The following is a 55,122-nucleotide window of genomic DNA, read 5'->3' on the forward strand; positions in this document are numbered from 1 at the left end:
GAGCGCGTGTTAGCGCCTGGGGCTCGGCGTTGTCCGTTACGCCGCACGTTCCGCCTGGCCGGTCTTGGCGCCGGTGATGTTGGAGACGATATCGTTGCCGTCGGTGTCCTGCTTGCGCAAATTGGCGACGATGCGGCCGCGCCGGAAAACGACGATGCGGTCGACCAGGTCGAACACCTGGCGCATGTTGTGAGAGATCAGGATCAGCGGTTCGCCATTCTCCTTCAGCGTGCGGATGATGTTTTCGACCTGCATCGTCTCCTGCACGCCGAGTGCCGCCGTCGGCTCATCCATGATGATGAGCTTGGAAGCAAAGGTCGCGGTTCTGGCAATTGCTACGCACTGGCGCTGGCCGCCCGACATATGACGGATGGTGTTGGAAAGATTGGGGATCTTGACCGCTGTCCGGACCAAGGCTGCCTCGGTCGCCTTGCGCATGAACTTGCGATCGAGGATCGAGAAGGGCCCGAGATTGAAAAGCACCCGCTCGCGGCCGAGGAACAGGTTCGACGGCACGTCGAGGTCGTCGGCGAGCGCCAGGTTCTGGAACACCGTCTCGATGCCCGCCTCGCGGGCTTCGATGGGGCCGGCAAAATTCACTTCCTTGCCGTCGAACCACATCCTGCCGCTGGTGCGCTGCTCGACGCCGGTGATCTGGCGTACGAAGGTCGATTTGCCGGCGCCATTGTCGCCCATGATGGCGACATGCTCGCCCTTGCGCAGCTCGAAGTCGGCACCCTCCAGCGCATGGACGCCGCCATAATACTTGGTCAGGTTTTCGGTTTTCAGGACGATGTCCGACATGATCAAGCCCTCATTGCCCGCAGGCGTTGGCGCCACTGGTCGAGAACGACTGCGCCGACGATGATCACGCCTTTGACCATCTCCTGATAATAGGCGTCGAGGCGCAGAAAGGTGAAGCCGGAGATGATGACGCCGAAGATCAGCGAGCCGATCACTGTCCCGATAATCGAACCGCGGCCGCCCGACAGCGAGACGCCGCCGATAACCGCCATGGCGATCGCGTCGAGCTCGTACATTACACCCATGCCGGCCTGGGCGGTGAGATTCTTGGAGCTCAGCACCACGGCGGCGAGCGCGGCGAGGACGCCGGCAATGACGTAGACGAGGATCTTGTGGTTGGCGATGTTGATGCCGGACATGCGCGCGGCGTCCTCATTGGAGCCGATTGCATAGCAGTGCTTGCCATATTTGGTGTAACTCAGGATCAGCTGGAACAGCACTGCGAGCGATATGAAAATGATGACCGGCATCAGCCCCTTGCCGATGGCGGCGAAACTCTCGGTCGGAAACGAGATCGGCTGCCCCTTTGACCACCATTTGGCGATGCCGCGCGCGGTGACCATCATGCCGAGCGTGGCGATGAACGGCGGGATGCGCGTGTAGGCGATCAAAGCGCCGTTGACCAGGCCGGCAAGCAGGCCGCAGCCGATCGCGACCAGCACGGGCACGATCACCGGCAGGTCGGTCCAGCCCTGGGCGATGAACATCGCCTTCGGGTTCGGGTTGCCATTGACGGTCGCCACCTGGGCGAAGCTCATGGCTATCATCGCCGTGGCGCCGACGATCGAACCTGAGGACAGGTCGATGCCGCCGGTAATGATCACCTGCGTCACGCCGATGGCAATGATGCCGACTATCGACACCTGCAGGATGATGATCTGCAGGCGCGCTTCGTTGAAGATCGCATCGATATTGTCGCGGGTGTTGAACAGGAAGCTGTCGCCCAGGAAAACCCGGCCGATCAGCTCGAAAGCGCCGACCAGGATGACGAGCGCCAGGAAGACGTTGAATTCGGCCGGCCATGCGCGCCGTTTCGCATCATAGCTGAGCCCGCCGACGCCGTGAGATGTCTGTGCCAATCGTGCTTCCTCCGTCAGCCACGGTCTCCACTCGGCGCTGTTCAGGCCGAGAGGGAAAAAAGCGGAGCGGCGCTGTCTTACTTTGGCGCGCCGCTCCGTATCGGACAGGTCCGCCTCAGTTCTTCTTCAGGAACTTGTCGATATTTGCCGGCGTGACCAGCTGGAACGGGATGTAGACCTTGTGCTCGACCTTCTCGCCCTTCGCCAGCTTGAGCGCTGCGTCAAGCGCGCCGGCACCCTGGCCGGCCGCGTCCTGGAACACCGTCGCATCGAGGTCGCCCGCCTGCATCGCGGCAAGCGCATCCTGGGTAGCGTCGACCCCGCCGACGACAACCGACTTCATGTCGATGTTGGCGGCCTTCATCGCCTGGATGGCGCCGATGGCGCTTTCGTCATTATTGGCGATGACGCCGTCGAACGGCTTGCCGGTCGACAGCCAGTTGGTCATCAGGTTCTGCGCTTCTTCGCGCTTCCAGTTCGACGTCTGCTTGTCGATGATCTTGATGAAGCTGCACTCCGGCGTGGCGATCACGTCGTCAATGTCCTTGGTGCGCTGCACCGCTGCCTGATTCGACAGCTCGCCCATGATCACATAGACGTTGGCTTCAGTCTTGCCGGCCTCCTTGAACAGGCGGCAGACCTCCTTGGTCTCGAGCGTGCCGGAATCGGCTTCGTTCGAGGCGACGAAGGCCTGGTTTTCGGGCAGCGTGTCGACGTTGACCGGCTCGCGATTGACATAGACCAGTGGAATCTTGGCAGCGGCGGCTGCGTCCGACATCGCCTGAGTCGCCGAGGTGTCGACCGGGTTGACGATGATGGCGTCGACGCCTGAGGCGGCGAAGTTCTTGATCTGGTCGAGTTGCTTGGCGACGTCGTTCTGCGCATCCTCCACCTGCAGCTCGACGCCGTCCATGCCCTTGGCCTGTTCAATCATGCCGTTGCGCAGCACGGTGAGAAAATTGTCGTCGAACAACGCCATCGACACGCCGATCTTGGCAGCAAAGGCGGACGAACTCATCAGCGCCGCGAACGCGACGCCCAAAAGCAGTTTTTTCATTTTATTTCTCCTCCACATTGGTGTCCGGCTGCACCGATCTACCCGGAATCCCCGATCTCGCAGGGAATTCTCTCCCGATTGCCATTTTTAGTTCCGGAGGCATTTGCCTGAAACAGATCTTCCGGAACGAAAGAACCAAAATTCTCAGTTGGTGAAATATTTATTCCATTTCGCTTGGGCGTCAAGCGAGATTTCGCCATGAGGAATGGATTTTCGGCATTTCGAGCGCTTTTAGACGGACGCTAACGCAAGCCAGGCCTGAAAGCGTTCTGATAGATTACATCATGTCTGCCGCCGATGACCGCGACGTCAGATGTTTTCCGGCAGATAAATGTCGAAGGGCAGAAAGGTCTGGCCCGGCGCATTCGCAGCGCCGGTCTCGATGGCATGCGCCATCAGCCCGACAAGCTCGCGGCAAAGCGCCGCCAGTGGCGTCGAGATCACCATGGTCAGGAAATTATCTGCCAGCGCCGCGCGGGAGTCGGGCGTGATCTCGTTGCAGACGACCGCCGGCATCTCAGCCGGCTTTGCCTCCCTCAGCGCCGAGATCGCGCCTTCCATGCCGCCACCGGCGACATAGCAACCGGCGAGATCAGGGTGGCGGGCCAGAAGCTCGATCATTGCATCATGCGTGATCTGGTTCGCTTCCAGATTGACCAACGTCTCGAGGAGAGTGAATTCCGGCGCCTGCTCGCGAAAGAAGGAGCGAAAACCGATCTCGCGAAGCTCATGGCCATGGAAGCGATGGCTGCCGACGAAGAGGGCAACCTTGCCAGGTCTCTTCGCGGCCTTCGAGATCATCCAGGCAGCGGTGCGGCCGACCTTGCGATTGTCCAGGCCAACATAGCCCTCGCGAATACCGGACGCAAAGTCGGAAAGCAGGGAGAACACCGGTACGCCATTGGCTTTGAGAGCCTCGACGGCGACCGTCAGCGTCGGGTGATCAGGCCCGACCAGGGCGACGGCCCTGGATTTGGCGGCCAGCTTGCGCATCCGCTCGACGATCTCGTCCGGCGCCAGCGAAGCGGCGAAGTCGATGGTGGCCACGCCGCGAAAGCGCGGCGACTGCGATACCGCCAGTTCAAGCTCGCGGGCAAATTCACTGTAGAAGACGTCCTCCCGTCTCAACAGCAGGAACCCGAGCCGGTATTCGGGCAATTCATGGCGCATCCGCTGCTTGATCAATCCGGCTGCGTGATAGCCGATGCTGGTCGCGGCCTCATAGACGCGGCGCGCGGTTTCTTCGCGCACCGGCAAGCGGTTGTTCAGCACCCGGTCGACGGTGGCAACGCTGACCCCCGAAATGCGCGCCAGGTCGGTGATCGTCGGCCGTTTCGCCATCGCTGCCTCATTCCACTGTTTGGCCCTTTTACACCATTCTGATGGAAAATGATAGAAACTATCTTTGTGATATTGAGCCTATCAGGGCTCGGCGTTATTTTGAACGCTGACCGAATATGATCGAGGCCTCCGCCATGGTGGATATTGGACTCCGAACCGGGAATACGAGCTCCGCAGCGGCGTCCCGACGCGACTACAGCCTGATCGGCCGCGACGCGAAGCTTGCCGTCGAGAGCGGGCTGGCGGCGGCCGAGTGGTATCACACCGACGTGCCGCGCAAGGAGATGAAGGAGCTGATGCAGCGCTCCGACGGCCCGGCGATCCGCGATACCATCATCTGGCTCGGCACCATGATCCTCAGCGGCGCCGGCGCCGCCTGGTTCTGGGGCAGCTGGTGGTGCGTGCCGTTCTTCTTCGTCTATGGCGTCCTCTACGGTTCCTCCACCGATTCACGCTGGCACGAATGCGGCCACGGCACCGCCTTCAGGACGCAGTGGATGAACGATGTGGTCTATCAGATCGCCTGCTTCATGATCATGCGCAATCCCGTGACCTGGCGCTGGAGCCATACGCGCCACCATACCGATACCATCATGGTCGGCCGCGATCCGGAGATATCGGTGATGCGTCCGCCCGATCTGCTGCGCGTGGTGCTCAACTTCGTCGGCATTCTCGACGCCTGGCACGCGATGAGCGACATGCTGCGCAATGCAGCCGGTATCGTCAGTCCGGCCGAAAGAACCTTCATTCCCGACCAGGAGCAGCCGAAGGCAATTCGCATTGCCCGCATCTGGACGACAATCTATGCCGCGACCATTGCGCTGGCGCTCTATACCGGCTCGTTCCTGCCGCTGATGCTTGTCGGGCTGCCCAGGCTTTACGGCGCGTGGCACCATGTCATGGTCGGCCTGCTGCAGCATGGCGGCCTGGCTGAAAACGTCACCGATCACCGGCTCAACAGCCGCACCGTTTACATGAACCCGATAAGCCGCTTCATCTACTGGAACATGAACTACCATGTCGAGCATCACATGTTTCCCATGGTGCCCTATCACGCGCTGCCCAGGCTGCACGAACTGATCAAGCACGATCTGCCGGCGCCGACATCGTCCATCCTGGCGGGCTACCGCGAGATGATACCGGCTTTCCTGCGCCAGCTGCGCAATGAGGATTATTTCATCAAGCGCGAACTGCCGCCGACGGCGAGGCCCTATCGCGAGGACTTCCACAACGACAACGCTACCGCTGCGGTGGCTGCCGAATGACAAGCCCATGCCGAGGGTGCCAAGTATTGGGGGAGCCGTAGATGAGCGACTGGGTCGAGGCCTGTGACGCCGAGGACATCGACGAAGAGGACGTGATGCGCTTCGACCATGGCGGCCGCACCTTTGCCATCTATCGCAGCCCCGACGACGAGTATTTCGCCACCGACGGGCTTTGCACGCATGAGAAGGTGCATCTGGCCGACGGGCTGGTCATGGACGACATCATCGAGTGCCCGAAGCACAATGGCCGCTTCAACTACAAGACAGGGGCTGCCAGGGGCGCGCCGGTCTGCGTCGATCTAAGAACTTATCCGGTCAAAGTCGACGCCGGCAAAGTCCTTGTCCGGATTGGTTGATGATGACGAAGGGAATGGTCATCATTGGCGCCGGCGAATGCGGCGGGCGCGCCGCCCTTGCGCTGCGCGAGCTCGGCTATGATGGCCCGGTGACGCTGGTCGGCGACGAGCCGCATCTTCCCTATGAGCGGCCGCCGCTGTCGAAAGACGCGATGGTCGCCGACGCGCCCCTGCTCAAGGCGATCGCCAGTGAGGCGGTCCTGGCCGAAAGATCGATCAGGCATATCCATTCGGTCCAGGCGGTGGCGATCGTCCGAGAGGCGCATGTCGTGCGCCTCTCGGACGGTTCCGTCCTGGCCTACGACAAGCTCCTGCTGGCGACCGGTTCGGTGCCGCGCAAGCTGCCGATGCCGGGCCTTGGCGGGCGCTGCGTCTACCTCCGGACCTTCAACGACGCGCTGGCCATTCGCGCCCATCTCAGCGCCGGAAATCGCATCGCCATCATTGGCGGCGGCTTCATCGGGCTTGAGCTTGCCGCGGCGGCACGCAGACTGGGTGCGGCGGTCACAGTTATCGAGGCGCAGCCGCGCATCTTGATGCGCGGCGTGCCGGCCGAGATCGCTGAGGTCATCCATCAGGCGCATGAAGCCGAAGGCGTGAAAATCCTGTGCGGCGAGGGCATCGCCGCCATTGCCGATGATGGCGCCGAAGTGCGCATCGCGCTCGCCGGTGGACACGACATTGTCGCCGATCTTGCCGTGATCGGCATCGGCGCCGTGCCGGTGACCGGACTTGCCGCGGAGGCGGGGCTGACCGTCGACAATGGTATCGCCGTCGACGCCGAGCTTCGCACCAGCGACCGGGATATCTTTGCCGCCGGCGATTGCTGTTCGTTTCCGCTCGCCGTCTATGGCGGCCGGCGCGTGCGGCTGGAAGCCTGGCGCAATGCACAGGAGCAGGGCGCGCTTGCCGCCAGGAATATGCTTGGCGCCGGCGAGTCCCATGCGGCGGTGCCGTGGTTCTGGTCGGATCAGTACGGCCTGACCTTGCAGATCGCCGGCCTGTCGGACGAAGGCCGCAGCATCGTGCGCCGCGACCTCGGCGACGGCGCCTTCATCCTGTTCCACCTCGCCGAGGACGGCAGGCTGGTTGCGGCAAGCGGCATCGGCCCCGGCAACGCGGTCGCCCGCGACATAAGGCTGGCCGAGATGCTGATTGCGAAGCAGGCAAGGCCGGCGCCGGAAGCGCTAGGCTCGCAGACCATCAAGTTAAAGTCGCTGCTGGCGGCTTGATCCGCCGCGTGGATAATTGGCCGAGCGCGTTCGGCTAGAACAGCGCCTTCAGCTCCGGCAGCTTGTCGTTGACCAGCCAGCCATAGTAATTTTCCTCGGGCAGTTTTTCCGGCTCGCCCGCAGCGCGGCGCTTGTCGTTCTCGGCCTTCAGCGCATAGGCGCGCTGTTCGGGGTTGCCGACATTGTAGAGCGTCGACGTGATGCCGGGATTGCCTGAGATGTCGAAGCCGGCAATGCTTCTATAGGCGTCGATCGATTTCCGGATTGTTGCTGCGACATAAGGCAGTGTCAGGTCAGGATCCATGATGGTCTTGTAGACCGCGTTGGGATCGCCGACGTCGAGTTCCGGCAGGCCGGAAACCTTGTGCACGAGGTCGCTCATTTGCAGCGCCGTCAGCGGATTGAGCTGGCCAAGGCCAAAAGTCTGGCCGGCATAATAAGGCTGGAAGAAAGTGGCGCCTAAGCGGTCGTTGGGAAAGCTCTCGCCGTCGACGGTCTTGCCGCGGAACGACCGGTTCCACACCTGTTCGCGGCACTCCCACAGATCGTAGCTGTCGGACTTCCCTGCGCATTTCGCAAATTGCGGCCGCTGCACGAAATCGGAGATGTCCTCGCCATCATAGGCAAAGGAGAGCTTGCTCGACAGATACGAAATCGCCTTGACGTAGTAGGTCTGCAGCCGGTCGTAGGCATCGACATTGTAGGTGTGCTCGCCGACGATGGCGCCGACGATATGCATTGGGTCGATGCCATAGGCCGCGGCTGCCTGCTTGATCTTGCCGCGCAGCTCGGCATCATTCTGGAGCAGCGCAAAGACTTTGCGGTATTTCGCCTGGAAGGTGGTGTTGGTCGCCTGGGTGCGCCGGCTCGAAGCGCCCGGTATGTCGGGCTGCTCGGTGTTGCGGTTGCCCGGCGGCACCATCGTTGCCGCTTGCGCGGCGAACATGGCTGCCGCCAGCGTCAGCCCCAAAATGACGAGGATCAGTTTTTTCATGCGCCGCCGCCCAAATAGTCGCCGGCAAACTAGGTAATGCTCCACCGGGAGTCGAGAGACGCCTGCACCCGACGGGACGAAAGCTTGCCGGATGCTTCCATTTGGCCACACATCGGGAATGCTGGGCCAAATTGGGGAGGCCGGGAGCAATTCCCCGACCCTCTTCGAGAATGAAGCGTCTCCTACAGGATGAAACGCGACAAGTCCGTGTTTCTGGAGAGGTCGCCGACATGCTTCTCGACATAGGCGGCATCGATGGTCACCGAGGTGCCGTTGCGGTCCGGCGCGTCATAGGAGATATCGTCCAGCACCCGTTCCATCACCGTCTGCAGCCGCCTGGCGCCAATATTCTCGACGCTGGCGTTGAGGTCCACGGCGATGCCGGCCAACGAATCGATGGCGTCGTCGGTGAAGACCAGATCGACGCCTTCGGTCTTCATCAGCGCGATATACTGCTTGATCAGGCTGGCTTCCGTCTCGGTGAGGATGCGGACGAAATCGCCCTTCTCCAGCGCCCGCAGCTCGACGCGGATCGGCAGGCGGCCCTGCAATTCCGGCAGCAGATCGGAGGGCTTAGCGACGTGGAACGCACCCGAGGCGATGAACAGGATGTGGTCGGTCTTCACCGGTCCGTATTTGGTCGCAACCGTGGTGCCTTCGACCAGCGGCAGCAGGTCGCGCTGCACACCTTCACGCGAAACACCGGCACCGATGCCGCCTTCGCGCGAGGCGATCTTGTCGATCTCGTCAAGGAAGACAATGCCGTCATTCTCGGTCGATTCGAGTGCCCTGCGCACCACTTCGTCCTGATCGAGCAGCTTGTCGGACTCGTCGCTGATCAACAGCCCGTAGGACTCCTTGACGGTCGTCTTGCGCAACTTGGTCTTCTTGCCGCCCATCGCCTTCGACAGCATGTCATTGATGTTGAGCACGCCGATATTGGCGCCCGGCATACCGGGGATCTCGAAACCGGGCATGCCGCCATTGCCGGTATCGGCCACTTCGATCTCGATCTCCTTGTCGTCGAGCTCGCCGTCGCGCAGCTTCTTGCGGAAACTGTCGCGGGTGGCCGGGCTCGCCGTCTTGCCGACGAGCGCTTCGAGCACGCGTTCCTCGGCGTTGATGTGGGCACGTGCCTTGACGTCCTCGCGCATCTTCTCGCGCACCAGCCCGATGGCGATCTCGACCAGGTCGCGGATGATCTGCTCGACATCGCGGCCGACATAACCGACCTCGGTGAACTTGGTGGCTTCGACCTTGACGAAAGGCGCACCGGCAAGGCGTGCCAGGCGGCGCGAAATCTCGGTCTTGCCGACGCCGGTCGGGCCGATCATCAGGATATTCTTCGGCATCACCTCTTCGCGCATCTGGCCCTCGAGCTGCTGGCGGCGCCAGCGGTTGCGCAAGGCAATCGCCACGGCACGCTTGGCGTCTTTCTGGCCGATGATGAAGCGGTCGAGTTCCGAAACGATTTCGCGAGGAGAGAAGGTGCTCATGTCACTAAATTCCACTTTGCCACTGCCGAATGGACTCGAACGGATGCAGCAGCATGATCACGTTGAGTGTCAGATTGTCCCGGATGAGATAGCCGACACCGAATTCGAAGATGAGGGCGAGGGTTACGACCACCCATATAGGAAGCCTTCGCGCCATGACAAACCCCAGCACCATGGCCAGCGTGTCCGACACCGAATTGATGATGCTGTCGCCATAATAGTCGAGCGAGATCGTGCCGGCGCGATAGCGATCGATGATGAAAGGGCTGTTCTCGAGGAGCTCCCAGCCACCCTCTACGACCACCGCAAAGGCCAGCCTGAGCCCGATCGGCGAGCGCGGGAAAAGGAACCACGCCAGCGCATAGAACAGGAAACCGTGAATGATGTGCGAGAAGCTGTACCAGTCGGAAATATGCTGGGAATTCTCCGAGCTTTGCACGATGCCGTGCCACAGCTTGACATAGCCGCAGGTACAGATCGGCGTCCGCCCCATGCCGTAAAGGACCCCGGCCTGGAAGATGACCAGGCCGAGAACCAGCAGAAGCCCCATTCGCCAACTGTCGTAGTAGGCCGAGACGGTTTTGTCGCTGGATACGCTCATGCTGCTATTGCCCCTCTTCTGCGTCACCCTGTCCGGCATCACCCTCTGGGGCATCAATCGCCATCAGCACGGCATCGCCATATTCCGACTTCCTGCGATCGATAGCCGTGAAACCGGCCTTTTCATAGGCACGGATAGCCCGTGCATTGGCGGGGTCCGGGTCGATGATGACGCGCGGCGTACCTTCCTCGAAAAGCTGCTCGACGAACTGCCGGACGATCGCCGAGCCGTGGCCGACCCCGACAAGCTCCGGCACGCCGATCGACAGATCGATGCCGAGCGTGCCGAACGGCTGGTCGCTATAGGGATGGCCGTCCTCCAGATGCGGATCGTAGCTCTGCAAATAGCCGATGGGCTTTCCGTCGAGCTCGATAATCAGCGGCTCGACCGAAATGCTGTCGATATGCTCGCGGATCTCCGCAATCTCGGTCTCTGGGTCGTTCCACCATTCGGCGACATGCGGCTCGGCAAGCCAGCCGGCGATCATCGGCAGGTCCCTCTCGGTCACCGGCCGAAAACCATAGCGGAGGCTCCGCTCAGGCGGCATCGAGGGTTTCGACGACGAAGTTGTTGTTGGTGTAGACGCAAATGTCTGACGCGATCTGCATCGCCTTGCGGGCGATCTCCTCTGCGCCCTTGTCGCTGTCCACCAGCGCGCGTGCCGCTGCCAGCGCGTAATTGCCGCCCGAGCCGATGGCCATGACGCCAAATTCGGGCTCCAGCACGTCGCCGGTGCCGGTCAGCGCCAGCGACACCGACTTGTCGGCCACCAGCATCATCGCTTCCAGCCGCCGCAAATAGCGGTCGGTCCGCCAGTCCTTGGCAAGCTCGACGCAGGCGCGTGTCAGCTGGTCGGGATATTGTTCGAGCTTGGCTTCAAGCCGCTCGAGCAGAGTGAAGGCATCGGCGGTGGCGCCGGCGAAACCGGCGATGACGTTGCCGCCCTTGCCGATGCGGCGCACCTTCTTGGCGTTGCCTTTCATGATCGTCTGGCCGAGGCTGACCTGGCCGTCGCCGGCGATCACCACCTTGCCGCCCTTGCGCACGGTCAGGATGGTCGTGGCATGCATGGTCAGTTCATTCGACATTTTCTGCTCCGATAAGCACCGATCCCATCGAGGCGATCGGCGCGTTACGAGTGACTTGATCGGCCATATGTATGTATAGGCCGGATGATTGCAAACCGGCCATCCACCGGGTCGGATCGGGCTCCGCAGCGGTAACTGGCAATCGCCGGATCATGCTGCTAGAAGGCTTTCGTTTTCAGGCATGTGAACGCCTGAATCGTGCAAAATCTGAGACAAGGATGAGGTCATGGCGCCCCGTTCCGCCGAGATAAGCCGCAAGACCAGGGAAACCGACATCGCCGTATCGGTTCAGGTCGACGGCTCGGGCAAATCCGACATTTCGACCGGCGTCGGCTTCTTCGACCATATGCTGGACCAGTTGTCGCGCCATTCGCTGATCGACATGACCGTGAAGGCCAAGGGCGACCTGCACATAGACGACCACCACACGGTCGAGGATACGGGCATTGCGCTCGGCCAGGCGCTGGCCAAGGCATTGGGCGAGCGGCGCGGCATCATGCGCTACGCCTCGATCGATCTCGCCATGGACGAGACACTGACGCGGGCGGCAATCGATGTCTCCGGGCGGCCTTTTCTGGTCTGGAATGTTTCATTCTCGTCGCCGAAGATCGGTACGTTCGACACCGAGCTGGTGCGCGAATTCTTCCACGCGCTGGCGCAGAATGCCGGCATCACGCTGCATGTCACCAATCATTACGGCGCCAACAACCACCACGTCGCCGAGACCTGCTTCAAGGCCGTGGCGCGTGCGCTGCGTTCGGCGCTTGAGCGCGACCCGCGCCAGCCGGACGCGGTTCCCTCCACCAAGGGATCCCTGAAAGGATAGCGTCATGGCCATCTATGTCGTGATGGAGCCGCCAGGCCGCAGCGAAAGCGTGGACACTACCTTTATCCGTGACGGCTTTGCCTGGCTCGGCTTCTTGGTGCCGCCGCTGTGGCTGGCCTGGCACCGGCTGTGGGTCGAGGCGGCATTGGCGTTTGTCGCCATGGGCCTGCTCTCGATGCTGGGCGAAAGGCTGGACCTGGAAACAGCCGGCTCGCTTTTATCCCTGCTTGTCATGCTCTTTGTCGGACTGGAAGGGCAGGGCTTGCGGATCGCAGGCCTGCGCCGTCGCGGCTGGCATGAATGGGGCGTGGTCGAGGCCGACAGGCTCGACGACGCAGACGTCCGCTATGCATTGGAAGCCGATGCTCAGTCGGATGAACAACCGACGGTGCAACGCATCGTCCCAGACGCAGCACATGCCCGGTCGGCGCAGATGGGCCTGGCGCTGGGGCTGAACCATATTCCGGGAAAGCCCTGAGATGAGGGTGGCGATCATCGATTATGGGTCGGGCAATCTGCGCTCGGCCACCAAGGCCTTCGAGCGTGCCGCGCATGAAGCCGGCATTGCCGCCGCGATCGAACTCACCGCCGATGCCGAGCGGGTCAGGACCGCCGACCGCATCGTCCTGCCCGGCGTCGGTGCCTATGCCGATTGCGCCGCTGGACTGCGTGCGGTCGCCGGCATGTGGGAAGCGGTCGAGGAGGTGGCGATCGCCAAGGCTCGGCCGTTCCTCGGCATCTGCGTCGGCATGCAGCTGATGTCGGAGCGAGGCCTGGAAAAGATCGTCACAAAGGGCTTTGGCTGGGTCGCCGGCGACGTCAAGGAGATCACGCCGGCCGATCCGACACTGAAGATCCCGCAGATCGGCTGGAACACGATTGATCTGAAGCGCAAGCATCCGCTGTTTTCCGGCATTGCGACGGGTGGCAAGGGACTGCACGCCTATTTCGTCCACTCCTACCATCTCGATGCACGGAAGGAGGATGAGGTGCTGGCGGTTGCCGACTATGGCGGCCCGGTAACGGCCGCTGTCGCCCGCGACAACCTAGCCGGAACGCAATTCCACCCCGAGAAGAGCCAGGCGCTGGGCCTGGCGCTGATCACCAATTTCCTAGGCTGGAGGCCCTGAACCATGAGCAAGAAGGGCTATTGGATGGCAATGGTCGATGTCCACGATCCCGAGATCTACAAGCAGTACATCGAGGCCAATGCCGCGGCTTTCGCGAAATACGGCGCGAAGTTCCCGGTGCGCGCCGGGCGGTACACCAGCCCGGAAGGACCGGCAGGCAATCGCCACGTGCTGGTGGAATTCGAATCCTATGAAAAGGCGCTGGAATGCTACGGCTCGCCTGAATACCAGGAGGCCTTGAAGTACAGGCTCGCCGGCTCGACCGGCCACTTTGTCATCGTCGAAGGCGCCTGAAGGTGTTTCTGTTTCCGGCGATAGACCTCAAGGACGGCAAATGCGTGCGCCTCAGGCATGGCGACATGGCGACCGCCACCATCTACAATGACGATCCCGCCGCTCAGGCGCGCGCCTTCGAAGAGCAGGGCTTCGAATGGTTGCACGTCGTCGACCTCAACGGCGCCTTCAAGGGCCAGAGCGTCAACAGCGCCGCGGTCGGCGCCATCCTGAAGGCGACGAGCAATCCGGTGCAGCTCGGCGGCGGCATCCGCACCCTGGCGCAGATCGAGGACTGGCTCGACCGTGGGCTGGCCCGCGTCATTCTTGGCACCGTGGCGGTGCGCGATCCGGATCTGGTCAGGCAGGCCTGCAAGGCATTCCCGGGCAAGATCGCCGTCGGCATCGACGCCAAGGGCGGCAAGGTCGCGGTCGAAGGCTGGGCTGAAGCCTCGAGCCTCGGCGTCATTGAACTGGCGAGGAAATTCGAGGGTGCCGGCGTCGCCGCCATCATCTACACCGATATCGACCGCGACGGTGTGCTGACCGGCATCAACTGGGACGCCACCATCGATCTCGCCGACGCGGTGTCGATCCCGGTTATCGCCTCGGGCGGGCTCGCCTCGATCGCCGACATCGTGCGCATGACCATGCCCGATGCCCGCAAGCTCGAAGGCGCGATCTCCGGACGCGCCCTCTACGACGGCCGCATCGACCCGGCCGAGGCATTGGCGATCCTGCGTGGCAAACCGATGGCAGGGGTGTGAAACGTGAAGGTCTCGATTATCGTTGCTCCCTACGACAGCGGGCACTATCACGAAGGGTGCGGCCAGGGGCCGGACGCCTTCATCGGCGGTGGGCTGGTCGAAGCCCTGACCGTGGCTGGCCATGACGTCGCCGTCGAAGATATCGGCAAGGTCGGAGACGAGCAGGGGCGCGAAATTGCAACCGGCTTCGCCGTCTGCAACGCCGTCGCGACCAAGGTTAACCTCGCCCGCGATGGAGGACGCTTCCCCATTATCCTTGCTGGAAATTGCCTGACCGCCGCCGGTGCGGTCGCCGGTGAAGTTGCGGATTCGATCATCTGGATCGACCAGCATGGCGATCTCAACACGCCGGAGACGTCCTCCTACGGCTTTCTCGACGGCATGGCGCTGGCGGCGACGCTCGGGCTCTGCTGGCATCCGATGGCGGCAGCAATTCCGGGGTTCCGGCCGATAGACCCTGCGCGCTGCATGCTGGTCGATGCCCGCGACCTCGATCCCGACGAAAAGCGACTGCTGGAAACTTTGCCGATCGTGCGCACCGAATGTGCCGGTGCACTCGATATGATCGGAAAGCTCACGGCGACAGGGACTGTGCGGGCGCATCTGCATCTCGACCTGGATGTCCTCGATCCGGATGTGTTGCAGGTGAACCGCTACGCGCACCCGGGCGGCCCGAGTCCGGAACAGCTACGGCAGCTTGCCTGCGGACTGGCCAGGTCAATCCCAATCGTCGGCGTGACGCTCTCGGCCTACGACCCGGCCTTTGATTCCCAGTCCGAAGTTCCGCCCGTCGTCGGCCAGCTGCTTGTCGACTTTCTTGCGGCGATCGAGAGGATCTGATGCTGAAAGCCCGCGTCATCCCCTGTCTCGACGTCAAGAACGGCCGTGTCGTCAAGGGCGTCAATTTCGTCGACCTGGTCGATGCCGGCGATCCCGTCGAAGCGGCAAAAGCCTATGACGCGGCCGGCGCCGACGAGCTCTGCTTTCTCGACATCACCGCCTCGTCGGAAAACCGCGAGACCATTTTCGATGTCATCGCCCGCACCGCCGAACAATGTTTCATGCCGCTGACCGTTGGCGGTGGCGTCCGTCAGGTCGCCGACATCAGGAAGCTGCTACTGGCCGGCGCCGACAAGGTGTCGATCAACACGGCGGCGGTGAAGACCCCAAATTTTGTCGCCGAGGCTGCCGACAAATTCGGCAACCAGTGCATCGTCGTCGCCATCGATGCCAAGAAAGTGTCCGCTGCGAGCGAGGCTGATCGCTGGGAGATATTCACCCATGGCGGCCGCGAGAAGACCGGCATCGACGCCGTCGAGTTCGCTCGGCGAGTGGTCGATCTCGGCGCCGGCGAGATCCTGCTAACATCGATGGACCGCGACGGCACCAAGGCCGGCTACGACATAGCCCTTACCCGCGCGGTCGCCGATGCCGTACGCGTGCCGGTCATCGCTTCCGGTGGCGTCGGCACGCTCGACCACCTTGTCGAAGGCATTCGCGACGGCCATGCCGGCGCGGTGCTGGCGGCGTCGATCTTCCATTTCGGCACCTACAGCATCGCCGAAGCCAAGCTGCACATGGCTCAGGCCGGACTGCCGATGCGGCTGGACTCGCCGGGTAATCGGTCCTAGAGCCTTTCCGGCTAAGAAGAGGCTGTAAACGCCGTCATGACCGAGTTCTCGCTCTCCGATCTGGAGAAGATTATTGGCGAACGCGCACGTTCCGGCGATCCGGATTCGTGGACGGCCAAGCTCTTTCAGCGTGGCATGAGCAAGGCAGCGCAGAAACTCGGCGAAGAGGCAGTCGAAACGGTGATCGCAGCCGTCAGCGCCGATAGGGCCGCGCTTGTTTCGGAAAGCGCCGATCTCATTTATCATTGGCTTGTCGTTCTCGGCATAGCGGACATTCCGCTGAGCGATGTGCTCAACGAGCTTGAACGCCGCACCGGTCGTTCGGGCATCGCCGAAAAGGCGTCTCGGCTGGACCGGGGCTGATCGCTGCGGAGGAACTCGATGGACCAGCTCGCTCCTACCGAGAAGTATTCACCCTATCGTTTCTTCTCGGCCGAGCAATGGTCGCGGTTCCGCGCCGATACGCCGATGACGCTCACCGAGGACGAGGTCCGTCGTCTGCGGTCGCTGAACGATCCGGTCGATCTCCACGAGGTCGAGCGCATCTATCTTTCGATGTCACGGCTGTTGTCGGCTCATGTCGAAGCCAGTCAACTCCTGTTCAGGCAACGCCAGGCCTTCTTCAACGCGCTGGACGCGGCCAAGACACCGTTCATCATCGGCATTGCAGGTTCCGTGGCGGTCGGCAAATCGACCACGGCGCGCGTGCTAAAGGAGCTGCTGGCGCGCTGGCCGTCGAGTCCCAAGGTCGACCTGGTCACCACCGACGGTTTCCTGCTGCCGAACGAAATCCTGCGCCGCAACAATTTGATGGAGCGCAAGGGCTTTCCGGACAGCTACGACGTCGGCGCGCTGCTGCGCTTCCTGTCTGGCATCAAATCGGCGCAGCGCAACGTCCGCGCGCCGGTCTATTCGCACCTGACCTATGACGTCATTCCGGGCGAGTTCCAGACCATCGACCGGCCCGACATCCTGATCTTCGAAGGCATTAATGTCCTGCAGCCGGGCAAGCTGCCCAAGGACGGCAAGATCGTGCCTTTCCTGTCGGATTTCTTCGACTTCGCCATCTATATCGATGCCGAGGAGGCGCTGATCCATCACTGGTATATCGCCCGCTTCATGCGGCTGCGCGAAACCGCCTTCCGCGACCCGGCCTCCTTCTTCCACCGCTATTCGCAACTTTCCGAGGATGCGGCCCGCGCCATCGCCGAGGGCCTGTGGACCAACATCAACCTGAAGAATCTGCGCGAGAATATATTGCCGACCCGCGCCCGTGCCGATCTCATCCTGCGCAAGGGCGCCAACCATCTGGTCGAGGAAGTGGCGCTCAGGAAACTGTGAAATCCCGGGACATTCCTTAAAGTCATCTTAACCCAGTCTTTCTATTGTCGGGCCTGATCTGCGGGCTCGGCAAACAAATGAATGCGCCATTCCTAAACATCGATCGGCCGGCAGCTGACCGCATCGCACGTCCGGGCAGCGGCGGCGCAACGATTGCCCTGATCGTGCCTGTCCACAATGAGGAAGGCGCAATTGCTCCATTCCTGAAGGCGGTATGCGAAAGCACCGCGCCGCTGAAGGACAAAGGCGTTGCCCTCGAGTTCATCTTCGTCAACGACGGCAGCAGCGATACGACGCTCGAAAAGCTGATCGAAGCCCAACAAACCGATCCACGCATCCACGTAATCGACCTTTCACGCAATTTCGGCAAGGAAGCCGCGATGACCGCGGGGCTCGACAGCTGCGATGCCGATGCAGCGATTCCGATGGATGTCGATATGCAGGATCCGCCGCATGTCATTCCGCTGCTTGTGGAAAAGTGGCGCGAGGGTTTTGAGGTTGTTCTGGCCAAGCGAGCCAATCGGTCGAGCGACAGCTTTCTCAAGCAGCGCTCCGCCTCGATGTTCTACCGCGTTCACAACTGGATCGCGCAGCAGAAGATCCCGCACGATGTCGGCGACTTCCGTTTGATCGACCGCCAGGTCATCCAGGCGCTGCGGTCTTTGCCCGAACGCCGTCGTTTCATGAAGGGCCTGTTCGCCTGGGTCGGGTTCCGCACCGCAAGCGTCGAATATGTCCGCGATCAGCGCATCGCCGGCCAGTCGAAATTCTCCGGCTGGAAGCTGTGGAACTTCGCGCTCGAAGGCATCACCAGCTTCTCCACCGCTCCGCTTGAAATCTGGACCTATGTCGGCGCGACGATTTCCGCGCTGTCGTTCCTCTACGGCCTGCTGATCGTCGCCAAGACAATGATCTTTGGCGTTGATGTGCCCGGCTACGCCTCCCTGCTGGTCAGTGTTCTTTTCCTTGGCGGCATCCAGTTACTCGGCATCGGCATCATCGGACAATACCTCGGCAGGGTCTACGCCGAGATCAAGCAGCGTCCGATCTACATCGTGCGCCGCAAATATGAGGGAATGAGCTGATGGAGATCGACGCCTACCGACAGATGGCCGCCACCGAAGACGAGCATTGGTGGTTCTGCGGGCGTCGCGCCATCGCCGAGGCGGTCATTCGCAGCATCGGCCTGCCTGAAAACGCGCGCATCGTAGAGATCGGCGCCGGCACCGGCGGCAACATCCGGATGCTGGAGCAGTTCGGCGCAGTGACGGCAATCGAGATGAGCGATCTCGCGCGCAGGATTGCCTGGGAAAAGACCGGCCGCGACTTCCTCGCCGGACATCTGCCGGACAACATTCCTGTCGCGCCGCAAAGCTGCGACCTCGTCTGCCTGTTCGACGTGCTGGAGCATGTCGCCGAAGACGAGGCGTCGCTTGCCGCGATCCGCCAAGTGCTGAAACCGGGCGGCAGCGTCGTCCTCACTGTGCCCGCACACCAATGGTTGTGGAGCACGCATGATGTGGGGCTGCATCATATGCGGCGCTATTCACGCAATCTGCTGCGTGAACGAATCGAAAGGGCTGGTTTCGCGATCGACCGGCTGAGCTACACAAATGCCGCGCTCTTCCCCGTAGCGGCGCTGGCACGACTGGTGGACAGGTTGCGCAAGTCGGCCTTGCCAGCCGGCCATGCCACGCCGCCAAAACCACTGAATGCGGCGATGAAGGCAGTGTTTTCGGCGGAAGGCCGCATCATACCAAATGCAAGCTTGCCCTTCGGGGTTTCGCTGCTGGCGGTATTCCGCAAGGACAGCGCCGTCGAAACCGCTCGCCTCGACGAGAAATTGGCAGCTTGACCGCGTCATGGGCACCGGCTCGTATCGTCGACTATCGCGCTTTGCGCTGATTGGCATCGCGTCGACGCTGATCTACGCCGTTTGCGCTTTTCTGCTGTCGCGTGGACAGGCAACGGCGGCCCTGCCGGCCGCGCTCACATCGTTTGCGGCCTACGCCGTTGCCGCGCTGTTCTCCTACACCGGGCATAAATATTTCACGTTCACCTCGGGCGGCAGCCACGCTATGGAATTGCCCCGCTTCCTCCTGCTCACCGCTTCCGGCCTCGCCGTCGCGATCGCCCTGCCGGGGCTTTTGACCCAGATGCTCGGCGTCCCTGCCGCAATCCCGATCCTGCTCACCTGCATTGCCGTGCCGGTCATCAACTATGTCGTCCTCGGGCGGTGGGTGTTTCGTGGTCTCTAGCGCGCGATCCCTCAGTGAACTGCTGCCCGGCGCCAACCGCTTCTCGCCCTTTGTGGGCGTAGCGGGTGCTCCGCTGCTGCTGGCCAGTCTGGTCGTCACATACGCCGTCTGGCTATCGACCGTTGCAATTCCGACCAATGTTGACGTGTCGTGGCTTCTGGTCGTCTGCGACCGCCTGCTTGGCGGAGAGCGGCTCAACACCGACATCGTGGAGACCAACCCCCCTTTCTCGATCTGGCTCTACATGCCGTTCATGCTCCTGGAAAAGCTCACTGGCATGCGTGCGGAATTCTGGCTGACGCTTGGCGTCGTTTGCCTGAGCCTGGCCAGTCTTTTCGTTTCCGTCCGCATTCTCGCGCGCGATGAACCGGTCTACCGGCAGCCCCATGCGCTGTGGGCGGCAGCGGCGGCCCTGTTTTTGATCCTGTGTTTCATGCCGGATCAATTCGGCCAACGCGAGCACTTCGCATTGATTGCCATTCTGCCTTGGGTGGCGTTGCAATGCACACGTCAGCGGAACCTGGATTTCAGCGCGGGCTCGCGCCTGGAGCACATGGTCGCGGGCTTCGGCGCGGCGGTCGTGGTCATGGTCAAGCCGCCCTATTTTGTGCTGGCCTTCATGTTGCCGTCGCTCTGTCTTGCGCTTGAAAGGCGGTCGCTGAGACCGCTCTTCGTCGCAGAGAACCTGGTGGGCGCTGCGATCGTGGTCGCCTATATCGCGTCCATCGCGCTCTTCGACCGCGCTTACGTCAGCGACGTCCTACCCTTGGTCAGGGAGGTCTATCTTCCGTTGAGGGCCTCTGCCGCCGATATGCTGGCAAACTGGCCGAAAGTGGTGCTGCTTCTGGCCGCCGCCACCGTGCTTGCGGCCGGCGGCCTGAGAAAGACGAACTGGGACGTCAGGATTCCGCTCCTGACCGCCCTGGGGTTCATTCCGGCCTTCATCGTCATGGGCAAGGGTTGGCCCAATCACGCGCTGCCGATGGTCGTTGTTGCGACACTTGCATTTGGCATCCAGCTTGTGCGGTTCGGCACATTCGGCAGTGCAGGCTTCGTTCGCAAGGCCGCCCTGATCTTCGGCTGCGTGCTGGTGCTGCAAATAGCGGTCAGGGCACAGTACGCGGCGCTGACGACGGATAACGGCCCGATCGCCCGGTCTGTCGCCGCGATCCGCGCAACGGTCGAAACCCCGACCATCATGTCTATTGCCGACCAGATGCAGGTTGCCCATCCCCTCGCCAGGCTGGTCGGCGGCAGGTTCATATCACGCCATCCGAGCGCCTGGGCGGTCTCCAACGCGGACACGCTCGCCCGCGTCACCGGCGATCTCGAACGGAGACCGGAACTTGAAAGCATCCGCGATCGGGTGATCGGCGAAAACGCCGCCGAGATATCAGCGAAGAAGCCCGATATCGTGCTGTCAGGCTCGCCCGCGTGGACTGCCCTGATGCTGCAGGACAAGCGGATCCAGGTCGCCTTGGCCGACTATCGTCTGCTGCACGCCGAGCCGGAAATCACTGTCTATCTGCGTTACACGGCGCCTGCGCCGCTCCAAACCGATTGAGCAGGAGCCCCCGGAAACCCATGACACGGCTGGATCCAATCGCTCCGCTGGACGACATATGGCTCGATCTCGAGAGCCTCGGTGCAACAGCATGAGCGTCTCGAACGACATTGGCGGCTTGAGCCGCTGGCGCGACCGGGATATTGCGGCGTCGCTGCTTCCTAGCCGCAATGTCATGGCCATTGCCGCAGTCACCGTCTTCTCGATCTTCTGGCAGCGACGTTGGGGGACTGTTCCCGACACTAGCTGGCTGATCACGGTCTGCGAGCGTATGCTGTCCGGTGAGCGGCTTTACTCGCAAATCTACGAAACCAATCCCCCATTCAGCGTCTGGCTCTATCTGCCGCCAGTGGCTGCGGCCAGATTGCTGGGCACCGCCCCGGAAATCCTGGTTGAGGCCTGGACATACCTTGCCGTGCTTATCGGACTTTCGCTCTCGGGCGTGATCGTCAAGCGTGCGGGTTTCACCGAAACTGCATCATTGTTTGCACTGGGGCCAGCGTTTTGCGCAATGTTGGTGGTCTTCCCCGGAAATGCTTTCAGCGAGCGGGAGCATATCGGCATGGCACTTTTCATGCCGCTGCTTGCGCTTCATGCCTGGCGCGCGCGCAGAGATGCAGCTGCCCAACCAGACCCCGGGCTCGCCGTACTCGCCGGCCTGTCGGGCAGCATTCTGCTGCTGGTCAAGCCCTACTATGCGATCATGGTGTTGGCGCCGGCGCTGGTCGTTGCAGTGCGCCGGCGCAGTCTGAAATCGATCTTCGCCCTGGAACACTGGGTCATTGGCGGCATCTGCGTTGTCTATCTCAGCACGGTCACGCTGATCCATCCGGAATTCGTGCGCGACATCTATCCCCTCTTGGCGGACGTTTATGCAAAGATCGGCATCTTTTGGCCGATTGTGATCGGCTACGGTTTCTCGTGGTGTTTCCTTGTCTTCCTGATCTGGTGGCTGTGGCCTGCCAGGCCCGGTTGCGTTGGCGGCATCGATCGCTGGCATGTTTCCCCTGTTCTACCAAGCCAAAGGCTGGTCTTATCATGCCTATCCCGCGATCTTTTGCGCTGTGGCAGCCATTTTCTGCCTGCTGGCACTGCCCAGGATCGTGCAGCAGCCGTCGAAGCTGTTGACGTTCGTGACGGCTCCTTCGCGAGCTTGGGCATTGGCGGCGGTGGCAATCGCTTTCTTGCCCTATTGGAGCACCCAGAAACCAGGGCCGGCACTGGTTGCCGCAATTCGCGCCGCCACCGATCGGCCGACCGTAGCGTTGGTCAGTTCGGATATTTCCTCGGGACATCCGTTGAACCGTATGATCGATGGGCAGTTCGTTTCGACCCACGTCAGCGATTGGCTTGGAGCGTTCGCACTTTCCCTGTCCCGGCAGGCAGCTCTCTCGGGTGACACCGCCGAAGCCACGCGTTACCGAGCCATCATGGCGCGCTACGTCGAAAGCAAACGCGAAGAGTTCGCGCGTCTGCGCCCGGATATCGTCGTCTTCAAGAAAAACAACACAATGTGGACAAGCCAACTGATGGGGCGTTTTGGCTTTGACGCCATCCTGGCGCACTACCGCATTCTTATCGAGGACGAGACCGAGCGCATCTATCTGCGCGACGATTATGTCCGCCCGGGCCACCGGCCACCCGAACAGCCTATTTCGGCATCGTCACCCGTCGCAGCGTCAGATTGATGCGGCCGCCACTCCTGAGCAATGCCGAGGTCGACGGGTAGATACGGTCGACGCCGTAAAAGCAGAGCCGCCCTTCGCCGCCAAGCACGACGACGTCGCCGCTCCTCAGCCTGAACGATTTGGTGGCGCCGTCGCGCGTCGTCTGGCCGACCCGGAACAGGCAATCGTCGCCGAGCGACACCGAGACGACAGGCGCGGAGAAATCGCTCTCGTCGCGGTCCTGGTGAAGACCCATCTTGGCATCCTGCGAATAGAAATTGACCAGGCAGGCTTCCGGCGGGTGCGCATAGGCAGATACATCCCGCCACAGTTCGAGCAGCATCTCCGGGATCGGCGGCCAAGGCCTTCCGGTCACCGGGTGGGTCGGCTGGTAGCGATAGCCGTGCTCCTTGTCGGTGACCCAGCCCAGCGGACCGCAATTGGTCATGCGCACGCTCATCTCCTTGCCGGTACGCGGCATCGCCGGCACGAACAGCGGCGCCTTCTGCACGACCTGCCGGATATCTTCCACCAGCACTTCCTGCATGGCGCGCGACAGGTAGCCGGGCATATGGCGGACGCCTTTGGGCAGTACGAGCATCGCGTCGCTTAATCCGTTGGTCTGGAGAAATCAGAATGCCACCGTCAAATGAAAACGGCGACCCGAAAGCCGCCTCCGACGGTGGCTGCGCGCTTTAACCGGCGATCTGAGATCCGAAGCCGCTTTGGCTGTCACTCATCCCCGACCCGGCCGCGCAGTTTCTTGATCGAGCCGCGCCCGGCCTTGCTCTTGAGCCGTCTTTCGACCGCGCCTTTGGACGGCCTTGTCTTCTTGCGCGGCGGTGGTGGTGGTTCGGCGGCCTTGGCGACCAGTGCCGTCAGCCGCGCCCGGGCGTCCGCCCGGTTCTGCTCCTGGGTGCGGAAGCGTCCGGCTTCGATGACGATGACGCCGTCCTTGGTGGCGCGCTGGCCGGCAAGCTTGATGGTCCGTTCGCGCACCCGCTCCGACAGGCCGGCCGCATTGGCGGCATCGAAGCGCAATTGCACTGCCGTCGCCACCTTGTTGACGTTCTGGCCGCCCGGGCCGGACGAACGGATGAAGTCCTCGTGCAGGTCGCCCGGATTAATCACCGCATCGTCGGTAATGATGATCTTGTCGTCGGCGTTCATGCCGCACTCATGGCGCGGCAGGCGAAAAAAGAAAAGGCCCGATCGAAGCCGGGCCTTGAAGCATCACCAGGGGGCGACGGCTATTCAGCCGCTATCTGCATGCGTGGTGCGGCGCCGAGCACGGTGGCGTCGACATGGGCTTCGAACTTTTCGAAATTGTCGACGAACATACCGACCAGCCTTGCCGCCTGCCGGTCGTAGGCGGGCTTGTCGATCCAGGTCGATCTAGGGTCGAGAATGGCGCGGTCGACGCCGGCAACCGTCACCGGTACGTCGAAACCGAAATTGGCGTCGGTGCGGAAGTCGGCCGCTTTCAGCGAGCCGTCGAGCGCCGCCGCAAGCAGCGCCCGCGTTGCTTTGATCGGCATTCGCTTGCCGGTGCCGTAGGCGCCGCCGGTCCAGCCGGTGTTGACCAGCCAGCAATCGACGCCGTGGCGGGCGATGAGCTCGCGCAGCAGATTGGCGTATTCCGACGGATGCCGCGGCATGAACGGTGCGCCGAAGCATGTCGAAAATGTCGCTTCGGGTTCCGTAACGCCCTTCTCGGTCCCCGCCACCTTGGCGGTATAGCCGGAGAGGAAATGGTACATGGCCTGCGCCGGGGTCAGCCGCGCGATCGGCGGCATCACACCGAATGCGTCGGCGGTCAGCATGATGATGTTCTTCGGGTGGCTGGCGCGCCCCGTCTTGCTGGCGTTGGGGATGAAGTGGAGCGGGTAGGCGCAGCGTGTGTTTTCGGTCAGCCCGCCGTCGTCGAAATCCGGCACGCGGCCTGCGTCGAGCGCCACATTCTCCAGCACCGTGCCGAAGCGCTGGGTGGTGGCGAAGATCTCCGGCTCGGCTTCGGCCGAAAGCTTGATCGTCTTGGCATAGCAGCCGCCCTCGAAATTGAAGATGCCGTGCGGTCCCCAGCCATGCTCGTCGTCGCCGACCAGCGTGCGCGACGGGTCGGCCGACAACGTCGTCTTGCCGGTCCCGGAAAGGCCGAAGAAAACGGCCGCGTCGCCGACGGGCCCTTCATTGGCCGAGCAGTGCATCGGCATCACACCTTTTGCCGGCAGCAGGTAGTTGAGCACGGTGAACACCGACTTCTTCATCTCGCCGGCATACGAGGTACCGCCGATCAACACGATCATGTGCGAAAGATCGACGGCAATCACCGTTTCGCCGCGCGTGCCGTGGCGGGCGGGATCGGCGCGGAACGACGGCAGGTCGATGATCGTCAAATCGGGCATGAAATGCTCGAGTTCGGCGGCGGCCGGTCGGATGAGCAGATTGCGGATGAACAAGGAGTGCCAGGCAAGCTCCGTGATCACCCTGGTCGGCAGCTTCAGCTCCTCGTCGGCGCCGCCGACCAGGTCCTGCACATAAAGGTCCTTTCCAGCCGCGTGGGCGCGAAAATCGGCAAGCAGCGTATCGAACTGGATCGGCGAAATCGCTTTGTTGTTGTCCCACCATACATGCGGCGCGGTGCTTTCGTCGCGCACCACGAATTTGTCCCCGGGCGAGCGGCCGGTGTGCTGCCCGGTCTCGGCGGCAAGCGCGCCATGCGCGGTGAGTCGGGCCTCGCCACGGCGGATTGCCTCCTCGTAGAGCGCGGCCGCGCCGAAATTATAGCGCACCACGCCCGTGGTTCTTAGGCCGATCCGATCGATTGCACATGCAAGATTGCGTTTGCCGGCTTCCGACATGGGTGTCCCTTCTTCGATTTACCGCGTCTTTACCGGCGAATTCCGGAACCCCCATTGCAGGAGCTAAAAACGTCAAAACCAGAAAAGGCGAATGATATCAAATCATTAATCGATTTAAATATTTTGAAAGTTGTTTAAATCGTTTATATGTGCAAAAACACTGATGGTTGCCCAAAGGATTGGCGATGTTCATTCGTCCAATCCATATCGAGGTACAATTGTGGCCGTCGACATGCCGCGCGTGACAGCGGATACAGCCTATGCCACATTTTGTACCTAATTTGTCCTGCAAAAGCCCCTTCTCGACGAAAGAAGGGACAGCTCATGAGGGAGCCGCTTGAAATGGCAACAATCGCGCTTGTCGACGACGATCGCAACATTCTGACTTCGGTTTCGATCGCCCTCGAATCCGAGGGTTATCGGGTCGAAACCTACACGGATGGGGCATCGGCGCTGGAGGGACTGGCGGCGCGCCCGCCGAACCTCGCCATCCTCGACATCAAGATGCCGCGCATGGACGGCATGGAGTTGCTGCGCCGGATGCGTCAGAAATCCGACCTGCCGGTGATCTTCCTGACCTCCAAGGACGACGAGATCGATGAACTGTTCGGCCTCAAGATGGGCGCCGACGACTTCATCCGCAAACCCTTCTCGCAGCGTCTTCTGGTGGAGCGCGTCCGCGCCGTGCTGCGCCGCGCCAGCACCCGCGAGGCGGCGGCCAAGGCGCCCAACCAGCAGGCCCGGTCGCTTGAGCGCGGCCAGCTTGTCATGGACCAGGAGCGCCACACCTGCACCTGGAAGGGCGAGCCGGTGACGCTGACCGTCACCGAGTTCCTCATCCTGCATTCGCTGGCCCAGCGTCCGGGCGTTGTAAAAAGCCGTGATGCGCTGATGGATTCGGCTTATGATGAGCAGGTTTATGTCGATGACCGCACCATCGACAGTCACATCAAGCGGCTACGCAAAAAGTTCAAGGCCGTCGATGATGACTTCGAAATGATCGAAACCCTTTACGGAGTCGGATATCGGTTCCGCGAAGCTTGAGTCGAGCGGGAGCTGCTATTCGATGGCAGTGCAAGTAGAGCGAGTGAGACGGTCGGGCGCCGCCAGGCGCCCGCCGCGGATTCTGCCCGCCTTCGTGTCGAAAATTACGGTGCCGATGCGCCGGTTTCTCGGCCATCACATCTTTTCCAGCCTGACGCGGCGTATCCTCTTTCTCAACCTTGCCGGCCTTGCCGTCCTGGTCACCGGCATTCTCTATCTCAATACCTTTCGCGACGGGCTGATCGACGCCCGTGTCGAGAGCCTGATGACTCAAGGCGAGATCATCGCCGGCGCGATCGCCGCCTCGGCGACGGTCGAGACCGATTCGATCAGCATCGATCCGGAGAAGCTGCTCGAGTTGCAGGCCGGCGAAAGCCTCGGCCCGGGCTCCGATCAGCTCGATAACCTCGATTTCCCGATCAATCCGGAGCGCGTGGCGCCGGTGCTCAGGCGGTTGATCTCGCCGACGCGGACCCGCGCCCGCATTTACGACCGCGACGCCAACCTGCTGCTCGATTCCCGCCATCTCTATTCGCGCGGCCAGATCCTTCGCTACGACCTGCCGCCGGTCGAAGAGGAACAGCCGGACCTTCTGGAGCGCATCCAGAAATTCGTCTTCGATTTCTTCCGCAACAAGCAGCTGCCCGTCTATCGCGAGCAGCCGGGTGGCAACGGCGCCGCGTTTCCGGAAGTGGTCAAGGCGCTTACCGGCAGCCCGTCGACGATCGTGCGGATCTCGGAGCAAGGCGAGCAGATCGTTTCTGTGGCGGTGCCGATCCAGCGCTTCCGTGCCGTCCTCGGCGTGCTGATGCTGTCGACCGAAGGCGGCGACATCGACAAGATCGTCGCGGCCGAGCGGAAGGCCATCCTGCGCGTGTTCGGCATTGCTGCCCTGGTTACCGCCATCCTGTCGATGCTGCTGGCCTCCACCATCGCCAATCCGCTGCGCCGGCTTTCCGCGGCAGCCGTCAGGGTTCGCCGCGGTGTCAAGAACCGCGAGGAAATCCCCGACTTCTCCGATCGGCAGGACGAGATCGGCAATCTGTCGATCGCCGTGCGCGACATGACCAATGCGCTGTACGCCCGCATCGAGGCGATCGAAAGTTTTGCCGCGGATGTCTCGCACGAGTTGAAGAACCCGCTTACCTCGCTGCGCAGCGCGGTGGAGACATTGCCGCTGGCCAGGAACGACAATTCGCGCAGCCGGCTGATGGATATCATTCAGCACGATGTGAGGCGGCTTGACCGTCTCATCACCGATATTTCCGATGCCTCCCGTCTCGATGCCGAGCTGGCGCGGGAAGATGCGGGAACCGTCGACCTCAAGAAGTTCATCACCGATCTGGTCGCCGTCTCGCGCGAGGCCACGCGCAACAAGAAGGCGGTCGAGATCGAATTCAAGGTCGCCAAACTGCCACAGGGCGTGAAAGGCTACTTCGTCGTCGGTCATGATCTGAGGATCGGCCAGGTGATCACCAACCTGATCGAGAATGCCCGCTCGTTCGTTCCCGAGGAACGTGGCCACATCACCATATCGCTGGCGCGCGCCGGCAAGTTCAACATCGTCACCATCGACGACAATGGACCCGGTATCCGGGCCGATAACATCGATCGCATTTTCGAGCGGTTCTATACCGATCGGCCGGCCGGCGAGGCGTTCGGTCAGAACTCGGGCCTTGGCCTGTCGATATCCAGGCAGATCGTTGAAGCCCATGGCGGCACGCTGAGCGCCGAGAACATCCCGGGCACCAAGCCTGGCGAGATCAAGGGCGCGCGCTTCGTGGTGACGCTGCCGGCGGAAGGCTGACGGATGAATTCCAATCACGCCTGGTCCTATTGTGCAGCCTGAAAATATTCACGGCACCGCGATCCTGATAGGTGATCGCGGCATTCTCATCACCGGACCGTCCGGCTTGGGCAAGACGACGCTGGCGCTCGCCTTGATCGATCATTGCAGCCAGCGTGGGCTGTTTTCCCGGCTGATCGGCGATGACCAGCTCTATGCTGCAGATTGCGACGGGCGGCTGGTCTGCCGCGCACCAGCCAGCATAGCCGGCCTCGTCGAGGTGCCGGGATTCGGCCCCAAACCGATACAGTTCGAGCCAAGCTGTGTGATCGACCTCATTATCCGGCTGGTGCCAGCCGGCAAAATGGCCCGCTTCCAGGAAGACTGCAGCGAACTCGTTGTCGGCGTACCAGTGCCGCGCATCGATCTTGCCGAGCGCAATGTAGCGGCGGCCTTGCCGGCATTGATGTCGCGCCTGTCGATTGCGCCTTTCCTGTGATCCGATTTCGATTTTTTGCTGCAATGCGTCAAATTGGCTTGGGCCGGCGCAATTTTGGGCTTGTCAACGGGCCTTGCGTCGACAAGATAGCGCTCCCGCCACCTGGAACGGTCGGCGAGCATAAAATGCGCCTGTGAAGCGGCGATGACGGGAGCCACCAAAGAATGATCGGACTCGTGCTTGTAACGCACGGTCAACTGGCCGCCGAGTTCCGCAATGCCGTGGAACATGTCGTTGGGCCACAAGACAATTTCGAGACCGTGGCGATCGGTGCCGACGACGATATGGAACAGCGCCGCCGCGACATTATCGAGGCAGTCGGCCGCGTCGATACGGGATCAGGCGTCATCGTTTTGACCGACATGTTCGGCGGCACGCCCTCTAACCTCGCCATTTCCGTGATGGAATCCGGGCGTATCGAGGTCATTGCCGGCATGAACCTGCCGATGCTGATCAAGCTGTCCAGCGTTCGCAAGGGCGACAACATGACGGCCGCGCTGGATGAGGCGCAGGCTGCCGGCCGTAAATACATCAATGTCGCCAGTCAACTCCTGAGCAGCAAATGAGCGCGCTGTTGCCGGAAAAGGACAAGATCGTTCGCGACTTTCCGATCGTCAACCAGCGCGGCCTGCACGCACGCGCCTCGGCCAAGTTCGTTCAAATCGCCAGCGGCTTCAACGCCACGGTCCAGGTCGAGAAGGACGGCGTCAAGGTCGGCGGCACCTCGATCATGGGCCTGATGATGCTGGCGGCGAGCCCCGGTTATTCGATCCGCGTCACCGCCACCGGCCCGGAGGCCGAAGAGGTCATCGATGCGCTGGAGCAACTGGTTGCTTCCCGTTTTGGCGAGGAATGCTGACGTGCTGATCGCTTCTGAAGACATGCAGGGATAAAGATTTCTTTATATCCCATTGTCGTCCGACTCCCGATCTGCTAGTCAGGCCGGCACCTCGCGCCCTCCGACACGCTTTCGGGGCGGGCGCGTCCCGCAATCAATTCGCATCGGAGCACTGCCATGACGGGTAGCAAGGACTATGTGGTCGCAGACATCGCGCTTGCCGGCTGGGGCCGCAAGGAGATCGAGATCGCCGAAACCGAAATGCCGGGCCTGATGGCCTGCCGCGAAGAATTCGGCGACAAGAAGCCGCTCAAGGGCGCGCGCATCACCGGCTCGCTGCACATGACCATCCAGACGGCGGTGCTGATCGAAACGCTTAAGGCGCTCGGCGCCGATATCCGCTGGGCTTCCTGCAATATCTTCTCGACCCAGGACCACGCTGCCGCGGCCATTGCCGAGGCCGGAATTCCGGTGTTTGCCGTCAAGGGCGAGACGCTTGAGGATTATTGGGTCTACACCGACAAGATATTCCAGTGGGCCGATGGCGGCACCTCCAACATGATCCTCGACGACGGTGGCGATGCCACCATGTACATCCTGATCGGCGCCCGCGCCGAGGCCGGCGAGGATGTGCTGTCCAATCCGGGCAGCGAAGAGGAAGAGATCCTGTTTGCCCAGATCAAGAAGCGCATGCAGGCATCGCCCGGCTTCTTCACCAAGCAGAAGGAAGCGATCCGCGGCGTCACCGAAGAGACGACGACCGGCGTCAACCGGCTCTATCAATTGCAGAAAAAAGGCCTGCTGCCGTTCCCGGCGATCAACGTCAATGATTCCGTCACCAAGTCGAAATTCGACAACAAATATGGCTGCAAGGAATCGCTTGTCGACGGCATTCGCCGCGGCACCGACACGATGATGGCCGGCAAGGTCGCGGTTGTCTGCGGCTATGGCGACGTCGGCAAGGGCTCGTCGGCTTCGCTCAAGGGCGCCGGCGCCCGCGTCAAGGTCACCGAGGTCGATCCGATCTGCGCGCTGCAGGCGGCGATGGACGGTTTCGAGGTGGTCACGCTCGAAGACGCAGCGCCGACGGCCGACATCGTTATCACCACCACCGGCAACAAGGACGTTGTTACCCTCGACCACATGCGCCTGATGAAGGACATGGTGATCGTCGGCAACATCGGTCACTTCGACAACGAGATCCAGGTGGCCTCGCTGCGCAACCTGAAATGGACCAACATCAAGCCTCAGGTGGATATGATCACCTTTCCGGACGGCAAGCGGATGATCCTTTTGTCGGAAGGCCGCCTGCTCAACCTCGGCAACGCTACCGGCCACCCGAGCTTCGTCATGTCGGCGTCCTTCACCAACCAAGTGTTGGCCCAGATCGAGCTGTACACCAAGCCCGGCCAGTACGAGAACCAGGTCTATGTCCTGCCGAAGCATCTCGACGAAAAGGTCGCGCGCCTGCATCTCGACAAGCTCGGTGCCCGCCTGACCGAATTGTCAGGCGAACAGGCCGCCTATATCGGCGTCACTCCGCAGGGACCGTTCAAGCCGGAACACTACCGCTATTAACCACGGCGAAACTTGCCACTAGATATTGAAGCCGGGCGATTGACTTTTCGCCCGGCTTTATTTTTGCGCTGATTGATTCTTCACGCCGATTCGCGCAAGCGCTATGGTGCTGATTCGCGGTCCGGGGACGAGGCCCGGGCGCACGCATCAGGGCGGTCTTGCATTCAGGCGGCGAAGAGGACCAAGACATGCCGGGGGATAACCCGCCTTGCGCGGGACAGGCCGTTTCCGGCGGCCATAACGATTCGATCACGGGCTCCGCTGCCAGAGGCGGCAGCCTTCTATGGCGCGCCGGCAGCCGTGTCGGGGTGCTGCTTGCTTCTTCCGCGCTGGTTAGTCCGCTGCTTGGCTTTACTGCACATGCCCAAACCCGCGTGGCGCAAAAGGCCGGGCTGTCGGTCAGCACGGTCGAGGTCATGCAACTCGCCATGTTCGTCGGCGTCATGGGGGCGGCATTGCTGTCGGCCATCTTTCTGATCCGCGAACGGGCGCGCACCGCGGCGGAAAATGCCGAGCTCAGGACCCGTATCGCCGACGTCAATGCCGCGCTGCAGCGCTCGGAGGCGCTGCTCCATTCCCGCGATCAGCGCGTGGTGGTATGGGCGGCCGAGAACAAGAAGCCCGAGCTTGTCGGGACATTGCCGATCGAGAGCGGCGCGCCGGAGGACCGGGCGGCCTTCCTGGCTTTCGGCCGCTGGCTGATGCCGCGTTCGGCGGCCGCACTCGAACATGCCGTCGCGGCACTGCGGGACAAGGCAAAGCCGTTCGATCTGGTCATCGAATCGCAGGCCGGCCAGCCGCTCGAGGTTCACGGCCGCAAGAGTGCGGCGCATGGGCTGGTTCGCTTCGTCTCGCTTTCGGAGACACAGCGAAGCCAGGCCAGGCTGAAGATCGAGAACCAGCGCTTAGCCGCCGACCATGAGACGCTGATCGGTCTTCTGGATGCGCTCAAGATGCCGTCATGGCTGCGTACTGTCGACGGGCGGCTGAAATGGGTCAACCGCGCCTACGCCGAAGCGGTCGAGGCCGAGAATGCCGAAGCGGCGGTCCGCGATGGCAAGGAATTCCTCGGCGGCCAGGCGCGCGACACGATCGCTGCGCAGCACAAGTCGCGCGCGGTCTTTGAACAGACGCTCTCCACGGTCATCGAAGGCGACCGCCGTATGTTTGCCGTGACCGATTTTGCCGGGGCGGATGGTTCGGCTGGTCTTGCCTGCGACATCAGCGCTATCGAGGCCATTCGCGCCGAATATGAGCGGACCATGCAGAGCCACGCCGACACGCTCGATCAGCTCAACACCGCCGTGGCGATTTTCGACACCGACGAGAAATTGCGGTTTTTCAATCAGGCGTTCCAGAAACTATGGGGCCTCGACAGCGGCTTCCTGCACAGCGCGCCGGACAACGCCTTGCTGCTCGACCGCCTGCGCAGCGAAGGCAAGATCGCCGAGCAGCCCGAATGGCGGCGCTGGAAAGAGAGCCTGCTCGGCGCTTACCGCGCGGTTGAATCGCAGGAGCATTGGTGGCATCTGCCGGACGGCAAGACCATTCGCGTCGTCGCCAATCCGCAGCCCAAGGGCGGCGTCACCTGGGTGTTCGAGAACCTGACCGAGAAGATGGACCTTGAAAGCCGCTACCAGACCGCCGTCCGGGTCCAGGGCGAGACGCTCGACAACCTCGCCGAAGGCGTCGCTGTGTTCGGCCCCGACGGCAGGCTGAGACTGTCGAACCCGGCGTTCGCGGCATTGTGGGGGCTGGATGCCGATGCCTCAAAACCCAACGTCCATGTCTCGACGATCCGCGACCTTTGCGACCGCCGTGCCGTCGACAGTCCGTGGGGCGGGTTCGTTGCCGCCATCACCGGCTTCGACGACGAGCGCCGCGACCGCCACGGCCAAACCGAATTGAACAACGGCACCGTTTTGCGCTACGCCGTCATCCCTTTGCCCAACGGCCAGGTGATGATGACCTTCGTCGACGTTACCGACAGCGTCAATGTCGAGCGGGCGCTGAAGGACAAGAATGAGGCGCTGCAAAAGTCCGACCAGATCAAGAACGAATTCGTGCAGCACGTCTCCTATGAGCTGCGCTCGCCACTCACCAACATCATCGGCTTTACCGAGCTTCTTTCACTGCCGTCGACTGGTCCGCTGAACCAGAAGCAACGCGAATATATCGGGCATGTCGGCTCGTCCTCCTCGGTCCTGCTCACCATCGTCAACGACATCCTCGACCTGGCGACGGTGGATGCCGGCATCATGGAACTCGACATTTCCGAAGTTCACATCGATCGAACCATTACGGCTGCCGCCGAACTGGTCGCCGACCGGCTGGAGGAACATGCGATCAAGCTTAGGATCGACGCGGCGGCCGCGCCGAAAACCTTCCACGGCGACGAGATCCGCGTCCGCCAGATCCTCTACAATCTGCTCAGCAATGCCGCCAATTACGCGCCGGAGGCGAGCACCATAACGCTCGCCTGCCGCCAACTTGCCGACGGCGTGGAATTTTCCGTTCACGATGACGGCCCCGGCATGCCGCCGGACCTGCTTGACTCAGTGTTCCGGCGCTTCGAGCCGCACACCAATGGCGGCCGCCGCCGTGGCGCCGGGCTCGGCCTGTCGATCGTCAAGAGCTTTGTCGAACTGCATGGCGGCAGCGTCCGCATCGAGACCGGCAGGGATAAGGGCACCACGGTTGTTTGCACCTTTCCCGACACGCCGTCCGGCATCCGCGCGGCGGCCGAGTAGCGCGTTCGATGGCGGTATTGGTGCTGGAGCATTTTCTCGCCGACGAGGCTGCGACGGCAAGGTTCGGCGAGGATCTCGCCATGTCGCTGCGCATTGGCGACGTGCTCGCCCTCAAGGGCGATCTCGGCGCCGGCAAATCGACCTTGGCACGGGCGCTGATCAGGGCACTGGCCGACGATGCCGGACTCGACGTGCCGAGCCCGACCTTCACGCTGGTCCAGAGCTACGACACGCGTGTGCCGGTTCATCATTTCGATCTCTACCGCTTGGGCACGGCATCCGAGCTGGATGAGCTGGGCTTCGACGAGGCGCTGACGCAAGGCGCCGCGCTGGTCGAATGGCCGGAGCGGGCAGAGGCATATCTGCCGAAAACCTCGGTGCTGGTCGAACTTCTCCAGCAGGGCGACGGCCGATTGGCGAGACTATCGGGAGAGGGCGCCGCCTTCGAGCGCGCGGCGCGATCGCTGGCAATGCGCGATTTTCTCGGGCAGGCCGGTTGGGGCGAAGCGCAGCGACGATATTTCATCGGTGATGCCTCGGCTCGCTCCTACGAGATCGTCACGCTCGCCAGATTTCCGCCGCGGGTGCTGATGAACTCGCCAAGGCTGGTGCTCGGACCGCCAGTCCGCGACGGCAAACCCTATGCCGAGATCGCTCACACCGCGCAATCCGTTTCGGCGTTCGTCGCCATCGACCGGGCCTTGCGGGCCGGCGGCGTCAGCGTCCCGGAAATCTATGCCCAGGATCTCGACCAGGGTTTTCTCCTGCTGGAGCATCTCGGTTCCCAAGGGTTTCTCGACAAGCGCGGCCAGCCGGTGGCCGAGCGCTACGCTGCGGCGGCCGGACTGCTTGCCATGATGCACGGCAAAACATGGCCGACCCGCATGCAGGCCGGCCCCGGCGTCTTCCATGAGGTGCCGCCTTTCGACCGCGACGCCATGATGATCGAGGCCGAATTGTTGGTCGACTGGTATGTCCCGGCGATATCAGGCGCTCCGCCTAGAGAGGCGCTGCGCGCCGGTTACCGCAGCGAATGGAGTGCGGTGCTCGATCGGCTGGAGGGACGCGAATACACGCTGATGCTGCGCGATTTCCATTCACCCAACCTGATCTGGCGCGCTGACCGTTCCGGTCACGATCGCCTCGGCGTCGTCGATGTCCAGGACGCGCTGATCGGGCCGTCCGCCTACGACGTCGCCTCGCTAGCCATGGACGCGCGCGTCACTATCTCACCCGAAATCGAAAAGCACACGCTCGCCGCCTACATCGCCGCGCGACGCGCTGCCGGTGCCTTCGATGAGAACGAATTCCGCGAAACCTATGCAATCATGGCCGCACAGCGCAATTCCAAGATCCTCGGCATCTTCGTGCGGCTCGAAAAACGCGACGGCAAGCCTTATTATCTGAAGCATCTGCCGCGCATCCGCGACTATCTTCGCCGGGCACTGGCGCATCCGGCGCTGGCCGGGCTGCAGGATTTCTACATCGCCCACGACTTGCTGGAGGAACGCTCGATTTGACGGCTAAGGATTTGGGCCTGAAGGCGTCGGATGAGCAGTCGATGCCGACGACCGCCATGGTGCTCGCCGCCGGGCTCGGCAAGCGCATGCGGCCGATCACCGACACCATGCCGAAGCCGCTGGTCAAGGTCGCCGGCAAGACATTGCTCGACTGGGGGCTGGACTGCCTAGCCGAAGCCGGCGTCGCCACGGCCGTCGTCAACGTCCATTACCTCCCGCAACAGATCGTGGACCATGTAGCCCGCCGCAGTGCGCCGAGAATCGTCATCTCGGATGAGAGCAGGGGCTTGCTTGACTCCGCCGGTGGTATCGTCAAGGCATTGCCCAGGTTAGGGGCGCCCTTCTATGTGCTCAACGCCGACACCTTCTGGATCGACAGCGGCGTCTCCAATCTCAGGCGACTTGCCCTTGCATGGGAGGGCGCGACAATGGACATTCTGCTGATGCTTGCGGATCTCCAGTCGGCAACCGGACATAGCGGCGGCACCGACTTCCTGATGGCGCCGGGCGGCGCCTTGCGGCGTGCGAACAACGATCCCGCCGGTCTGATCTATGCCGGCGCCGCAATCGCCCATCCGCGCCTTTTCAAGGACGCTCCGACCGGGCCGCACTCGCTCAATGCCTATTTCGATGCGGCCATCGCTACTGGGCGCCTGTTCGGCATGAAAATGCAGGGTCACTGGATTACTGTCGGCACGCCCGACGCCATTCCGCTTGCGGAAGCGGCCGTCGCCGCCGCGCTTGCCGGCACGCCCAATGCTGTTGCTGAGGCACCCGGCGCTTTTACCGAGGCGAAATGAGCGGCTCCCGCCGCGTTTTCTCGATCCCGCCCGGAGCGCCGTTCCTGCCGACGCTGGCCGAGGCGCTGCTTGCGGGGCGCTTGGTTCCCGGCTTCGCCTATGACGGCGATCCGCTGGCGCTGGCCGATCTCACCATCTATGTGCCGACGCGCCGTGCGGCGCGGGCGCTTCGCGGCGTCTTCGTCGATGCCCTCTCGCGCTCGGGAAGCCGCTCGGCGATCCTGCCGGTCATCCGCCCGCTTGGTGAGTTCGATGAAGATGAAGCCGCCTTCGAGGCAGGAGCTTCGGTCGCCATCGACCTTGCGCCGCCGATCGCCGCGGTCGAGCGTCTTCTGCTGCTTGCGCCGCTGGTGCGGGCGTGGAAACGCCGCCTGCCGGCACATGTCGCGGCATTGTTCGACGAGGAGATCGTCATACCGGCCTCCGCCGCCGACGCCATCTGGCTGGCGCGCGACCTTGCACGCCTGATGGATGAGATCGACACCGAAGGCACGGATTGGGCAAGGCTCGCCGACCTTGTAACCGGCAATCTTGCAGGCTGGTGGCAGGTGACACTCGACTTCCTGACCATCGTGACGGAGAACTGGCCGAACCTGCTCGAGGAACGCCATCGTTCCAATCAGGCCGCGCATCGTAATGCCCTGATAAGGCTGGAGGCGGCGCGGCTGAAGCGTAATCCGCCAGCCGGACCGGTGATCGCCGCCGGTTCCACCGGCTCCATTCCCGCCACGGCCGAGCTGCTTGCCGTGATCGCCGGTCTGCCCAATGGCGCCGTTGTGCTGCCCGGGCTCGACCGGGCGTTGGACGAGCCGTCCTTTGCCGCGATCACCACACCGGGCGCGCGCCCAGCCGTGCTTGGCCACCCGCAATACGGCCTGGCAAAGTTGATCGGCAAGATCGGCGTGCCGCGCGCCGATGTCGAGGAGATTGCTGTTGCGCCGCGACCGCTTGCGCTGCGCGCCGCACTTGTCGGCGAAGCGCTGCGCCCGGCGGAGACCACCGAGCTCTGGGCCGAGACGCGCGCCCGCTTTAGGGCCGGCGATATTGCCGAGGCCTTCGCCGATGTGACGCTTCTCGAAGCCGCCAGCGAACGCGACGAAGCCGTGGCGATCGCCGTCGCGCTCAAACAGGCCGTCGAACGGCCCGGCCAGCGCGCCGCACTCGTCACCGGCGACCGCGCTCTGGCGCGGCGGGTCTCAGTCGAGCTGCTGCGCTTCGGCGTTGCCGCCGACGATTCCGGCGGCACGCCGCTGATCAACACACCAGCCGCCAGCCTGCTCAGGCTGGCGCTGCAGGCAGCCTTCCGCCCGGGCGACCCCGTCGCCCTGCTGTCGCTGCTCAAGCATCCCCTGCTTGGCCTCGGCCTGGAGCGGGCAAGCGTGCGCTATGCGGCCGAAATCGTCGAACTCGTGGGGCTGCGCGGCGGCACAGGGCGTCCGGACGTGGCGTCGCTGCCGCAGCTCTTCGACACCCGGCTCCTCGAATTCGACGGCGGCGGCAATCGCCGTCCACCCTTCTGGTGGCCGCGGCTTTCGGTCAGGCGCATCGAACAGGCGCGCGACCTGCTGATCCGGCTAACGGCCGCGCTGGCGCCGCTGGTTGCTTTTCGCGGCGACGAGAATGCCGATCTTGCCACCCTTGTGCGCGCCAGCGTCGTTGCGCTCGAAAGTCTCGGCCGCGCCGCTGATGGCAGCCTGAGCGAACTCTATGCGGGCGATGCCGGCGAAAAGCTCGCCGAGCTCTTGCGCGGGCTGGTCGCGGCCTCGGTGTCGTTCTCCTTCGCCGCTGACGAATGGCCTGACGTGATGGAGGCGCTGATCGCGCCCGAGACGGTCAAGCCGGCGCAGGGCAGCGACAGGAACATCGCCATCTGGGGTGTGCTGGAAGCGCGGCTTCAGGATGTCGACACGCTGGTCGTCGGCGGGCTCAACGAAGGCGTGTGGCCGCGCAAGCCGGAGAGCGACCGCTTCATGTCGCGGCTGATGAAGACCGGCATCGATCTTGAACCGCCCGAGCGGCGCATCGGCCTTGCCGCCCATGATTTCCAGATGGCCATGGGCGCCAAAAAAGTGGTGCTGGCTCGCTCCGGCCGCTCCGGCGACGCACCGTCGGTACCTTCGCGCTGGCTGCAGCGCATCCTTACATTCGTCGGCGAGGACCACGCTGCTGCACTTCGCCGGCGCGGCGACGAACTGCTTGCCTGGGCGCGTGCGCTCGATGCCGGCGAAAAGCAGGACTTTGCGCCGAGGCCGCAGCCGAAACCGCCGCTCGCCGCGCGGCCGCACCACTTCTCGGTCACCGAGATCGAAACGCTACGCCGCGATCCCTATGCGGTCTATGCCAGAAGGATACTCGGCCTGATGCCGCTCGATCCGGTCATTCGCGATCCGGGCGCCGCCGAGCGTGGCACGCTGTTTCACGCCATTCTGCACCTCTTCTCGGCGAGGGTGGCCGACCCGCGCGCGCCGGAGGCGCTGGACGGGCTCATCGCCGCAGGCCGCTCCTGCTTTGCCGAGGCGGCCCTGCCGGCCGATGTCGAGGCGGTGTGGTGGCCGCGTTTTGAAAAGCTTGCCGCCGGCATCATCGAATGGGAGCGCGGCCGGGCCGCCGCCGTGGCACGGCGGCACGCCGAGGAACGCGCCGAAAAGACCGGTGTCGGCCGATCCGGCGTGACCCTGTCCGGCTACGCTGATCGAATCGATCTGCTGGCTGGCGGCATGGCCGACATCCTCGACTACAAGACCGGCTCCTCGCCATCCAAAGCGCAGGCGCACACGCTGCTCGCGCCGCAACTGGCGCTGGAGGGCGCGCTGCTGCGTCGCGGCGCCTTCAAGGAGCTTGGCGCCTGTGAGCCGTCGCAACTGGCTTTCGTGCGGCTGAGGCCGAATGGCGAGGTGTTCGAAGAATCGATCCTCGAATACAACCGCAAGCCGCGAACCGCCGCCGATCTCGCCGAAGAGGCCTGGGCGAGGTTGGAAAAGCTGCTGATCCACTATGCCGACCCGACGACCGGGTATTTGTCGCGGGCGTTGCCGTTCCGCGAGGGTGAGACCGACGGCGATTACGACCATCTCGCCCGCGTGCTCGAATGGTCGGCCGGCGGCGATGCCGACGACGAGGGAGGGGAGGCATGAAAAAGGCCTATCCCATTCCAAGCGACACTGTCGCCAGTCAGGCAAGCGCCTCCGATCCGCGCAATTCCGCATGGGTGTCGGCCAATGCCGGATCCGGCAAGACCCATGTACTCGCCCAGCGCGTTATCCGGCTGTTGCTGCGCGGCACCGATCCGTCCAAGATCCTGTGCCTGACCTATACGCGTGCCGCCGCCGCCAACATGTCGAACCGGGTGTTTTCGACCCTGTCGCAATGGACGGCCCTGGGCGATGCCGAGCTCTCGACACGGATAGAGGCGCTGGACGGCCGCCAGCCCGACCGCGAAACCATGCGCCGGGCGCGGCGGTTGTTTGCCGAGGCTCTGGAAACACCGGGCGGGCTGAAGATCCAGACCATCCACGCCTTCTGCGAATCGGTGCTGCATCAGTTCCCGCTGGAAGCCAATATCCCTGCGCATTTCGAAATGCTCGATCCGCAAATGGAGGCATCGCTGTTTGCCGCCGCCCGCCGCGACATGATTTCGGGCGGCGTTGCAGGCGATGCGGCATTGTCCGACGCCTTCGCCACCGTGCTGGAGCGCGGCGGCGAGCATGGGCTCGACGCACTGCTGGCCGAGATCGTGCGCAAGCGCGATGGTTTGCGTGCGTTCATCACCGCGGCCGGCGGCGATGGTTTTCAGGCGCTGTTCGACGAGTTCCATTTCCGCGCCGGCCAGACGGCCGAAGGTATAGCCGCCTCGGTCTGGCCGCTGCCCGGCTTCCTGCCGGATTATCTCGTCACCTTTTCACGGGCGGCCGAGGCCGCCGATGCGCGCATCGTGCTGAACAATCTGCTGCCATACGCCCGCCTTGCCTTTGCCGAGGAGGATCCGGTACGTCGCCTGAATTTGCTCTCCAAGGCTTTCCTGAGGGCCGACGGCGAGCCTTACGATCCGGCAAAGACATTTAAAAGGGCATTGCTTGACCGGCTGCCCGATCTTGCCGAACGTTATCTGGCGGCGGTCGACGCCATTCTCGAAATCTCCGACCGGCTGGCCTTGTTCAGGATGCTGGAAGGCACGCGTGCGGCGCTGACCATCGCCGACTGGCTGATCGCCCGTTACGAGCAATTGAAGCGCGCCCGCGGCTTCCTCGACTTTAACGACCTGATCACCCGCACGGTCAACCTTTTGGCACGGCCCGATGCCGGCCCTTGGGTGCAGTACAAGCTCGACCAGGGCATCGACCACATCCTGCTCGACGAGGCGCAGGACACCAGTCCCGACCAGTGGGAGGTGGTCAAGCGGCTGGCAGAGGAGTTCTTTGCCGGGCTCGGCGCACGCGACGCGGTCCACCGCACCATCTTTGCTGTCGGCGACGAAAAGCAGTCGATCTATTCCTTCCAGGGAGCCGCCCCGGATTCCTTTGCCGACAGCCGGCTTTTGTTTGCCGGCAAAGTTAGATCCGCCGCCGCCGCCTTCGCCGATCTCAAGCTGACCTGGTCGTTCCGCTCGACCGAAGATGTTCTTGCCGCCGTCGACCGGGTCTTTGCCGACCCGAACGTGCGGCGCGGCATCAGCCACGATCCTGATCCGCTCGACCACAAGGCGATCCGCACCGATGCGCCGGGTCATGTCGAGGTCTGGCCGTCGATCGGCGCCAACGTCGTCGACGAACCAGACGATTGGACGCAAGCGGTCGACCATGCCCACGCGCCGGCAGTCCGCGTCGCTGAAAACGTCGCCGCAACGATTGCCGGCTGGATCGGCAACGGTGAGGTCATCGAAGGCCGCGGCAAGAAACTCCGCCCCGGCGACGTGCTGGTGCTGGTGCGCAAGCGCGATCGCTTCGTCCATGCGCTGACGCGGGCGCTGAAGCGCCGCGACATTCCGGTGGCCGGCGCCGACCGGCTCAGCCTGCCCGGCCACGTCGCGGTGAAAGACCTGATCGCACTTGGCCATTTTCTCATCCAGCCCGAGGACGATCTGTCGCTGGCCGCCGTGCTGCGCAGCCCGATCTTCGATGTTTCGGAAGAGCAGCTTTTCGCGCTTGCTGCCCAGAGGCCGTCGGGCGTCTCGCTGATCGCCTCGCTGCGCCGGCATGTCGGCGAAAGCGAGGCGTTGGCCGCCGTCGTCAGCCGGCTCGACACATGGTCGAACGAGGCCGCATTCAAGCCGGTGTTCGAATTCTATGCCGCAGCTCTCGCCCGCGACGGCCTGCGCAAGAAGATGATCGCGCGGCTCGGTCCGGAGGCCGGCGATATCCTCGACGAATTCCTGAATTTCTGCCTGGCCGAGGAGCGAACCGGCCTGCCAGGGCTGGAATCCTTCCTGTCGACGCTGGAAAACGCCGGCCCCGAGATCAAGCGCGAAATGGACCAGACCCGCGACGAGGTTCGCGTCATGACCGTGCATGCCGCCAAAGGCCTGGAAGCGCCGGTGGTATTCCTTGTCGATGGCGGCTCCGCGCCGTTCAGCGACCAGCATCTGCCGAGATTGATGCCGTTCGAAGGCTCGGGCGACTGCTGGGAGGGCAAGGGCTATCTCTGGCGTTCGGCCAGCGATGTCGCCAATGGGTTTTCACGCGCCGCATCGGCCCGCGCCCGCGAGCTCGCCGACGACGAATACCGCCGGCTGCTCTATGTCGGCATGACCCGCGCCGAGGATCGGCTGATCGTCTGCGGCTACCATGGCAAGCGGGCGCCGAATACCGGCACCTGGCATTCGATCGTCAGCCGCGCACTGGTCGGTGCCGCGGAGAGCAAAGAACGCCGGCATCCCGCCACTGGCGAGACCGTGCATCGTTTCCAGGTGACGAAACTGCCGCCCATGCCACTGGCGGCAGTGAATGAGGCACGACAGGCGGAACGCTTTGCACCACTGCTTGAAACCCTGTTCCGGCCTCTGCCGCCCTTCGAGGAATTGCCGCGGCCGCTCTCGCCGTCCGGCGCCTCGGTGCTGATCGAGGAGGCGCGGCAAGCGGTGGCCGACACGCGTTCGCCGGTACTGGATGCCGACGCCGAGCCCGGCTTTGCCGTCATGCGCGGGCTGGCGCTGCACAAATTGCTGCAGATGCTGCCCGGCATCGCCGAGGGAAAACGCCGGGATGCCGCCGAACGCTATCTGGCAAGAGCCGGCGCGGAATGGCTCGACGACGAGCACGACAAGGCCTTGGCTGGCGTTTTCAGAATTCTTGCCGACAGCCGCTTCGCGCCGCTGTTTGCGCCAAACTCGCGCGCCGAAGTCGCCATCATGGGCAGCCTGGAGGTAAGGGGCAAACTGCGCTCGATTTCCGGCAAGATCGACCGGCTGGCAGTAACGCCGGACAAGGTTTCGATCGTCGACTACAAGACCAATCGGCCAGCGCCAGCTACGCTCGCCGAAGTGCCGCAAGCCTATGTTCTGCAGCTCGCACTTTATCGCGCGCTGCTTCAGCCGCTCTATCCGGGACGCGAGGTCTCGGCGGCGCTGCTGTTCACCGAGGCGCCGCGGCTGATCGAGCTGCCGGCGGCGGCCTTGGACGATGCGCTTGCTAGACTCACGGGAGCGTGACACAACACTTGCTTGAAGACGGACGCGATCACCACCACATTTGGTGCGACGAACAAATCGAAAGGATCTCAGCATGGCCACCGTCAAGGTCGACAAGAGCAATTTCCAGGCCGACGTGCTCAACGCCAAGGAGCCGGTCGTGGTCGATTTCTGGGCGGAATGGTGCGGCCCGTGCAAGATGATCGCCCCGGCGCTCGAGGACATCGCCATCGAACTCGGCAGTAAGATAAAGATCGCCAAGCTCAACATCGACGAGAATCCTGAGCTGGCCGCGCAGTTCGGCGTACGCTCGATCCCGACGCTGATGATCTTCAAGGGCGGCGAAGTCGCCGACATGAAGGTCGGTGCTGCGCCGAAAACGGCATTGTCGCACTGGATCAACGGCAGCCTCGCCTGATCCGATCAAAATTTTGCAGAAAAGCCCGGCCTCGCGCCGGGCCTTCTTTTGCTGGCGTCATTGGTGGGCCGCTCTGGCACTCGCGGCTTGCCGCCCGGTATTCTTCTCTTCTGAATTCAAAGGAGAAGCGATATGACCGGATCCGCCAAGGCCACCGTCTTCATCGACAATGAGCGCGTCATCGTCACCGAATACCGCTTCGCCCCGGGAGACAACACCGGCTGGCATCGCCATGGCCACGACTATGTGATCGTGCCGTTGACCGACGGCAAGGTGAAGCTCCTGACCAAGGACGGCGAATCCTTTGCCGAGATGAAGAAGGGCGCGCCGTATTTCCGCAACGAGGGCGTCGAACATGATGTCATCAGCGCAAACGATGGCGAATTCGCCTTCATCGAGGTCGAGCTGAAGTAGTCCACCAACCATCGGCTGCGCCGCTACAATTGTCCCGGCGAGGCGCGATCACCAATCCGCGATACGATCGCCGCCGACGAATTGTGCGCTTTTCTCAGTATATTCGAACAGTTCTATCTTCACGCCGTTGGGGTCGCGGATCCAAGCCTGGTAGGTGTCATCGCACGCGCGTTTCTTGGAAGTGACATCAACGCCCTTTGACCTCAGATGGATGATCGCGGCGTCGATGTTTTCCACTTCGAGGCAGAAGTGGTTGATCTGGTTCAAGTCGCCATAGCTGGCGCCGTCTTTCTGGAACACCTCGACATGGCTACGGCTGCCGCAATTGAGGTAGAAGCCGAAAATCTTCCCGTCGCGCAGGAAATTGAACTGGGTGTCCATGCCGAGGACGTCCCGATAGAAGCTTCGCGTCATCTCCAGGTCATTCGCGAAAATGCAAACGTGTGCGAGCTGCTTTACCTTGATCATGATTGGCTCCTCGCGGTGGTCTGACAAGTGTGGCGTCACCGTGGCCCGGCTGAAGCACGCCTCAAACCGGCGGCGTACCATTTTCGGCCAACACCGCGCCGGCCAGGTAAAGTGACCCGCCAATCAGGATGCGCGGCGGCGGTCCGTCCCATGTGTCGCGCAGCAGCATCAGCGCATTGGCGACGGAACTGACCGGTTCGGCCGACAGGCCGGCCTCGATGGCGCGGGTCGCCAGCTCGTCGTTCGGCACGCCCGCGTCGCTCAGGCTCACCGGCACGGTGTAGACATGCCGGACCAGCCCTTTGAAGGCGCGGAAATAGCCGCTCTGGTCCTTGGTGTTGATCATGCCCGAGATCAGGAACAGCGGACGCGGGTTCTTTTCCTCCTGCTCGGCCAGCGCCTCGGCGACGACCACGCCAGCGCCGGGATTGTGGCCGCCGTCGAGCCAGATGTCGGCGCCCTTCGGCGCCAGTTCACTCAGCCGGCCTTGTGGCAGCTTTTGCATGCGGCCCGGCCAGGCAACATTCGCCATCGCCTTCTCGGCAGCGCGGTGGCTGATCTCGAAGCCGGCCGCCTTGACCGCCGCGATCGCCGCCGCCGCATTGGCGAATTGATGGCGCCCCGGCAGGCGCGGCGGCGGCAGGTCCATCAATCCGTCTTCGTCCTGATAGACCATGCGGCCGTTTTCCTCATAGGCAAGGAAATCCTGGCCATAGACGAAGGCGGGGCAGTCGAGCCGCTCGGCGGTTTCGATGAGCACCTGCTGGGCCGTCTCGCTTTCCTGCGCGCCGATGACGACCGGGCATCCGCGCTTGATGATGCCGGCCTTTTCGGCGGCGATCAGCTCGACGCGATCGCCGAGATAGGCTTCGTGGTCGAGCGACACCGGCATGATCACCGACACGGCCGGCTCGGCGATGACATTGGTGGCGTCGAAGCGGCCGCCAAGGCCAACCTCGAGGATGACGGCATCGGCCGGATGTTCGGAAAACAGCAGGAAGGTGACGGCGGTGAGGATTTCGAAGACAGTGATCTTCTGGCCTTGATTGGCTTTGGCGACGCGGGCGATGGCTTCGGCGAAGACCTTGTCGTCCACCAGCCTGCCGCCGCCATCTGCGGCCAGCCGGTAGCGCTCGTGCCAGTTCACCAGATGTGGCGAGGTGTGGACGTGGACGCGGTAGCCGGCGGCTTCGAGCAGCGCCCGTGAAAAAGCAGCACAGGAGCCCTTGCCGTTGGTGCCGGCGATGTGGATGACCGGCGGCAACTGGTCTTGCGGATTGCCGAGGCGCTCGAGCAGCCGCGAAACGCGGTCGAGCGAAAGGTCGAAGCCCTTCGGGTGAAGCGCCATCAGGCTTTCGATTTCGCGGTCGGCGGCAAGCGTGGTCATGAAGGAATCCTACGCGCGCGCACAACGGCACACAACAGCCGCTCGCGCCGCGTGATGTCGCGTCAGGCTTGCGGCCGGGCTTCGGCCGGTATCGCCACCGGCGGCAGAATTTCCGGCTCCCGCGGGTTTTGCTCTTCCGGCAGCTTGAGCAGCATTCTCAGCAGCCGCGCAACCGTCTGGCGCATCTCCAGCCGCGACACCACCATGTCGACCATGCCGTGTTCCATCAGATATTCGGCGCGCTGGAAGCCGTCGGGCAGCTTTTCGCGGATGGTCTGCTCGATGACGCGCGGTCCGGCAAAGCCGATCAGCGCCCCGGGCTCGGCAATGTGCACGTCGCCCAGCATGGCGTAGGAGGCGGTGACGCCGCCGGTCGTCGGGTTGGTCAGGACGACGATGTAGGGAAGGCCGGCCTCCTTCAGCCTGTCAACGCCGATCGTGGTCCGTGGCAGCTGCATCAGCGACAGGATGCCTTCCTGCATGCGGGCGCCGCCGGAGGCCGCAAACAGGATCAGCGGCCGCTTGCGCTGCAAGGCGACCTCGAAACCATGCACGATGGCGTCGCCGGCCGCCATGCCGAGCGAGCCGCCCATGAAGGCAAAATCCTGCACCGTCACCACCACCGGCAGGCCCTCGACCGTGCCCAGCGCATTGATGATGGCATCTTCCATGCCGGTCTTGGCCTTGGCATCCTTCAGCCGGTCAATGTAGCGCTTTTCGTCGCGGAACTTGAGTGGATCCTGAACGACCTTGGGGTTTTCCAGCGTCTCGTATTTGCCGTCGTCGAGGAAGAATTTCAGCCGTTCCTTTGCCGATATCTTCATATGATGGCCGGAGGACGGAATGACGAACTGGTTCTGCTCCAGATCCTTATGGAACACCATTTCACCGGTCTCGGGATCCTTGATCCACAGGTTTTCCGGCATGTCGGTGCGGCGGCCGAGCATCGAATTGATCTTCGGACGGACGTAATTGGTGATCCAGTTCATCGCTTCGGCTCCTGTCCCTTAAGAAGACGTAGGAAGATTATTCGGCGGCAGCAAGGCGAGCCGCGCGAACCCCTTGCGAAAGCCCGCTGACCAGCGTGGCGACGGCCTCGGCCGGATCGGCGGTCTTTTCGCCCTTCGGCCCGAGCACGTTGGCGACGGCATTGACAATCGCGGTGCCGACAACGACGCCGTCGGCCGACGCGCCGATGGTGCGCGCCTGCTCGGCGGTCTTGACGCCGAAGCCGACGCAGACCGGCAGGTCGGTATGGCTCTTGATGCGCTTGACCGCTGCCGCCACCTTGCCGGTGTCGGCCAGCGCCGAACCGGTAATGCCGGTCATCGAGACGTAGTAGACGAAACCCGACGTGTTCTGCAGCACCTTGGGCAGGCGCTTGTCGTCGGTGGTCGGCGTCGCCAGCCGGATGAAATTGATGCCGGCCTTGAGTGCCGGGATGCAAAGCTCCTCGTCCATCTCAGGCGGCAGGTCGACGACGATCAGCCCGTCTATACCGCTGGCCAGCGCATCGCTCAGGAAGCGCTCGACGCCGTAGATGTAGATCGGATTGTAATAGCCCATCAAGACGATCGGGGTTTCACTGTCGCCGGCGCGGAATTCCGAGGCCATCTTCAGCGTTTTGACCAGTGTCTGGCCGCCCTTCAGCGCCCGCAGGCCGGCCGCCTGGATCGCCGGGCCGTCGGCCATTGGATCGGAAAACGGCATGCCGAGCTCGATGATGTCGCTGCCGGCGCCGGGCAGCGCCTTCATGATCGACAGGGAGGTGTCGTAGTCCGGGTCGCCGCCCATGAAATAGGTGACGAGTGCCGGTCGACCTTCGGCCTTCAGCTTTGCCATGCGGCGGTCGATGCGAGTGGCCATGATCAGATCTCCATGCCCAGCATATTGGCCACTGTGTGCACGTCCTTGTCGCCACGGCCGGACAGGTTGACGATGACGATCTGGTCCTTGTCCATATCAGGCACGATCTTCACCGCCTGCGCGATGGCATGGGCCGATTCCAGCGCCGGAATGATGCCCTCGACGCGTGTCGTCAGCTGGAACGCCTCCAGCGCCTCGTCGTCGAGGATCGGCACATAGTCGACGCGGCCGGAATCGCGCAGCCATGAGTGCTCCGGCCCGACGCCGGGATAGTCGAGGCCGGCCGAGATCGAGTGGCCGTCCATGATCTGGCCGTCGGCGTTCTGCAGGAGGTAGGTGCGGTTGCCATGCAGCACGCCGGGCGCGCCGGCACTCATCGAGGCGCAATGCTCGATGCCGTCGAGCCCGCGGCCGCCGGCTTCGACGCCGATGATGCGCACCTGCCTGTCATCCAGGAAGGGATGGAACAGGCCGATGGCGTTCGAGCCGCCGCCGACACAAGCGATGATGGTGTCCGGCAGCCGGCCTTCCTGCTCGAGGATCTGGGCACGCGCCTCGGTGCCGATCACCGACTGGAAGTCGCGCACCAGCTCCGGATAGGGGTGCGGGCCGGCGGCGGTGCCGATCAGGTAATAGGTATCCTCGACATTGGTCACCCAATCGCGCAGCGCCTCGTTCATGGCGTCCTTCAGCGTGCCGTGGCCGGCGGTCACCGGCCGCACCTCGGCGCCCAGAAGCTTCATGCGAAAGACGTTGGGGCTTTGCCGGGCGACATCGGTTGCACCCATATAGACGATACAGGGAAGCCCGAAGCGCGCCGCCACTGTAGCGGACGCGACGCCATGCTGGCCGGCGCCGGTCTCGGCGATGATCCGCGTCTTGCCCATGCGCTTGGCGAGCAGGATCTGGCCGAGGCAGTTGTTGATCTTGTGCGAGCCGGTGTGGTTCAGGTCCTCGCGCTTGAAATAGACTTTTGCGCCGCCCCGGAGGCCCTTCGCCGAGGAAACCTCGCGAAGATGCCTGGTCAGGCCTTCGGCGAAATAGAGCTTCGACGGTCGCCCGGCATAGTGCGTCGAGAGATCGGTCAGCTCGGCCTTGAAATCCGGGTCGTTCTTGACCTCGTTCCAGTGCCGCTCCAGCTCAAGGATCAGCGGCATCAGCGTTTCGGCAACGAAACGACCGCCAAAAATGCCGAACATGCCCTGCTCGTCGGGGCCGGTGCGGAAGGAATTCGGTATCGCCGGCTTGTCCATCGCCGATCTCCTGGTCTGTGGTTTGAAGCGCGGTCAGGCGGCGCGGTTGTCGCGTGCTGCCCCGACGGCCCGGAAAAACTGTTCGATCAGCGCCGGTTCCTTGATGCCCGGCGCGCTCTCCACGCCCGAGGAAACATCTATTCCGGGCGGGTTCGCCAGCCGAAGGGCGTCGCCGATATTGCCGGCATTGAGCCCACCGGAAAGCATGTAATCGACGCCGGCGTCAAGGCCGGCAAGAATGCGCCAGTCGAAGGCAAGGCCGTTGCCGCCCGGCAATTCCGAACCCTTAGGCGGCTTGGCATCGAACAGGAAGCGGTCGGCAATGCCGATGAAGGCTTTGACCCGCCCGAGATCGGCGGCCTCGCTGACCGGCAGCGCCTTCATCACCGGCAAGCCGTAGCGCGACTTCACCTCGGCCACCCGCTCGGGGGTTTCGGCGCCGTGAAGCTGCAGCATGTCGGGCTGCATTTTTTCGACGATCTCATCCAGAAACGCGTCGCCGGCGTCGACCGTCACCGCAACCGCCTTGGCCCTGCCGCGCGCCGCTTCGCGCAGGCGGCCAGCTTCCGCCGGCTCGACATAGCGCGAGCTTTTGGCAAAGAAAATGAAGCCGACATGGCTGGCGCCGCCGGCCAATGCCGCAGCCAGTGCCTTGTCGGTCTTCAACCCGCATATCTTGATGTCGAGCGCCATGGCGCGGGATTGGCACGAAACGGCCAAAGAGTCGAGAAGAAGCATCCTGTTTGCCGCCAGCGCGGAACGCGCTACCTTGCTAATGTAAGAGCGGAACGCGCTACCTTGCTAATATAAGAGCGCAACGCTTACTTGCTCAGGCACAAAGGCGGGAGAACAAAGATCATGCCGGAAAAGACCGTCGCGGAACTCAGGCAAAAGCTGGCGCAGGCCCATGAGGTCATCGCTCATTTGATGGACAAGGCAGCCTTCAATGGCGCCGAGGCGCACCGGGCGCTGGCTTATTTCAGCAACGATGGCTTCGAGAAGGATTTCCTGCCCTGGCCGCGCCACGCCGACGAGGGGCTGCGGCCGGAGGAGTTGAACGCGGCGAATGACGATTGAGCAATTAAGCCCTGATCAAAAGCGCACTCTGTCAATGGAGTGTTCCTCCTCTCAACGCGCGACTTAGGTTGTTCATGGCCTCCAACGGAAAGTCATGTTTGCGCCAGTTTTCCTTGTAACCTTCGAGGCCATGTGTGTTCAAAACCTCACGCGCGGCACTGAGAACTGCTTCTGCGAACTCTCGCAACCCGCATGTGGCTTCAAGTTTCACCTCGCCGAAGTCGTCTGGCTCGTCAGACCAGATTTCTGAAAATTCCAGTATCTGCACTCTGACAAAAGCGCCTTCCGGCACCAGTACGAAGCGATACTCACCGGGTTCATCACAGAAGCGTGCGACCGAATACCTGGTGCCTTTCAGCGCGTTCAGCGTAGCGCCAAGCAGCTCGTTGAGGGCATCGCCCAGATAAGACGCCGCCACGGTCGCCTGAAGGTCCCCAACCGTGACATCGCACATCGCCCAGCCCGCTCCAATCAGCCGGTATTCGATCCGCGCAGGCATCAATCACTCGAACGCGATCGCCTGCAGCGCGCCGCCATTGCGCTTGAGCCAATCCTTGCAGCGCTCGGTATCCGGGCAAAGCTGCTCGCATAGTTTCCAGAATTTCGGGCCGTGGTTCATCTCCTTGAGATGCGCCACCTCATGCGCGACGAGGTAGTTTATCACCGGCCGCGGCGCCATCATGATGCGCCAGGAAAACGACAGATTGCCGTCCGACGTGCACGATCCCCAGCGGCTCGACGTATCCTTGAAGCGGATCGCCTTGGCGCGCTTGCCGACCGCAGCACTGTGCTTGGTCACCAGCGCTTCGATCTCGCGCTTGGCTTCGCGCTTGAGGAAATCGGCGATGCGGCGCGGCAGATGCACGCGTTCGCCATGCACGATCATCAGCGGCCCGCGCTCGTCGCGCGACAGCGTGACGGTGCCGCGTTTCGACGGTTCATGGACGATGCGATGCGGCACGCCGCGCACCGGCACCTTGATGCCGGGCCGCACCTGCGGCCGGTTGGGTACCTTGGCCAGCCTTTGCTCCAGCCAGTCCTGATGGCGGTCGAGGAATTTTTCCACCTCGCCGCGGCGCAGCCCCGGCGGCACGGTGATGCGCAAACCGCGGCCGCCGGAATCGATGCGCAGCGTCAGGCGCCGCGCCCGGTCGTTCTCGACGATCTTGAGCGGCAGCGTGCGGCCGGCAACGCAATGCTCGCGCTCCACGACGGGCGTGGGCTTGGGTTTCGTCGGGGTGCGGAAGAAGCCGAAGGACATTCCGGGACGATACGTGATTCGAGGGAAACGACTAGAACAAAAAAGAAACGGCGCCGCTGACGCGACGCCGTTGGATTATCTATCTGGGCACGGGACCTTACTCGTCGAGCAGGCCTGGCGTGGAGTTGCCGCCGCGTTTGTTGTTCGTCGTCGAGCCGGTTGACCCGCCGGTCGTGGGCGATGTCGACTTGTTGCGGTTGGCCATGAAGCGGTCGAACTCTTCCTGGTCCTTGGCGCGGCGCAATTCGCGGGCATATTCATCGAACTCGCTCAGCATCTCGTCGAGCTTGCGGCGTTCCTCGGCAAGCCGCTCGAGTTCCTTTTCGCGCCAGTCGTCGAAAGCGACGTTGCCGGTGCGGGCGGAGCCATGGCCCCAGCGCGCGGCCTTGTCGGAGCCGCGGCGGCAGCCGGCGAAGATGCCGTCGGTCGCGCGGTTGACGTCGCGCTTGAAGCCCTCGAGCCGGTCGCCCCAGATGATGTAGGCGAGCATGGCGAAGCCGAGCGGCCAGAACACCATGAACCCGATCACCATCAACGCGATGGTCGCCGGCGTCCAGGCCGGACGGATCAATGCAGATGTGTTCATTTCTCCCAATCCTTCAGTTGGAGACAGCCAATTCCGGCTGCGTGGAATCGAAATGGGATGAAGAAAACGGCGATTCAAGACAGCAACCGCCAAAACCGGACAAGCGGCTGAAATGATTATCGCTTTTTGAGCATTTCGAGGAAAAGAGCAGCCAAGCCCCGTAAGGGGGCAATGCCGCCGACGGTTCGTAGTGAAAATCCAGCGCCGATCGCGTCTGCTGGCTTAGTGCAATGGTTTGACGCTTCGAAGCCGTCCGTTCAAAAATCCAGAGGCGCATTGTCGACGACCTCTTTCATCACGAAGAAGGTTCTCGTCTGGCGAACGCCAGGCAGTGCGATCAATTGATCCCCGTGGATTCGGTTGAAATCCGCCATGTCACCAACCCTGATCTTCAGAAAATAATCGAAGTCGCCTGCCACCAGATGGCAGTCGAGGATGAATTTCAGTTTGGCGACGGCCTTTTCGAATTCCGCGAAACTCTCCGGGGTCGAACGGTCGAGTACGACGCCAACCATCACCAACGCGCCTCTGTCGACCTTCTGCGGGGTCACCATCGCCCTGACATGGCTGATGTAGCCTTCATCGATCAGGCGTTGCGTCCGGCGGTGGCACGTCGCCGGGCTAACAGCGACCGACTGCGCCAGCTCCGCGTTGGTCAGTCGCCCATTGCCCTGGAGCAGGCGCAACATTTTCAGGTCGATCCGGTCGAGCGCTGCGCGCATGAAAGATTCTTCCGCTATTCGGATTAAGAATTAAATATATATGACATTTTAATGCCATGAAGCGATATTTTGGATATTCTGGGCTCGATCTTTGAGAGCACATTTCAAGTCAGAGCTGATAGTGTTCATCGCACCACACCGCAATGAATGGAACAAGCGAGGGCACTCTCATGCTCGAGAAATTCGAACGTTATCCGCTCACATTCGGGCCGACCCATATCGAGAAACTGGAGCGGCTTGGTGGTCATCTCGGCGGGAAGGTCGATCTCTATGCCAAGCGGGAGGATTGCAATTCCGGTCTTGCCTTCGGTGGCAATAAACTGCGCAAACTCGAATACATCGTCCCGGACGCGATCGCCTCAAACGCCGATACGCTGGTGTCGATCGGTGGCGTCCAATCCAACCATACGCGCATGGTGGCGGCCGTCGCGGCGAAGATCGGCATGAAGTGCCGCCTCGTGCAGGAAAGCTGGGTGCCCCACGAGGACGCCGTCTACGATCGCGTCGGCAATATCCTTTTGAGCCGGATCATGGGCGCTGATGTCCAGATGGTCGATGAGGGTTTCGACATCGGGATTAGGGAAAGCTGGGAACAGGCAATCGCGGATGTGAAGGCCACGGGTGGCAAACCCTATCCAATTCCGGCCGGGGCTTCGGTACACAAATATGGCGGCCTGGGCTATGTCGGCTTTGCCGAGGAGGTCCGCGCGCAGGAGAAGGAGCTCGGCTTTGCCTTCGACTACATCGTCGTTTGTACCGTCACCGGTTCGACTCACGCCGGCATGCTGGTCGGCTTCGCCAAGGACGGCCGCGAGCGCAAGGTGATCGGCATCGACGCATCCTGCACTCCGGCGCAGACCAAGGCGCAAGTGCTCAAGATCGCGCAGAGCACCGCGACGCTGGTCGAACTCGGCAAGGAGCTCGATGAGAACGATGTCGTCCTGATCGAAGATTATGCCTATCCGGTCTACGGCGTCCCCTCGCAGGAGACGAAGGAAGCAATCCGTCTCTGCGCGCGTCTTGAAGGCATGATCACGGATCCGGTCTATGAGGGAAAATCCATGCAGGGCATGATCGATCTCGTGAGCAAGGGTTATTTTCCCAAGGGATCGAAAGTGCTCTACGCCCACCTTGGCGGCGCTCCGGCCATCAACGGATATGCTTATACGTTCCGCAACGGCTGAATCTATCCCGCCTGCCGCACCATCGCGTCCACTGCCCGCACCAGCATGTCGAGATCCTGAGGCCGCGACAGGCGGTGGTCACCGTCGGGGATAAGCGACAGCGTGACGTCGTCGGCCGGCAGCAGGCTGACCAGCTTCAACGCATGGCTCGACGGCACGTCGGGATCGGCAAGGCCTTGCAGGATGTGGACCGGACAGTGCGTGTCGATCGGCCCGGTCATCACCCGGTTGTTGCGGCCGTCCTCGATCAGTGCGCGCGTGTAGATGTAAGGCTCGGCTGAATAGTCCGACGGCTCCTCGAAAAAGCCCTTTTTCCTGAGGTCGCGCTTCTGTGCCCCGGTCAGCACCGGCTCCACCAGTTCGAACGTGAAATCGGGCGCCGGCGCCAGCAGCACAAGGCCGGCGACGCTGTTCTCGCCCGCCTTGCGCAACTCCTGCACCATGCGCAGTGCGATCCAGGCGCCTATCGAGGAGCCGACCAGGATCTGCCTGCCCTGGGTGAAGCGGCGGAAAACCGCCAGGCTCTCGCCCAGCCATTTCGAGATGGTGCCGTCGGCAAAGGCGCCACCCGATTCGCCGTGGCCGGAATAATCGTGGCGCAGAAAGGCGCGACCTTCTTTGCGCGCCCATTCCGACAGTGTTTCGGCCTTGGTGCCCAGCATGTCCGATTTGTAGCCGCCGAGCCAGACGATGCCGGGCTCGGCACCTGTCGCATGCCTGACGGCGATGCTCGTCCCGTCGACGTCCAGAAAGATCGGGGTGGTGGTCATGGTGTATTCCCTCACGCCGGTCTTTTGACACAGCAAGGCATTCAACGAAAAGTGCTCCGCCACTTTCTTCGCTTGGTGCAGAGGAGCATTCCATCGAGCAGGTGATTTCCTGAGAATGCTGTGCTATTGACTCCGACCGCGCGCTCACCACATTGCGCGTTCGCAATTCTGAACTGAAGAACCCCTTAACGAAACGGCTCAAGGAGACCACGACCATTCGCAGACCTTTCAAAGCAGCGGCGCCCACCAAGGAAGGCCCGCGCTCCAACCGTGACATCCGGGTTCCCCGGGTCCAGCTAATCGACGCCGAAGGCCAGAACCGCGGCGATGTCTCCATCAACGATGCATTGCTGCTCGCCGAAGAGGCGGGGCTCGATCTGGTCGAGATATCGCCCAATGCAGTGCCGCCCGTCGTAAAAATCCTCGATCTCGGCAAGCTGAAATACGCCAACCAGAAGAAGGCGGCCGAGGCGCGCAAGAACCAGAAGGTCATCGAGATCAAGGAGATCAAGATGCGCCCGAACATCGACAGCCACGACTATGAGACCAAGATGAAGGCCGTCCGGCGCTTTTTCGAGGAAGGCGACAAGGTTAAGCTGACGCTGCGCTTCCGCGGTCGCGAGATGGCGCATATGGAACTCGGCATGC

General features: G+C 62.7%; 58 protein-coding genes (1 of these 58 only partly in view). 34 read left to right on the top strand and 24 right to left on the bottom strand.

Annotation, left to right across the window (positions count from 1 at the left end; translation table 11 throughout):
* Nucleotides 1-36: 36 nt before the first annotated feature.
* From NKI47_RS13895 to NKI47_RS13910, 4 genes are all read right to left on the bottom strand, one after another.
* On the bottom strand, nucleotides 37-804 hold the full coding sequence (locus NKI47_RS13895) for an ATP-binding cassette domain-containing protein (protein ID WP_352590760.1): 768 nt from the start codon (nucleotides 802-804) through the stop codon (nucleotides 37-39).
* Nucleotides 805-806: 2 nt separating this feature from the next.
* Nucleotides 807-1,883: an ABC transporter permease gene (locus NKI47_RS13900; RefSeq protein WP_292655972.1), complete on the bottom strand. Its 1,077-nt coding sequence runs from the start codon at nucleotides 1,881-1,883 to the stop codon at nucleotides 807-809.
* Nucleotides 1,884-1,998: 115 nt separating this feature from the next.
* Complete coding sequence (locus NKI47_RS13905; RefSeq protein ID WP_352451673.1) at nucleotides 1,999-2,940, bottom strand: sugar ABC transporter substrate-binding protein; 942 nt, start codon at nucleotides 2,938-2,940, stop codon at nucleotides 1,999-2,001.
* A 309-nt stretch (nucleotides 2,941-3,249) separates the two neighbouring features.
* Complete coding sequence (locus NKI47_RS13910; RefSeq protein WP_023677522.1) at nucleotides 3,250-4,281, bottom strand: LacI family DNA-binding transcriptional regulator; 1,032 nt, start codon at nucleotides 4,279-4,281, stop codon at nucleotides 3,250-3,252.
* 116 nt (nucleotides 4,282-4,397) lie between these two features.
* Here NKI47_RS13910 and NKI47_RS13915 point away from each other — a divergent pair, with 116 nt between their 5' ends.
* The 3 genes from NKI47_RS13915 to NKI47_RS13925 are packed head-to-tail and all read left to right on the top strand — an operon-like array spanning nucleotide 4,398 to nucleotide 7,134.
* Nucleotides 4,398-5,546 carry a fatty acid desaturase family protein gene (locus tag NKI47_RS13915; protein WP_023677523.1) on the top strand — a complete coding sequence of 383 codons (1,149 nt, stop codon included), beginning with the start codon at nucleotides 4,398-4,400 and terminating at the stop codon, nucleotides 5,544-5,546.
* Between the two features lie 41 nt (nucleotides 5,547-5,587).
* The gene (locus NKI47_RS13920; RefSeq protein ID WP_023677524.1) at nucleotides 5,588-5,902 is read left to right on the top strand and encodes a MocE family 2Fe-2S type ferredoxin; all 315 of its coding nucleotides are present in this window, start codon (nucleotides 5,588-5,590) and stop codon (nucleotides 5,900-5,902) included.
* Nucleotides 5,903-5,904: 2 nt separating this feature from the next.
* Nucleotides 5,905-7,134 carry an NAD(P)/FAD-dependent oxidoreductase gene (locus tag NKI47_RS13925; protein ID WP_023677525.1) on the top strand — a complete coding sequence of 410 codons (1,230 nt, stop codon included), beginning with the start codon at nucleotides 5,905-5,907 and terminating at the stop codon, nucleotides 7,132-7,134.
* A gap of 34 nt (nucleotides 7,135-7,168) precedes the next feature.
* On the opposite strand, the gene NKI47_RS13930 is transcribed toward NKI47_RS13925, so the two are convergent.
* From NKI47_RS13930 to hslV, 5 genes are all read right to left on the bottom strand, one after another.
* Nucleotides 7,169-8,128, bottom strand: coding sequence for a DUF1402 family protein (locus tag NKI47_RS13930; protein WP_023677526.1), 960 nt, complete (start codon nucleotides 8,126-8,128; stop codon nucleotides 7,169-7,171).
* Between the two features lie 182 nt (nucleotides 8,129-8,310).
* Nucleotides 8,311-9,624 (bottom strand): ATP-dependent protease ATPase subunit HslU, encoded by a 1,314-nt coding sequence (gene hslU / locus NKI47_RS13935; RefSeq protein WP_352454824.1) that lies wholly within the window; start codon nucleotides 9,622-9,624, stop codon nucleotides 8,311-8,313.
* 4 nt (nucleotides 9,625-9,628) lie between these two features.
* Complete coding sequence (locus tag NKI47_RS13940; RefSeq protein WP_352590763.1) at nucleotides 9,629-10,225, bottom strand: DUF2585 domain-containing protein; 597 nt, start codon at nucleotides 10,223-10,225, stop codon at nucleotides 9,629-9,631.
* 4 nt (nucleotides 10,226-10,229) lie between these two features.
* A complete protein-coding gene (locus NKI47_RS13945) occupies nucleotides 10,230-10,772 on the bottom strand; it encodes a GNAT family N-acetyltransferase (RefSeq protein ID WP_352590765.1) in 543 nt (180 codons plus the stop codon).
* Nucleotides 10,762-11,313, bottom strand: coding sequence for an ATP-dependent protease subunit HslV (gene hslV / locus NKI47_RS13950; RefSeq protein WP_023677530.1), 552 nt, complete (start codon nucleotides 11,311-11,313; stop codon nucleotides 10,762-10,764). The genes NKI47_RS13945 and hslV overlap by 11 nt, the downstream gene beginning before the upstream one ends.
* Before the next feature lie 226 nt (nucleotides 11,314-11,539).
* On the opposite strand from hslV, the gene hisB reads away from it, so the two are divergent.
* The 15 genes from hisB (at nucleotide 11,540) to NKI47_RS14025 (ending at nucleotide 22,791) form a co-directional block, all read left to right on the top strand.
* The gene (hisB, locus tag NKI47_RS13955) at nucleotides 11,540-12,139 is read left to right on the top strand and encodes an imidazoleglycerol-phosphate dehydratase HisB (protein WP_352590768.1); all 600 of its coding nucleotides are present in this window, start codon (nucleotides 11,540-11,542) and stop codon (nucleotides 12,137-12,139) included.
* 4 nt (nucleotides 12,140-12,143) lie between these two features.
* The gene (locus NKI47_RS13960; protein ID WP_352576345.1) at nucleotides 12,144-12,617 is read left to right on the top strand and encodes a DUF2628 domain-containing protein; all 474 of its coding nucleotides are present in this window, start codon (nucleotides 12,144-12,146) and stop codon (nucleotides 12,615-12,617) included.
* Between the two features lies 1 nt (nucleotide 12,618).
* Nucleotides 12,619-13,269, top strand: coding sequence for an imidazole glycerol phosphate synthase subunit HisH (gene hisH, locus NKI47_RS13965; protein WP_352576343.1), 651 nt, complete (start codon nucleotides 12,619-12,621; stop codon nucleotides 13,267-13,269).
* Between the two features lie 3 nt (nucleotides 13,270-13,272).
* Nucleotides 13,273-13,563, top strand: a complete 291-nt coding sequence (locus NKI47_RS13970; protein WP_023677534.1) for a DUF1330 domain-containing protein — start codon at nucleotides 13,273-13,275, stop codon at nucleotides 13,561-13,563.
* 2 nt (nucleotides 13,564-13,565) lie between these two features.
* The gene (gene hisA / locus NKI47_RS13975; protein ID WP_352454816.1) at nucleotides 13,566-14,309 is read left to right on the top strand and encodes a 1-(5-phosphoribosyl)-5-[(5-phosphoribosylamino)methylideneamino]imidazole-4-carboxamide isomerase; all 744 of its coding nucleotides are present in this window, start codon (nucleotides 13,566-13,568) and stop codon (nucleotides 14,307-14,309) included.
* Between the two features lie 3 nt (nucleotides 14,310-14,312).
* Nucleotides 14,313-15,149 (top strand): arginase family protein, encoded by an 837-nt coding sequence (locus NKI47_RS13980; RefSeq protein WP_352590772.1) that lies wholly within the window; start codon nucleotides 14,313-14,315, stop codon nucleotides 15,147-15,149.
* Complete coding sequence (gene hisF, locus NKI47_RS13985) at nucleotides 15,146-15,940, top strand: imidazole glycerol phosphate synthase subunit HisF (RefSeq protein ID WP_023677537.1); 795 nt, start codon at nucleotides 15,146-15,148, stop codon at nucleotides 15,938-15,940. The genes NKI47_RS13980 and hisF overlap by 4 nt, the downstream gene beginning before the upstream one ends.
* A gap of 36 nt (nucleotides 15,941-15,976) precedes the next feature.
* The gene (locus NKI47_RS13990) at nucleotides 15,977-16,303 is read left to right on the top strand and encodes a phosphoribosyl-ATP diphosphatase (RefSeq protein WP_352576337.1); all 327 of its coding nucleotides are present in this window, start codon (nucleotides 15,977-15,979) and stop codon (nucleotides 16,301-16,303) included.
* A gap of 18 nt (nucleotides 16,304-16,321) precedes the next feature.
* Nucleotides 16,322-17,281: a type I pantothenate kinase gene (gene coaA, locus NKI47_RS13995; RefSeq protein WP_023677538.1), complete on the top strand. Its 960-nt coding sequence runs from the start codon at nucleotides 16,322-16,324 to the stop codon at nucleotides 17,279-17,281.
* 77 nt (nucleotides 17,282-17,358) lie between these two features.
* Complete coding sequence (locus NKI47_RS14000) at nucleotides 17,359-18,366, top strand: glycosyltransferase family 2 protein (RefSeq protein ID WP_352454814.1); 1,008 nt, start codon at nucleotides 17,359-17,361, stop codon at nucleotides 18,364-18,366.
* On the top strand, nucleotides 18,366-19,136 hold the full coding sequence (locus tag NKI47_RS14005) for a class I SAM-dependent methyltransferase (protein WP_352590776.1): 771 nt from the start codon (nucleotides 18,366-18,368) through the stop codon (nucleotides 19,134-19,136). The genes NKI47_RS14000 and NKI47_RS14005 overlap by 1 nt, the downstream gene beginning before the upstream one ends.
* A gap of 7 nt (nucleotides 19,137-19,143) precedes the next feature.
* Nucleotides 19,144-19,539 carry a GtrA family protein gene (locus tag NKI47_RS14010; protein ID WP_023677541.1) on the top strand — a complete coding sequence of 132 codons (396 nt, stop codon included), beginning with the start codon at nucleotides 19,144-19,146 and terminating at the stop codon, nucleotides 19,537-19,539.
* Complete coding sequence (locus NKI47_RS14015; protein WP_352590779.1) at nucleotides 19,529-21,103, top strand: hypothetical protein; 1,575 nt, start codon at nucleotides 19,529-19,531, stop codon at nucleotides 21,101-21,103. The genes NKI47_RS14010 and NKI47_RS14015 overlap by 11 nt, the downstream gene beginning before the upstream one ends.
* A gap of 91 nt (nucleotides 21,104-21,194) precedes the next feature.
* Complete coding sequence (locus tag NKI47_RS14020) at nucleotides 21,195-22,502, top strand: hypothetical protein (protein ID WP_352590782.1); 1,308 nt, start codon at nucleotides 21,195-21,197, stop codon at nucleotides 22,500-22,502.
* Nucleotides 22,503-22,533: 31 nt separating this feature from the next.
* A complete protein-coding gene (locus tag NKI47_RS14025) occupies nucleotides 22,534-22,791 on the top strand; it encodes a hypothetical protein (RefSeq protein ID WP_352590785.1) in 258 nt (85 codons plus the stop codon).
* Here NKI47_RS14025 and NKI47_RS14030 read toward each other — a convergent pair.
* The 3 genes from NKI47_RS14030 to NKI47_RS14040 all read right to left on the bottom strand — a co-directional run bounded on the left by NKI47_RS14030 (nucleotide 22,754) and on the right by NKI47_RS14040 (nucleotide 25,631).
* Nucleotides 22,754-23,371 carry an alpha-ketoglutarate-dependent dioxygenase AlkB family protein gene (locus tag NKI47_RS14030; protein ID WP_352590788.1) on the bottom strand — a complete coding sequence of 206 codons (618 nt, stop codon included), beginning with the start codon at nucleotides 23,369-23,371 and terminating at the stop codon, nucleotides 22,754-22,756. The two genes, NKI47_RS14025 and NKI47_RS14030, sit on opposite strands and share 38 nt — an antisense overlap.
* Nucleotides 23,372-23,502: 131 nt before the next feature.
* Nucleotides 23,503-23,940: an alternative ribosome rescue aminoacyl-tRNA hydrolase ArfB gene (gene arfB / locus NKI47_RS14035; RefSeq protein WP_023677545.1), complete on the bottom strand. Its 438-nt coding sequence runs from the start codon at nucleotides 23,938-23,940 to the stop codon at nucleotides 23,503-23,505.
* Between the two features lie 80 nt (nucleotides 23,941-24,020).
* Nucleotides 24,021-25,631, bottom strand: coding sequence for a phosphoenolpyruvate carboxykinase (locus tag NKI47_RS14040; RefSeq protein ID WP_352590790.1), 1,611 nt, complete (start codon nucleotides 25,629-25,631; stop codon nucleotides 24,021-24,023).
* A 342-nt stretch (nucleotides 25,632-25,973) separates the two neighbouring features.
* Between NKI47_RS14040 and NKI47_RS14045 the strand changes: the two genes are divergently transcribed.
* The 13 genes from NKI47_RS14045 to NKI47_RS14105 all read left to right on the top strand — a co-directional run bounded on the left by NKI47_RS14045 (nucleotide 25,974) and on the right by NKI47_RS14105 (nucleotide 43,900).
* Nucleotides 25,974-26,675 (top strand): response regulator transcription factor, encoded by a 702-nt coding sequence (locus tag NKI47_RS14045; RefSeq protein WP_023677547.1) that lies wholly within the window; start codon nucleotides 25,974-25,976, stop codon nucleotides 26,673-26,675.
* Nucleotides 26,676-26,697: 22 nt separating this feature from the next.
* Complete coding sequence (locus NKI47_RS14050; RefSeq protein ID WP_023677548.1) at nucleotides 26,698-28,482, top strand: sensor histidine kinase; 1,785 nt, start codon at nucleotides 26,698-26,700, stop codon at nucleotides 28,480-28,482.
* A 31-nt stretch (nucleotides 28,483-28,513) separates the two neighbouring features.
* Nucleotides 28,514-28,960, top strand: coding sequence for an HPr kinase/phosphorylase (locus tag NKI47_RS14055; RefSeq protein WP_023677549.1), 447 nt, complete (start codon nucleotides 28,514-28,516; stop codon nucleotides 28,958-28,960).
* Nucleotides 28,961-29,124: 164 nt separating this feature from the next.
* Nucleotides 29,125-29,526 (top strand): PTS sugar transporter subunit IIA, encoded by a 402-nt coding sequence (locus NKI47_RS14060; RefSeq protein ID WP_023677550.1) that lies wholly within the window; start codon nucleotides 29,125-29,127, stop codon nucleotides 29,524-29,526.
* A complete protein-coding gene (locus NKI47_RS14065) occupies nucleotides 29,523-29,819 on the top strand; it encodes an HPr family phosphocarrier protein (RefSeq protein WP_023677551.1) in 297 nt (98 codons plus the stop codon). Before NKI47_RS14060 ends, NKI47_RS14065 begins: the two co-directional genes overlap by 4 nt.
* Before the next feature lie 156 nt (nucleotides 29,820-29,975).
* Nucleotides 29,976-31,376, top strand: coding sequence for an adenosylhomocysteinase (gene ahcY, locus NKI47_RS14070; protein ID WP_023677552.1), 1,401 nt, complete (start codon nucleotides 29,976-29,978; stop codon nucleotides 31,374-31,376).
* A gap of 188 nt (nucleotides 31,377-31,564) precedes the next feature.
* A complete protein-coding gene (locus NKI47_RS14075) occupies nucleotides 31,565-34,126 on the top strand; it encodes a sensor histidine kinase (protein ID WP_352590792.1) in 2,562 nt (853 codons plus the stop codon).
* A gap of 8 nt (nucleotides 34,127-34,134) precedes the next feature.
* Nucleotides 34,135-35,646, top strand: coding sequence for a tRNA (adenosine(37)-N6)-threonylcarbamoyltransferase complex ATPase subunit type 1 TsaE (tsaE, locus tag NKI47_RS14080; RefSeq protein WP_352576322.1), 1,512 nt, complete (start codon nucleotides 34,135-34,137; stop codon nucleotides 35,644-35,646).
* Nucleotides 35,647-35,687: 41 nt separating this feature from the next.
* Nucleotides 35,688-36,446, top strand: coding sequence for a nucleotidyltransferase family protein (locus NKI47_RS14085; RefSeq protein ID WP_352576321.1), 759 nt, complete (start codon nucleotides 35,688-35,690; stop codon nucleotides 36,444-36,446).
* Nucleotides 36,443-39,580 carry a double-strand break repair protein AddB gene (gene addB / locus NKI47_RS14090; RefSeq protein ID WP_352590796.1) on the top strand — a complete coding sequence of 1,046 codons (3,138 nt, stop codon included), beginning with the start codon at nucleotides 36,443-36,445 and terminating at the stop codon, nucleotides 39,578-39,580. The genes NKI47_RS14085 and addB overlap by 4 nt, the downstream gene beginning before the upstream one ends.
* Nucleotides 39,577-43,089: a double-strand break repair helicase AddA gene (gene addA / locus NKI47_RS14095; protein WP_352590799.1), complete on the top strand. Its 3,513-nt coding sequence runs from the start codon at nucleotides 39,577-39,579 to the stop codon at nucleotides 43,087-43,089. Before addB ends, addA begins: the two co-directional genes overlap by 4 nt.
* A gap of 73 nt (nucleotides 43,090-43,162) precedes the next feature.
* Entirely contained in the window at nucleotides 43,163-43,486 is a 324-nt protein-coding gene (gene trxA / locus NKI47_RS14100; protein ID WP_023677558.1) for a thioredoxin, read from the top strand.
* 132 nt (nucleotides 43,487-43,618) lie between these two features.
* Complete coding sequence (locus NKI47_RS14105) at nucleotides 43,619-43,900, top strand: cupin domain-containing protein (RefSeq protein WP_023718287.1); 282 nt, start codon at nucleotides 43,619-43,621, stop codon at nucleotides 43,898-43,900.
* 48 nt (nucleotides 43,901-43,948) lie between these two features.
* Here the strand turns inward: NKI47_RS14105 and NKI47_RS14110 are convergent, their stop codons facing one another.
* The 6 genes from NKI47_RS14110 to NKI47_RS14135 form a co-directional block, all read right to left on the bottom strand.
* Entirely contained in the window at nucleotides 43,949-44,449 is a 501-nt protein-coding gene (locus NKI47_RS14110) for a VOC family protein (protein WP_352590802.1), read from the bottom strand.
* Nucleotides 44,430-45,755 carry a bifunctional folylpolyglutamate synthase/dihydrofolate synthase gene (locus NKI47_RS14115; RefSeq protein WP_352568478.1) on the bottom strand — a complete coding sequence of 442 codons (1,326 nt, stop codon included), beginning with the start codon at nucleotides 45,753-45,755 and terminating at the stop codon, nucleotides 44,430-44,432. Before NKI47_RS14115 ends, NKI47_RS14110 begins: the two co-directional genes overlap by 20 nt.
* A 62-nt stretch (nucleotides 45,756-45,817) precedes the next feature.
* Nucleotides 45,818-46,744, bottom strand: a complete 927-nt coding sequence (gene accD / locus NKI47_RS14120) for an acetyl-CoA carboxylase, carboxyltransferase subunit beta (RefSeq protein WP_023677562.1) — start codon at nucleotides 46,742-46,744, stop codon at nucleotides 45,818-45,820.
* Between the two features lie 37 nt (nucleotides 46,745-46,781).
* Nucleotides 46,782-47,621 (bottom strand): tryptophan synthase subunit alpha, encoded by an 840-nt coding sequence (trpA, locus tag NKI47_RS14125; RefSeq protein WP_023677563.1) that lies wholly within the window; start codon nucleotides 47,619-47,621, stop codon nucleotides 46,782-46,784.
* Between the two features lie 2 nt (nucleotides 47,622-47,623).
* Nucleotides 47,624-48,874, bottom strand: coding sequence for a tryptophan synthase subunit beta (trpB, locus tag NKI47_RS14130; RefSeq protein WP_352568477.1), 1,251 nt, complete (start codon nucleotides 48,872-48,874; stop codon nucleotides 47,624-47,626).
* 33 nt (nucleotides 48,875-48,907) lie between these two features.
* Complete coding sequence (locus tag NKI47_RS14135; protein WP_352591030.1) at nucleotides 48,908-49,567, bottom strand: phosphoribosylanthranilate isomerase; 660 nt, start codon at nucleotides 49,565-49,567, stop codon at nucleotides 48,908-48,910.
* 165 nt (nucleotides 49,568-49,732) lie between these two features.
* Here NKI47_RS14135 and NKI47_RS14140 point away from each other — a divergent pair, with 165 nt between their 5' ends.
* Nucleotides 49,733-49,951 (top strand): hypothetical protein, encoded by a 219-nt coding sequence (locus NKI47_RS14140; protein ID WP_023677566.1) that lies wholly within the window; start codon nucleotides 49,733-49,735, stop codon nucleotides 49,949-49,951.
* A gap of 31 nt (nucleotides 49,952-49,982) precedes the next feature.
* On the opposite strand, the gene NKI47_RS14145 is transcribed toward NKI47_RS14140, so the two are convergent.
* The 5 genes from NKI47_RS14145 to NKI47_RS14165 all read right to left on the bottom strand — a co-directional run bounded on the left by NKI47_RS14145 (nucleotide 49,983) and on the right by NKI47_RS14165 (nucleotide 52,520).
* Nucleotides 49,983-50,450, bottom strand: coding sequence for a hypothetical protein (locus NKI47_RS14145; protein WP_352568476.1), 468 nt, complete (start codon nucleotides 50,448-50,450; stop codon nucleotides 49,983-49,985).
* A gap of 3 nt (nucleotides 50,451-50,453) precedes the next feature.
* A complete protein-coding gene (locus NKI47_RS14150; protein WP_352451640.1) occupies nucleotides 50,454-51,212 on the bottom strand; it encodes a M48 family metallopeptidase in 759 nt (252 codons plus the stop codon).
* Between the two features lie 97 nt (nucleotides 51,213-51,309).
* Entirely contained in the window at nucleotides 51,310-51,798 is a 489-nt protein-coding gene (locus NKI47_RS14155) for a DUF2852 domain-containing protein (RefSeq protein WP_023677569.1), read from the bottom strand.
* Between the two features lie 13 nt (nucleotides 51,799-51,811).
* Nucleotides 51,812-52,075 (bottom strand): hypothetical protein, encoded by a 264-nt coding sequence (locus NKI47_RS14160; protein ID WP_352568475.1) that lies wholly within the window; start codon nucleotides 52,073-52,075, stop codon nucleotides 51,812-51,814.
* Complete coding sequence (locus NKI47_RS14165) at nucleotides 52,056-52,520, bottom strand: Lrp/AsnC ligand binding domain-containing protein (protein ID WP_352568474.1); 465 nt, start codon at nucleotides 52,518-52,520, stop codon at nucleotides 52,056-52,058. The genes NKI47_RS14160 and NKI47_RS14165 overlap by 20 nt, the downstream gene beginning before the upstream one ends.
* Nucleotides 52,521-52,690: 170 nt before the next feature.
* Between NKI47_RS14165 and NKI47_RS14170 the strand changes: the two genes are divergently transcribed.
* Entirely contained in the window at nucleotides 52,691-53,704 is a 1,014-nt protein-coding gene (locus tag NKI47_RS14170; RefSeq protein WP_352568473.1) for a 1-aminocyclopropane-1-carboxylate deaminase, read from the top strand.
* Nucleotides 53,705-53,706: 2 nt separating this feature from the next.
* On the opposite strand, the gene NKI47_RS14175 is transcribed toward NKI47_RS14170, so the two are convergent.
* Nucleotides 53,707-54,474 (bottom strand): alpha/beta hydrolase, encoded by a 768-nt coding sequence (locus NKI47_RS14175; RefSeq protein WP_352590808.1) that lies wholly within the window; start codon nucleotides 54,472-54,474, stop codon nucleotides 53,707-53,709.
* 215 nt (nucleotides 54,475-54,689) lie between these two features.
* Here NKI47_RS14175 and infC point away from each other — a divergent pair, with 215 nt between their 5' ends.
* On the top strand, nucleotides 54,690-55,122 hold the 5' portion of the coding sequence (gene infC / locus NKI47_RS14180; protein ID WP_023677573.1) for a translation initiation factor IF-3. Its footprint extends 104 nt past the window's final position; the window shows 433 of its 537 coding nt (coding positions 1-433); it begins with the start codon at nucleotides 54,690-54,692; its stop codon lies off the right edge, out of view.

The organism is Mesorhizobium sp. M0633 (genome assembly GCF_040320645.1).
Lineage (GTDB): Bacteria > Pseudomonadota > Alphaproteobacteria > Rhizobiales > Rhizobiaceae > Mesorhizobium.

Excerpts from the sequence above, each read along its gene's own strand:
- NKI47_RS14170 (WP_352568473.1), top strand. The coding sequence starts at position 52,691 with ATGCTCGAGAAATTCGAACGTTATCCGCTCACATTCGGGCCGACCCAT.
- accD (WP_023677562.1), bottom strand. The coding sequence starts at position 46,744 with ATGAACTGGATCACCAATTACGTCCGTCCGAAGATCAATTCGATGCTC.
- NKI47_RS14155 (WP_023677569.1), bottom strand. The coding sequence starts at position 51,798 with ATGAACACATCTGCATTGATCCGTCCGGCCTGGACGCCGGCGACCATC.
- trxA (WP_023677558.1), top strand. The coding sequence starts at position 43,163 with ATGGCCACCGTCAAGGTCGACAAGAGCAATTTCCAGGCCGACGTGCTC.
- trpA (WP_023677563.1), bottom strand. The coding sequence starts at position 47,621 with ATGGCCACTCGCATCGACCGCCGCATGGCAAAGCTGAAGGCCGAAGGT.
- ahcY (WP_023677552.1), top strand. The coding sequence starts at position 29,976 with ATGACGGGTAGCAAGGACTATGTGGTCGCAGACATCGCGCTTGCCGGC.
- NKI47_RS14145 (WP_352568476.1), bottom strand. The coding sequence starts at position 50,450 with ATGCCTGCGCGGATCGAATACCGGCTGATTGGAGCGGGCTGGGCGATG.
- hslV (WP_023677530.1), bottom strand. The coding sequence starts at position 11,313 with ATGTCGAATGAACTGACCATGCATGCCACGACCATCCTGACCGTGCGC.
- NKI47_RS14105 (WP_023718287.1), top strand. The coding sequence starts at position 43,619 with ATGACCGGATCCGCCAAGGCCACCGTCTTCATCGACAATGAGCGCGTC.
- arfB (WP_023677545.1), bottom strand. The coding sequence starts at position 23,940 with ATGAACGCCGACGACAAGATCATCATTACCGACGATGCGGTGATTAAT.
- NKI47_RS14005 (WP_352590776.1), top strand. The coding sequence starts at position 18,366 with ATGGAGATCGACGCCTACCGACAGATGGCCGCCACCGAAGACGAGCAT.
- NKI47_RS14115 (WP_352568478.1), bottom strand. The coding sequence starts at position 45,755 with ATGACCACGCTTGCCGCCGACCGCGAAATCGAAAGCCTGATGGCGCTT.
- NKI47_RS13910 (WP_023677522.1), bottom strand. The coding sequence starts at position 4,281 with ATGGCGAAACGGCCGACGATCACCGACCTGGCGCGCATTTCGGGGGTC.
- NKI47_RS13915 (WP_023677523.1), top strand. The coding sequence starts at position 4,398 with ATGATCGAGGCCTCCGCCATGGTGGATATTGGACTCCGAACCGGGAAT.
- NKI47_RS13990 (WP_352576337.1), top strand. The coding sequence starts at position 15,977 with ATGACCGAGTTCTCGCTCTCCGATCTGGAGAAGATTATTGGCGAACGC.
- NKI47_RS13925 (WP_023677525.1), top strand. The coding sequence starts at position 5,905 with ATGACGAAGGGAATGGTCATCATTGGCGCCGGCGAATGCGGCGGGCGC.
- NKI47_RS14165 (WP_352568474.1), bottom strand. The coding sequence starts at position 52,520 with ATGCGCGCAGCGCTCGACCGGATCGACCTGAAAATGTTGCGCCTGCTC.
- addB (WP_352590796.1), top strand. The coding sequence starts at position 36,443 with ATGAGCGGCTCCCGCCGCGTTTTCTCGATCCCGCCCGGAGCGCCGTTC.
- NKI47_RS13960 (WP_352576345.1), top strand. The coding sequence starts at position 12,144 with ATGGCCATCTATGTCGTGATGGAGCCGCCAGGCCGCAGCGAAAGCGTG.
- NKI47_RS14020 (WP_352590782.1), top strand. The coding sequence starts at position 21,195 with ATGAGCGTCTCGAACGACATTGGCGGCTTGAGCCGCTGGCGCGACCGG.
- NKI47_RS14010 (WP_023677541.1), top strand. The coding sequence starts at position 19,144 with ATGGGCACCGGCTCGTATCGTCGACTATCGCGCTTTGCGCTGATTGGC.
- NKI47_RS14065 (WP_023677551.1), top strand. The coding sequence starts at position 29,523 with ATGAGCGCGCTGTTGCCGGAAAAGGACAAGATCGTTCGCGACTTTCCG.
- NKI47_RS13895 (WP_352590760.1), bottom strand. The coding sequence starts at position 804 with ATGTCGGACATCGTCCTGAAAACCGAAAACCTGACCAAGTATTATGGC.
- NKI47_RS14140 (WP_023677566.1), top strand. The coding sequence starts at position 49,733 with ATGCCGGAAAAGACCGTCGCGGAACTCAGGCAAAAGCTGGCGCAGGCC.
- trpB (WP_352568477.1), bottom strand. The coding sequence starts at position 48,874 with ATGGACAAGCCGGCGATACCGAATTCCTTCCGCACCGGCCCCGACGAG.
- NKI47_RS14030 (WP_352590788.1), bottom strand. The coding sequence starts at position 23,371 with ATGCTCGTACTGCCCAAAGGCGTCCGCCATATGCCCGGCTACCTGTCG.
- NKI47_RS14045 (WP_023677547.1), top strand. The coding sequence starts at position 25,974 with ATGGCAACAATCGCGCTTGTCGACGACGATCGCAACATTCTGACTTCG.
- NKI47_RS14025 (WP_352590785.1), top strand. The coding sequence starts at position 22,534 with ATGGCGCGCTACGTCGAAAGCAAACGCGAAGAGTTCGCGCGTCTGCGC.
- NKI47_RS14075 (WP_352590792.1), top strand. The coding sequence starts at position 31,565 with ATGCCGGGGGATAACCCGCCTTGCGCGGGACAGGCCGTTTCCGGCGGC.
- hisB (WP_352590768.1), top strand. The coding sequence starts at position 11,540 with ATGGCGCCCCGTTCCGCCGAGATAAGCCGCAAGACCAGGGAAACCGAC.
- coaA (WP_023677538.1), top strand. The coding sequence starts at position 16,322 with ATGGACCAGCTCGCTCCTACCGAGAAGTATTCACCCTATCGTTTCTTC.
- NKI47_RS13920 (WP_023677524.1), top strand. The coding sequence starts at position 5,588 with ATGAGCGACTGGGTCGAGGCCTGTGACGCCGAGGACATCGACGAAGAG.
- NKI47_RS13905 (WP_352451673.1), bottom strand. The coding sequence starts at position 2,940 with ATGAAAAAACTGCTTTTGGGCGTCGCGTTCGCGGCGCTGATGAGTTCG.
- hisH (WP_352576343.1), top strand. The coding sequence starts at position 12,619 with ATGAGGGTGGCGATCATCGATTATGGGTCGGGCAATCTGCGCTCGGCC.
- NKI47_RS14135 (WP_352591030.1), bottom strand. The coding sequence starts at position 49,567 with ATGGCGCTCGACATCAAGATATGCGGGTTGAAGACCGACAAGGCACTG.
- NKI47_RS14160 (WP_352568475.1), bottom strand. The coding sequence starts at position 52,075 with ATGCGCCTCTGGATTTTTGAACGGACGGCTTCGAAGCGTCAAACCATT.
- addA (WP_352590799.1), top strand. The coding sequence starts at position 39,577 with ATGAAAAAGGCCTATCCCATTCCAAGCGACACTGTCGCCAGTCAGGCA.
- NKI47_RS14085 (WP_352576321.1), top strand. The coding sequence starts at position 35,688 with ATGCCGACGACCGCCATGGTGCTCGCCGCCGGGCTCGGCAAGCGCATG.
- NKI47_RS14050 (WP_023677548.1), top strand. The coding sequence starts at position 26,698 with ATGGCAGTGCAAGTAGAGCGAGTGAGACGGTCGGGCGCCGCCAGGCGC.
- hslU (WP_352454824.1), bottom strand. The coding sequence starts at position 9,624 with ATGAGCACCTTCTCTCCTCGCGAAATCGTTTCGGAACTCGACCGCTTC.
- NKI47_RS13945 (WP_352590765.1), bottom strand. The coding sequence starts at position 10,772 with ATGCCGCCTGAGCGGAGCCTCCGCTATGGTTTTCGGCCGGTGACCGAG.
- NKI47_RS13930 (WP_023677526.1), bottom strand. The coding sequence starts at position 8,128 with ATGAAAAAACTGATCCTCGTCATTTTGGGGCTGACGCTGGCGGCAGCC.
- NKI47_RS14150 (WP_352451640.1), bottom strand. The coding sequence starts at position 51,212 with ATGTCCTTCGGCTTCTTCCGCACCCCGACGAAACCCAAGCCCACGCCC.
- NKI47_RS14060 (WP_023677550.1), top strand. The coding sequence starts at position 29,125 with ATGATCGGACTCGTGCTTGTAACGCACGGTCAACTGGCCGCCGAGTTC.
- NKI47_RS14175 (WP_352590808.1), bottom strand. The coding sequence starts at position 54,474 with ATGACCACCACCCCGATCTTTCTGGACGTCGACGGGACGAGCATCGCC.
- tsaE (WP_352576322.1), top strand. The coding sequence starts at position 34,135 with ATGGCGGTATTGGTGCTGGAGCATTTTCTCGCCGACGAGGCTGCGACG.
- NKI47_RS14000 (WP_352454814.1), top strand. The coding sequence starts at position 17,359 with ATGAATGCGCCATTCCTAAACATCGATCGGCCGGCAGCTGACCGCATC.
- NKI47_RS14110 (WP_352590802.1), bottom strand. The coding sequence starts at position 44,449 with ATGGTACGCCGCCGGTTTGAGGCGTGCTTCAGCCGGGCCACGGTGACG.
- NKI47_RS14040 (WP_352590790.1), bottom strand. The coding sequence starts at position 25,631 with ATGTCGGAAGCCGGCAAACGCAATCTTGCATGTGCAATCGATCGGATC.
- NKI47_RS13940 (WP_352590763.1), bottom strand. The coding sequence starts at position 10,225 with ATGAGCGTATCCAGCGACAAAACCGTCTCGGCCTACTACGACAGTTGG.
- NKI47_RS13970 (WP_023677534.1), top strand. The coding sequence starts at position 13,273 with ATGAGCAAGAAGGGCTATTGGATGGCAATGGTCGATGTCCACGATCCC.